This window comes from Photobacterium nomapromontoriensis (assembly GCF_050336815.1).
Lineage (GTDB): Bacteria > Pseudomonadota > Gammaproteobacteria > Enterobacterales > Vibrionaceae > Photobacterium > Photobacterium nomapromontoriensis.
On the sequence record NZ_JAKJSL010000056.1, the window covers coordinates 1 to 43577 of the forward strand.

Here is a 43577-nt window from a genome sequence, read left to right on the forward strand (position 1 = left end):
CCAACACGCGTCTTGGCTTTCACCTTATACGGGTGCTTCCGGCGTTTGCCCGGATGTGGTGCCAGGCTTCCCCAGTTACTGCACTGGCTCCCTGTTAACAATTCCACCCTCAAGCACAGCATAGGTCTGACTGAGTATGGGGCTTTGCGTTATTTTGCACGCTTACCCACCTAGACTGCCGAATCAGGTTCACTTTCGTTGTGTACTGTTAACTTCCTATCGCTTCCTTCAGACCCTGCCGTTGGCCAGCAACGCCCTTGCGATTCGGATTATCTTCCCCTCAGTCGGGGTGATTCAGGTTTCTTGCAACCTGACGGGTTTGCCAGCTTCGCTGGGCAAACAAAAAAGGCTGCACAAGGCAGCCTTTAAATGTCTGTAACACGACGTGTATTTTACTTCACGCGTTTACTTCTGTTCGTGCTTTTTCATATGAAAATGAAAGCGTTCATGGAAGTAGGCTTGTAGGTGTTCTTCCATTTCCAATACTTTTTCATCAATACGATCACATAGATATTGATCGCTGTTCATTGAAATAACCTTTTCTGTCGCCCATTGTTCAATCTGGATTTTTTGTTCATCAGTGAGCGTTGGTAATGGATTCTGATTCATATGAAATTCTTTTTAACCAGGAAATGTTTCTTTACTAAACGTTAGCATAGGTGAAGTGACTTTGTCTTACCTGAAAATTGATATCTCTGATTGATGAAATTCATGCCTGCATGGTATGAATCAACACGCAGTTGATTTCAAATCTGGATTTACACCTTGTGCTGTTCTGTCAATGTTTTGCTATTAAGATCAAAAACCCTACAAAAGTCATCGACATAACAAGATAAGTCGACTAGTTTGTGGATGCTTAGCGAACAATAACAGGTGGCCTATGGCATATCAGCTCGATGCGCTGGATCTCAATTTAATGCGTTTACTGAAAGCCGTCGTGGAAACGCATAGCATCAAATTAGCGGCAATGCAGCTTGGGATTTCGCAACCCAGTGCCAGTCGCGGGGTCATGAAGCTTAAAGCGGTCTTTGACGACCCGCTGTTTGTCCGAAAGGCTCACGGGGTAGAGCCGTCACCCATGGCGATTCGTTTAGCCGCTGAGTTTGACAATATGCTGCGCCCTCTGGAAAAAGTGCTGCTGGAGTTTGAAGAATTTGATCCGCTGAAATACCAAGGCCAGATTGCCATCGTCACGGATCCTTATCTTATGGACGAACAAGGGCAGCGGCTGTTGAAAAGCTGCCACCAAGCCTTCCCAAAGGCATCCTTGGCGTTTTCTAGCTGGAACGGTTATTCCCACGATGAAATGCTCGAAGGCGTGCACGACTATTGCATTCTGGATCAAGAAACCGAGTTGTCGAAAGATATCTATCTACGCCCGCTGTTTGTTGAAAAACGCGTAATATTGGCTCGCAAAGATCACCCCACCCTTTCTCTTCACCGTAATGACTGGGATACCGTATCTCAACTCCCTTTGGTGTCGTTGCCGGCACCCGCATCGTATAAGCCGCAGTGCACCGTAGAATCAGAGTATCGACGCATGGGTTATGAACCCGTGATCTTACTGAAATCCTATAACCTGCGTGTCGCGTGTCAGATGCTGCTAGAGACAAATGCCATCATGTACGCCAGTCAGGGTACCGCTCATCTGATGCAGGAGTTAGCATCATACCCGATGCCAATCGTCAACCGTGAGTTTAGCCAATTTGTTGTCTCTGGCGGCTATCTGCAAACCTACCGTAACCACCCGCTACACCAACATTTACACCACGTTGTTCAACAAACCTTAAACGCGCCCCTTGAGTAAAAGAGTGGCTCCCTTTCGGCTAGAGATATTCAAAAATGAATATCTCAATTGCCTGTCTTACTCTGCCAGTAAACGCTACTTTAATCATACAAAGTCAGGGAAAGGCGGATTTTTATTCATGTAGCGCTCTCCAGCGTTACAGAACATCATTAATATTCGTCCTTCTCCGTTATTCATATTTTTATTTTGGGGAGAGGATAAATCATGCTCATAGCACGCCTATTTTTATTACTCGCCATTCTCGCTGAGGTCGTCGGTACCAGTGCCATGTCATTGATTGGGCAAAGCGGTGCATGGTGGGGTTACATTGTGATGTATGTGCTGATTTCAGTGTCGTACTATTTTTTATCGTTGGCCGCGAAGAAAATTGCCATCGGTGTAGCGTATGCAACCTGGGAAGGATTGGGGATCACCTTGATTACTCTGGTATCGATCTTCCTGTTTGATGCCAACCTGAATACGCAAGAGCTCTTTGGCTTAGCGCTCGCCATCGTCGGTATTGTGTGTGTCACTTTGGGTGAGTCTCATCCTCCGCTTTCGCCACACGATGAACCTACCGACCCAGCCAGTACGAGAGGATAATCATGAGTCAATTTTTTACGGTTTCATTTGGCTTTGTTGTTCTGGCGGCGTTGGTCGATATCGTTGCCAATATGGCGCTGACTCGCTCCCAAGGGTTTAAACACAAAGGATGGGGGATCACCGCGATTGTCTTGGTACTCGCGGCATTTACCCTGCTGGCGCAAGCGGTAAAAGAGATCGATTTGGCAATCGCTTATGCCTCTTGGGGCGCGATCGGTATCTTAGGTACCGCGATTGGCGGGGCATTGCTGTTTAAACAAAAACTGAAACCGATAGGCTGGTTTGGCATCTTTGTTGTCATTGCCGCGGTGATTGTAATGAAGACGGCTTAATGGGTTTCCCCTTTAAAACTACACAACACCAAGCACTAGGTACTAGCCTACAAAACATTTAGAAATGGGACACCTTCTGTGTCCCATTTTTGTATCTGTTCCACCCACACATCAGATGCTACCCATTAAACCGATGTGACTCATAGTCCGTGGACTCAAAGTCTACACAGTTCGAATATAGCGTTCATATACATAGACGGATTTGTTGTAGTGAACGAACACATTCTAAAGCCCTTCGGTAACCATATAAAATCACTCAGACTAGAGTGTGAATTAAGCCAAGAAGAACTTGCTGCACGATGTAGCCTTGACCGTACTTATATCAGTGGCATTGAACGTGGACGGCGAAATGTCAGCCTCGTTAATATTTTCCGTTTAGCTACTGCGCTTAACACTCCTCCTTCTCAGCTTCTTAATTTTGAAGTCGGGGTTGCAGATGAGTAATCGAGCTTTCTATTCAGCAGATATTGAGACGTTTATTTCTACGGCCCAAGAAGAAATCATCGGTACTTTATCCAAAGTACATACACAACAACTCGAGCATCAACAAACATCAGCTTGGTTTGCTCAAGTAGAGCTATTACAAAAAGAACTTTCAAAACTAAGATGCCGAACCGGCTACATTTTCTTTGAATTTTTAATTCCACGGATGGGACGACGCGCTGACGTGATCATCATTTTAGGTGGCATTGTCTTTGTCATTGAGTTTAAAGTTGGGGCTAATTCATATTATTCTGAAGATCTAAGACAGTGTTTGGGATACGCTTTAGATCTGAAAAACTTCCATCGCGGAAGCCACACCAAAACAATCGTCCCGCTCCTATTATCAACGAAAGCACCACATTCAGAGCTAACTCTGACAATATTCGATGACTTAGTCGTAAACCCGATTTGTACAAATGGCGAAGATTTATCATCGCTATTAGAGCGCATTGCTCATCAATACCCTAATACTCTTTTTGATGCATTAGAATGGGCGCACAGTGGCTACCTTCCTACTCCCACCATTATTGAAGCGGCACAGGCACTATATGCCGACCACGCTGTTGAAGATATTGCTAAAAGTGAAGCTGATACCTTAAATCTTGGCGTCACAAGCAACCAAATTATCGATATCATTCATCAAGCAAAAAGTGAAAAACAAAAAGTTATTTGCTTTGTTACAGGTGTACCAGGAGCGGGTAAGACATTAGTTGGCTTAAATATCGCCAATACCCATTCAAACCCGAAAGATGATGAGTATTCCGTATTTTTGAGTGGTAATGGCCCTCTTGTAACCGTCCTTCAAGAAGCCTTAGCCATTGATAAATCAAAAAGAATCGGGATAACGAAAATCGATGCTCGACGGGAAACATCACAATTTATCCAGAATATTCACCGGTTCAGGGATGAAGCTTTAGATGGTTCTATTCCTCCAGAGAAAGTCGCTATATTCGATGAAGCCCAACGAGCTTGGGACGCAGAGCAAGCCTCTAAGTTCATGCAAACTAAAAGAAGCAAACCTGATTTTAATAAATCAGAGCCAGAGTTTCTTATCGAAGTGATGGATCGGCATCAAGACTGGGCTGTCATTGTCGCCCTTATCGGTGGTGGACAAGAAATCAATACCGGAGAAGCTGGACTTGAAGGGTGGCTGTCTTCTTTAAACGCCCACTTCCCCCATTGGCAAGTCTATTGCTCAGATCAACTATTAAGCGGTGAATACGTATCAGGTCACTTAACCGCTAAAGATTTAAGCCACTTACATAGACTAGATAGCTTACATCTATCCACTTCGATGCGATCGTTTAGGGCCGAGGCGCTTTCTAGCTTCATTCATTTTGTGATCGCAGGAAAAAAAGATGATGCATTCTCTCTATCACTTAGCTTAAAAGAGAAATATCCACTACTCATCACACGTGATCTTAAAAAAGCGAAGCTGTGGCTAAAATCACAATCTCGTGGAATGGAAAGTACGGGATTACTTGCGTCGTCAAATGGAATACGTTTAAAAGCGGAAGGCATTTACGTAAAAAATAAATTCGACCCCGTGAATTGGTTCCTTGGCTCACATGACGATATTCGTTCATGCCACTTCTTAGAAGATACCGCGACCGAGTTTGATGTACAGGGGTTAGAGCTAGACTGGTGCTTAATCGGTTGGGATGCTGACTATCGTTACAATGGTTCTCATTTTGAGCATTGGCGATTCAAAGGCTCTAAATGGCAAAAAAGGCACAAAGACGAAGACCGCCGCTACCTTGAAAATGCCTATCGCGTTTTACTTACTCGGGCAAGACAAGGAATGATTTTGTATCTTCCCGAAGGAAGCTACGACGATCAAACTCGCTTACCCGAATACTATAATGAAACCTATAAATTCCTACTCGAATGCGGTTTTTCTGAACTGTAAACCTGAAGCAAATACGCTTACCACTCTCCCACCAGCAGGCGGCTCTTCACACCGCGGACTTGTAGGCCCATGGCTTCGAAGACGTGTTCGAAGTCTTGGCATTGCGGGGGGATATTGGGCAGTGACAATGCCGCTTCAGAAAAGAAGCGGTGTTGTCGCGCGTCGTCTTCACCCCATGCGAGTTGCCACCAATCTAGAATACGGTGTTTTGACGCTTGCAGGCGATGAATGGTGGGGACTTTGTCGCTCTTTTTGAGATTTTCACTGGCGGTTGTGGGTAGCAAATTCCACTTATCGTTATTCGGCCAGTAAGCAAATGGCAGGCAATGATCGACATGAAATGTGTCTTTCAGTTTGCTGCCACTCCAGACACTGTGCAGGGCTATATCCTGCTTTTGGAGTTCAGTGACCCGCTTGCGTACATCGCGGGTATCATGATCTTTATCGATCCACACTAAACAGTCATGGTAGGTTTGTAGGCCAATATTTCGGACGCGGTTTAACTCAAAGCGCTGCATTTCCAAAATCCACTGGTTGACGACCAATGGTTCTATCCAGGCGTTGTACAACCGGAAACACTCCCACAAGCTTTCGTCGAGTACAAAGCAACCGAAACTGGCCAGAAAGTCACTATCTATAACCAAAGAGTCAAGCGTCTTCCGTCTTTGGCTTGGTGCCACAATCTCAAACAAGCGATTGGTTTTGTCACCTTGATAAATAAAGGTGACCGGCCCACTTTTGATAGTGGCTAACGTGTGAGAAAGCGTTTTTTGCAAGGCTTTGGCTTCCTTGCCGAAGAACATCGCCCCCACGGTCAGATCATCCGCGGCTAAATGTTTAAGTTGGTTCCAGCCATCCTCTTTCACGAACCCTAGCCCTTTGGCGGTATTTGAGCTTTGCTGAATGCCTCCGCTGCCGTCAATATCAATATCCAGCAAGCGCTTGAACTGACGCATCCAATATAAGGCAACCAAACCTGCGGGGATCGCGATTTTACCATCGCTACGATCAATCACTGCGCCCGCATGGGCATCTGCGACACGCAGCAAGGTGCGCAACAGAGCCAGCTTATAAGTAGCGGACTTGCTGTCATTAACAATAATATGGCGTACCCGGTTCAAGTCACCGGAACCATCGTCAGGCAAGCTCATCACCACGGTTTGCCACTGTACCGCATCACGCTTTAAGGCATCGTCGCTATCACTGACATGGCGTACCAATAAGGCGCTGTTTTTAGCTAGCTGTTCGAGCTCTTCAACCGAGACTGCAAAAGACTGGCGAGCGTCATTAAACTCACCATGGCGCAAGGTGATCACCAAGCGTCCATTGGCCGCTAACAAGTTCGATAATTTACGAAAGGCACGTTCACGGTAACTGGGGGCAAGGTGCATCCATACCGCACTGACCACAATACAATCAAAGCGTATGCCGAGGTTTTCCGTTTTCGTTAAGGCGGGTAATGCATCGTTAAGCCAGGTGACTGTTGAATCGGTATGGGTTTGGCCGGCTTGGCGCAATCCATCGCAAGGTTCTAGTGCGATAACGTCACACCCTTGCGCCGCCATCCACTTTGCATCACGACCACAACCAGCTCCGACATCCAACACCCTATCGCCACTGTGCGGCCAATACGGTTGCCAACTTGCGTGAACATCCTCAAACCTGAGTGAGTGATATTGCTGGCAAAGACTCGGGGCATTTTGTTCGTAAAATGAAAGCGTTGCAGACATAATGACAGGTCGATTATTAAACTCATTGCATCATAGAGCAGCGCTAACCCGTTAGCAAACAAGATATATTATGTCTCACGTTAAATGGCTCATCCCGCTCATTTTTCGCGGAAAGACAAATCTCCTCACACTTCCTCCTATGCCTCTATATAATCGCCGCGCATAACCACTACAGTGTGCTACTACTGTTAACCCCTATTTTTATCGGCTTGGACGACGTCCCCAAGCTGATGACAACCTTCAAGGATACTGTGATGAACGTACTTGTTATCAATGGCCACCCTGATTTATCCCAGTCGGTGGCGAACGCCACGATTTTGGCCGATCTTCGCGCGCAGACACCGTGGACTATCCATTCGGTGGCGGGCTTTGCCGGCGATATTCGCGCCGAGCAACAGCGCCTGCTTGATGCCGATGTGATCGTGGTGCAATTCCCCCTTTACTGGAGCACTTACCCAGCGGTATTGAAAAAATGGGTCGATGAGGTGTTTAGCTACGGGTTTGCTTTTGGTCCTGACGGTAGCAAGCTAAAAGATAAGCCATTGCTATTCTCTGTCACAGCCGGTGCCACGCAAGCGTCTTACAGCACCAGTGGGTTTAACTTTCTGCCATTTGAACACTATCAGGTAGCATACGAGCACCCGTTCCGCGCGGCGGAAATTAATATCCTCGACACCATTATTACCTTTGAAATGAACGCGACACCGGAAGAAGGCGGCGATAAAGCCAATACGCTGGTGCTGGCGCAGACCCATGCCGCACGCGTGATTGATGCCGTTAACACCTATCAGGTCGCACGCGCATAATGAGCTGCGCTGGGGCGGTTCGCACCGGCAAAGCCATACAGTTCATTAACACGTTAGTATAATTCGCCCAACAAGCCTGAATTAATAGTGATTGGTACTAAATAATTCCAGATCAGATCATATTAATCACGGCCAATTTCCTTATGATGGGGGGAATTTGGAGGAGCTATCATGGCTAAGATTGATCAGGACCGTTTGGTCGAACACTTTATTGAATTGGTTAAAATCGACAGTGAGTCGGGCAACGAAAAAGCCATCGCTGAAACACTGGCTGAGCAGCTGGGTGCGCTGGGCTTTGAGGTGCACAAGCTGCCCGTACCGGCAACGCTGTCTAACGGCTTTAATATCTATGCCAAACTGGCGGGTAAGCTAGACGGTAGCATTTTGCTAAGCTGCCACATGGATACCGTGACCCCAGGCAATGGCATCGAGCCTGTTATCGAAGACGGTATCATCCGCTCGAAAGGCGATACTATTTTGGGTGGCGATGACAAGTCCGGTATTGCGGCCATCATGGAAGCAGTACGGACTATTCAGGCTGATAACCGTGATCACCAGACCATCGAGCTGGCGTTCACCGTGTATGAAGAAGGCGGCCTGCTGGGCTCACAAGCCTTCGACATGACCAAGGTTGAGTCACAGCAAGCTATCGTGCTTGATAGTGGCGGCCCAATCGGCACCATCATCACCACGGCACCGGGTCAGCAGAACCTCAAGGTGACGATCACCGGTAAACCAGCTCATGCCGGTCTTGCGCCAGAGGAAGGGATCAACGCCCTGACGGTGGCGGCAGAAGCGATCAACAATATGAAGCTATCGCGCATCGATCATGAAACCACAGCCAATATCGGGGTGGTCACAGGCGGTCAGGCGACCAATATCGTGATGCCTTCGCTTTACCTTGAAGCCGAAGCGCGTTCACTGAATGACGACAAACTGCAAGCGCAGGTTGATCACATGGTCGCGACCTTCGAAGCGGCAGCCAACAATCATGGCGCGGCAATCACTATCGAGTCAACCCGTGCTTACAATGCCTTTGGTGTGGAGAGCACCGATCCGCTGATTGAAGGCATTAAAGCGGCGTTTTTGGCTAATGGCATTGAGGCAATGACCAAGTCAACCGGCGGCGGTAGCGATGCGAATATCTTTAATGCGAAGGGCCTGAAGACGGTTAACCTGTCTACGGGGATGTCAAAGGTTCACACCACGGAAGAGTTTATCAAGGTTGAAGATATGGCCGAAATCAGCCAGTTCATCTACTGCTATCTAACCCGTTAAGCATTTTTAGACAATAAGCAGGGGGATCCCTGCTTATTGCTGTGCTTTACCGCAACACCCAATAATCATCGCTTAACGTAGATTCCCCTCTAGAACCTCCTTTTGTGCTATTCCTTTTTGCGATATCGATTTAAGGTATACACGGTGACTTTACCTTCACGCTATGTCGACGAATTTGCGGCCAATCAGGGCTGGCACTGACATGAACGTCAAAAAAACACCACTCGATTGTCACTCAATTGACGTGATTGATGGCGTTTCTCTTTTTGCTATAGTTAAAAATAAAAATCATTAAAAACAACAGGTTAAATAACAAACTGATAAAAGCGTCAATAATGACACAAACTACTGTTAAATCTATCAAAAAATGAAAAGGTGATCCTGCTTCAAGTCGGCGCGTAAATTTCGCTTAATTTGATTCTAAAATTTTGTGCCATTTATTTCCCATCTGTAAAATTCGCGATATTCCCATGCCGTAACCAATCGCATTTTTTATACCCGAAGGATCCCTTTCTCGTTGTTATCAGTACAATCAATATGACTTTTACGAATGCATATAGCATCGACCCAATTTTGAAGCAGGAAGCAAACAGTATGGAATATTTAGAGCGAATTAAGCGATTAGCAAAAATCCAGGGAATCAGCCAAAAACAACTCGGTGAAGCCCTTGATCTTCAGCAAGGTACCATGAGCCGTAAACTATCAGGCAAATATGGTATTGAAGTTCGCGAATTAGAAAAGATTGCCGAATCGCTTAGCACCTCAATCAGCTACCTACTCACAGGCCAAGTTGATACCGGTACACAAGCAACAACAACCATTAACAATGCCTCTGATCAAGGAACAACCAGCACCTATATTCCAATCATCCACCGCAAAGATTTTATGTCTTTTAGCAACGGTGCCACTGTGGATGTGGTCAGCAAGCGTGCGATCCCTCAACACCTGGTGCGTGAAGAGTGCTTAGGCCTACTGGTTGATAATGAAAATATTGCCCTTTGTGCGCCAATCGGTAGCTATGCACTGGCAACCAAAACGGCATCTTACCGTCCGAAGCAGCCAGTATTTGCATCGGTACGCGGCAGTGAGCCTGATTTCTACCACATGACACAACTGGCAGATGGCGTGGTATTTTCAACCTCTCAGCCTGATTTCCCGAATTTATTTGTGAACAACGGTGAATTCCAGATCCACGGCTTCATCATTCAGTCTGACTGGGCTTACGATCGTTAAATCCATCTGCTCTGCTTGCTGTAACTGCTCAAATGGCGGCGTGACAACACGCCGCTAAAACGTACAATAACCGGCATTCTCATTCTGGATGACCGCTATGCCAACGATTATTGTCGCTTCAACCAATCCCGCTAAAATTTCTGCTGTTGAAACCGCTTTTACCCAAGCCTTTCCTGATCATGCCTTTGAGATCCAGGGGATCAGTGTCGTCAGCGGTGTCCGTGATCAACCTATGTGTGCAGATGAAACCTTACTCGGCGCACGTACACGTGTCGTCAACGCCCGACAAGCTCACCCGAATGCTGATTTCTATGTCGGTCTGGAAGCGGGGATGGATGGCGCATTAACGTTCGCCTGGATGGTGATCGAGAGTGGCGATCAGCGCGGCGAAGCCCGTTCAGCCTCATTACCGCTGCCACCAGCGGCGTTGGCGAAGCTACAGCAGGGGCAAGAGCTCGGGGATGTAATGGACGACATGTTCAATCAGACCAACATTAAACAAAAAGGCGGCGCTATTGCGATGCTGACTAACCACCTACTAAGCCGCAGTTCGGTGTACCAGCAAGCCCTGATCCTGGCATTGATCCCGTTTATCAATCCGAGCTTGTTTCCAACCGCCCAGCAGTAATACCACACTAAATCCGCTTTACCCCGGCGAATGTACAACGGATAAAAAAATACCCCTGACTAACATCAGGGGTATGTTTATCCTCACACCGAAAAACAATTAACGACTCGGGCGTTGTTCATCCAATAAACCAGATAACCACCCCTTGATCTCATCATCATGGTGTTTAAGCTCATTTGACCCGCGAGTGATGGTTGCCACCCCCACCCCGAGCAGTTCACTGATCTTGCGCTGGCTACGATCGCCATTGAGCAATTCATGCAAAATATTCACACGGGATAGCAATACTGAGCGTTCATCAGGGGTCAGTAATAACCTTAGCAACACATCCTCTTTTTGCTCAGATGTTGCCTGGCGTAAAATATCAAGAACCTGTTGCCACTCAGTAAATTCCGGGGTTTCCTGGATATCCGACATGTCATCCTCTTTTGCTGTACTCGTTATCAAGTACTGATTCTATCCCTTTACGCAGGGACAACCTAGCCCCTGCCAAGAAATTTCCACCTAGTACTTCGCCTTGAGCTCATTCGGTTGCAATAACGGGATCGCCCTGTCGGTCAACCCGCCGTAATACACCTCAAACATCAGCACATTTTGCACATAACCGCGGGTTTCATTAAACGGGATGGCTTCAATAAAGGCATACACATCCAGTTTGCCATCAGTGCCTTCACGCCAACTGTCTACCCGGCGAGGGCCGGCATTGTAAGCGGCAAAGGCAAAAACACGGTTATTGTCGTAACGCTCCAACATCATTTTCAGATAGCCGCTTCCTAGACGAATGTTCACGCCGGGATCAAGCAAACTGTCTTTACCCTGATAGTTTCGACCTAGCTGCTTGGCGGTTTCTTTGGCGGTTCCGGGCATCAGCTGCATCAGGCCGCGAGCGCCAACCGGCGACATTGCTTCGACATTCAGTGCACTCTCCTGACGGGCCAATGCCATCATGGTGGTGACGGGCAGATCACGCTGCTTACTGAAGAAATCAAACCACCACTGGTGGGCAATGGGGAAACGCAATGCAATGTGATCCCACAATTTACCGGCTATCGTGGCCTGCACCGCCAGGTGGTGCCAGCGATGAGCAGCAGCATAAGCTGCCATTGCGACAATTTCGTCATTATTCATACCCTGCAACAGGTACTGCCATTCCCGGCCCGCTGCTTGCAGTTTATCGAGAGCGATAAGCTCTTTGATCCGCACCAATGTTTTGCTGTATTGGGCAGTAATGCTTTTATCCTGGGTCGCCCTTTTGATGTCATACACAATCGGCTTACCCAGCACCGTCGCGGCGGCGGCACTGTAGAAATTGCGCTGACCGAGGAGTTGCGTATATCCCTTATCGGCTTTTTCTTTGTTTCCGGCCCTTTCATCTAACCGGGCTTGCCAGAACTGCCAGCGCGTGGTTTTTCTTGCCGATTCAGGCAGACGCTTGAACCAGCTTGCAACCGCTTGCCAGTCATCTTCTCGCATTGCTTGGCGGATCCGCCGTTCAAGCAATGACACACTGCGGGTTTTGGCTAACGCCTGATCCCGCCATTGCTGCAACGCTTCGTCATCGCTGGCCATCAGCCGACTGGCAGTGTAGTCCGCCAGCAATTGCTGTTGCACGACACCAAAATGCTGCCCCTGCATGGTACGGGGATATTGCGCAATCGCGTCATTTACATCGCTACGCACCAGCTTTTTATACGCCAGTATGGTCAGCTGCTGGTTAAACGGCGTCACTTTACTGCGCTTGGCAAAGTCAGCGACACCTTCTGGTTTATCAAAAAGTGCCAGCACCTCTTGCCCAGTTTGCTGGCTGTTACCGGTTAACTGTTTATCCAGATAGATCAGACGGCTACGATTACCTTCACTATATACCAGCAGCATTCGCTCCAAGATCAAAGCATTGGTACGCAGGCCGGCCTTTTGCCACTGATCCAGTAACGGATCACAAGCCGACAGGGTCGATTTCCCGGTTAACCATAAGGATTTAGCCCCTTTCCAGGCAACGTCTTTCGCACCTTGCTGGCTCTTAGCATAGTAATAATGACACTGCAGCACTTGGCTGCGGGGCGGCTTAGGCTGCAGCTCAAGAAAGTCCCCCCAGCGATTTGTATTGGCCAGGTGTGTCAAATAACGCTCTTTGATCGTGCCGCCAAACGGCAGCTGCTGAAACTCCGCCAAGAAAGCCTCGACGTGTTCCGGCGATTTATCGAATAACGATTGTGCAAAGGCCCGGTAATCCAAGTATGGCACCAACGGGTAACTATCCAGCTTGCTTCGTAAGTTCTGGTAAGCATTAAGATCCTTGTCTGCCAACGCCTCCTGTGCCTGTTCATACCACGTCCGTTGCTGATCCAACGTATCCGCATGAGCCTCTGGCATCAACATCAACCCGATAGTTATCATCAGGCTTGGCCATATTTTCCGACTTTTCTTGCTATGCACTGCACCATCCCATTTTTCTGGTTCACATGGCCGTTCGGGCCAATCATTAACAGTGTTATATTGCATATAATTTCATAATCCACAAGTCACAGCACATAAGGTTGGACTCACATCAAACCCTATCAATATTGTGTGTATCGCCAATGACAATCACTCCTTATTCGGGTAACTGTCAATCCAGCGGGTCTGTATTGAGCTTAATACCAAACGCGGTCATTGCCTGCCTGCATCACGCATTCATCACCAAAATTTGTAGTGATATCACTGTCTGTAAAAGCGATTTACATATCCGTACTGTGATCCGGTGCGCGAAGGGAGATTTTCCATTTGGTATTGCACCTTAATTATCAACATTGCTGTTAAACTCATGTCCAGAACAGGTAAAATACATCCCTTTCATTTAGTTTAGAGATCGCAAACGGCTATGGCTGAATACGTCTATACCATGTCGCGCGTGGGCAAAATCGTCCCACCCAAGCGTCAAATCCTAAAAGATATATCATTGAGTTTCTTCCCTGGTGCAAAAATCGGGGTATTGGGTCTTAACGGATCCGGTAAATCATCCCTGCTTCGTATTATGGCGGGGATCGATACCGACATTGAAGGTGAAGCTCGCCCACAAAAAGGCCTGAAAGTCGGTTACCTGCCACAGGAACCTGTACTGGATGAAGAAAAAACCGTGCGTGAAGTGGTTGAAGAGTCCGTTGCGGATGTCAAAGACGCGTTGACACGCCTTGATGCGGTCTATGCGGCCTACGCTGAGCCGGATGCAGATTTTGATGCGCTGGCCAAAGAACAAGGCGATCTGGAAGCGTTAATCGCGACCAAAGACGGCCACAATCTGGATATGCAGCTAGAGCGTGCGGCAGATGCCCTGCGCCTGCCTGAATGGGATGCGCCAATTAAACACTTGTCAGGTGGTGAGCGTCGCCGTGTAGCTATCTGTCGTTTGCTACTCGATAAGCCAGATATGCTACTGCTTGATGAACCGACTAACCACTTAGATGCAGAATCAGTTGCGTGGCTTGAGCACTTCCTGGTCGATTACAGTGGTACCGTTGTGGCGATCACCCACGACCGTTACTTCCTGGATAATGCAGCAGGCTGGATCCTGGAGCTTGACCGTGGTGAAGGTATTCCATGGCAGGGTAACTACACCTCGTGGCTTGAGCAGAAAGATGCGCGTTTGCAGCAAGAATCTTCTCAAGAAAATGCACGCCAGAAAACCATCGCTAAAGAGCTTGAGTGGGTTCGTCAAAACCCTAAAGGCCGTCAGGCGAAATCGAAGGCCCGTATGGCTCGCTTTGAGGAGCTGAACACCACCGATCACCAGCGTCGTAACGAAACCAACGAACTGTTCATCCCGCCGGGTGAGCGTTTAGGTGACAAAGTGCTGGAAGTGAACAACCTAACCAAATCATTTGGCGACCGTGTTCTGATCGACAACCTGTCTTTCAGCATGCCTAAAGGCGCTATCGTCGGCATTATTGGTGCCAACGGTGCGGGTAAATCAACCCTATTCAAGATGCTTAGCGGCGTAGAGCAACCCGATGCCGGAACCATCGAGCTGGGTGATACGGTGAAACTGGCCTCGGTTGATCAGTTCCGTGACAGCATGAATGACAAAAATACGGTCTACCAAGAAATTTCTGAAGGCGCGGAAATCATCCGTATCAATAACTACGAAGTACCAGCCCGAGCTTACGCATCGCGCTTTAACTTCCGTGGTAGCGATCAACAGAAACTGATTGGTGATCTATCCGGTGGTGAGCGTAACCGTGTTCACCTCGCGAAACTGCTAAAAGCGGGCGGCAACGTATTGCTACTCGATGAACCGACCAACGACCTCGACGTCGAAACCCTGCGAGCCCTGGAAGAAGCGTTGCTGGAATTCCCTGGCTGCGCCATGGTGATCTCGCACGACCGTTGGTTCCTTGACCGTGTGGCGACCCATATTCTTGACTACCGTGATGAAGGTCAGGTTAACTTCTTCGAAGGTAACTACACCGAATACACCGACTGGATCAAGAAAACATTGGGCGCGCAGGCTGCCGAGCCTCACCGCATCAAGTACAAGCGTATGACCAAGTAATTGGTGATATTCGTTTAACGCGTGTATATAACGCGCGTAAAAAAATACGGATAAAAAAAGGGCTGCTTAACGCAGCCCTTTTTCATGAGAAAATAACGGATCAGAAATCGATCACATCGCGACCCGCTCAAAAGCACTCAGTGCTTCTTGTAAGTCTTCGACCGCAATGATCTCTATGCCCGTGATCTGACGGCTAGCATTGGCCTTTGGCACAATCGCACGGGTGAAGCCTTGCTTGGCGGCCTCTCGGATCCGCTCAACCCCGTTGGCTGCCGGCCGGATATCGCCATTAAGACCAATTTCCCCAAACACCAGTACATCCTGTGGGATCGGCGCATTCTTGAAGCTGGAGAAAATTGACAGCAACACAGCTAAATCCGCCGATGTTTCCTCAATTTTGATCCCGCCGACACAGTTAACAAAAATATCCATGTCCGACAGCATCACCCCACCGTGGCGGGCCAGAACGGCAATCGACATCGCCAGACGGTTCGAGTCATACCCCACCGTCAGACGGCGCGGATTTTCCGTCACTGAGTTATTACACAACGCCTGAATTTCCACCAGCAATGGCCGGGTTCCTTCCCACAATGTGGTACAGGCCGATCCCGCATGGTTTTTATCCGACCGGCTGAGGAACAATGCCGACGGGTTTTTTACCTGCTTCATTCCCGATTCTGTCATCGCAAAAAAACACGATTCTGAATCCGCGCCGAATCGGTTTTTCGACGTACGCAATACCCGAAACTTTTCATCGGCGGTCGATGACAGTGCAAACAAGCCATCGACAATGTGGATCAGCTGCATCGGCCCCGCGACATTGGAATCTTTATTGATGTGACCGACAATCATGAAGGTCACTCCTTCTGTCTTCGCAAAGCGGGTCAACGCTGCCGCCGACTCCTTCACCTGACTCGGACTGCCCGCCGCGGAGTCATTGTGGGCAACGGTCATGGTCTGGATCGAATCAATGATCACAAATTCAATTTTATGCTCATTGATGTGGTGCAAGATCTGCTCTACCGACGTTTCAGCTACCACATGAATTTTATCAATGTTTGGTGTTCTTAAGCGCTGGGCACGCTGCGAGATCTGATGAATGGATTCCTCACCCGACACATATAACGCGGACTTTGTCCCCGCAACGGCCCCGATGCTTTGCAGTAACAGTGTTGATTTACCGGCGCCGGGATCACCACACAACAACAAGACCGATCCCGGTACGATACCCCCACCAAACACACGGTCTAACTCGGAAATCCCCGAGCTGTAGCGCGGCAGATCTTTGCTCTCAACTTCAGACAATTTCTGTATTTTGGTCGCCGTACCCGCATAACTGCTCGTCACTGCGCCAGTGCTGGCTGTAGTACGGATTTTCGGTACTGTGAACTCCGTTATCGTATTCCATGCGGCACATGCGCTACACTGCCCCTGCCAGCGGGGAAAATCTGCTCCACAATCACTGCAGACATAAGCGCGCTTGGTTTTCGCCATGATTCACCTTATTAAATGCCACAGCAGTCAAAAAATGGCTGCTGTGTTAAGAAAAAAATACCCTACTCGTTGATCTCGCACTCAACTTTTAGGGCAAAATACCGATAATTAACGAATAACTTAATCATAAATAATATCTATGTTGCTCGATGACCACAAAGGATTGATTGAAAAGCTCATCCCTGCCTATGGCAGTGATGACTTCGACTATGTTTTTCAAATGATGACCGAGGGCGAGGATGCGCCGACCCGCCTACAGATCAAGATGGAGCTCCGTCGGATCATGGCACCTTGTCATCAAATCGTCGATCTTCGAGGCAGAGTCAACGGTGAATGCCGCCCGTATCAACTTAACGGCCTGCAGCATTGGCTCGATGATGTCGCGATCAATACCTACCATAAACGCATCAAACTCTTCGATGGTAAGTTTCGCGTCGGCTTGTATGAAGCCTTAATGAATACGCATAATAATTTTCGGGTCATGCACCGACAGAAGAAGCATCCCCCACAAGCCGTACATACAAAGGCTGAACGTGATACCCAGTTTGATACCCCGCTGCTGCGTTTTGGTCACTACCTTACCCGCAACGAAAACCGGCTGCAAATCGGAACACCGGTCAATCTAGTGCTTCCTTTTCGCCAAGAGGTTCATGGATTCACATCCGATTTATCCTATTCCGGCGCAAAATTCAAAGTGCCTGCCGCATTCAGATATAACCTCGGCATGACGGTAACAGCTTATTTTCCTAAGCTGGCCGAGGCGCTCAATGATAACCAGCTGATGCAGGGGCTGAACTACCGGATCTTAGGAATTGATGAAAACCAAGAGAATAACAGCTACAAATGGTTACGGGTTAAAATCACCAGTGATAACACCATCATCAAATCGGCCATTGATCAGAGTTTGTCACAAAGCCGTGCCCGCCAAAATCATGAAGACAAAGTGATCCAAGTCCGCACCAAAGGCTATGAACACTGCTTCCTCAAACACAGCTCTGGTATGCCGCTGTTCTTTGCCGGTTCCACCTTGAAATATAGCCTGCTAACCGAGCATAACCGCCATCTTTGGCAAGACTGGCACGATGACAGAAATCAACCGGTGATCAACCATCTGCTGTCACATGACCGTATCGCAAGCTTAGGTAAGGCAGGCCTCAAACAATCGAGCACGCTGATCTACAGCTTCAGCCACGAACATGATAACAAAACGTTTTTCTACTCGGCAGCGCAGTCTGAAATGGATGGGGCTCAACGTCATCTGTTTTGGCATATCGGTGCCCAGCGTGACAGCTGGCGGGTATTACGTCTGACCCTGCAGCCTATCGAGCCAGAAGACATTGAGTGTTTAAAAGACATCGCCCCTGAAATGATTGATCAACTGGCCTCGCTGACACATATCGGGCAACTACAAGATTTGACCAACCGTCATGCTCAGCACGATTATCGCCGGGCGAGCAAACCCCAACTTGCCAGCAGTGCCCTGCAGGAGTATCGCCACCCGCGTAACCCTGTTGCTACGGCCAAAGCGATTTATTTTGATCCGAAACCGCAGCGCAGCGAAGACCGCTTTCTGTTTAATACGCCGATCCTATTCCACACGGCTGAACATCACCAGATAGCCGGAAACAGTATCGACTTCTCATCCCGCGGACTGAATCTGACACTGCAATCACCCTTGCCCGTGCGCCGCAATGACGAGGTCAGCATCAGTTTCCCACAGCTACAAAAAGCAGACAGGAAGGCTCCGCTGAGTCATGTGCCTTATAAGGTGATCCGGATCAGTCCGGATTGTTGCCAGATCCAGCTAACCACCGGGAGTGGCGAGCTGGCGGCCAAAAGTGAGCTGTTTTTACGTAAGTTGATCCAAAGCAATGGCAACAAGTTGATTCTAGAAGAAGAGCAACTCCCCCATGGGGAACTGCTGATGGCCATGCACCAAATGCTGCTCAGCCGACTTAACTGTGTACCTTATTTTGCCGAGAAAGTGGATTATAAGGTCAAGCTCAAAGCGCTTGGCTGTAATTTCCCCTACCCGCCGTTAGTCAAACTGTTTAATCAGATAGCCGAAGGTAAAGGCTATTCACTGGAACCCTTATTTCGTAACCGGCTTAAACGTATGCTGGCTGAAACCATGCGCCCAGTTGAGATCCGCCACCCTTTTATTCATGAACTCTACCTATGGGTCCAACACCGTAACAACCACCTTACCCATATTGAAGCCAAGCTACTCGATGAGTTTGACAGCACAAATGCCCGAATAAACTTTATCAACCATGCAAAATCTAACGGCGAATTTATGGCGATTCGGGTAACAGCGGTGCCAGTACGCAGCCCGATGACCGCACTGATCGGTCAGGAATTAGGGGAATTGGCCCGACGAACCCTTCACCGGGCACGCGCACTGGAGAATGAACTCAGCTCCCTCATCGGCTGTGGTGAGCTCCACGATATCACCGATGAGGTGCTGATCAGACTGGAAATTAAATAATCGCCACCGTTCAACGACGCTCGGGACTTACCAGTCCAGTTGCTGAGGCAGCAACGAAACAGACAGCAAGCATATAACAGCACCGAGATCGGCGTAACGAACCGCGACTGGTGCTGCTTTTTCCACTTTGGGTTTCGCATGATACGCAACCCCTAAGCCAGCAGCATTAATCATGACCAAATCATTAGCCCCATCGCCAACCGCAATGGTGTTATGCAAAGCAATGCCATGCTCCTCAGCCAGTGCGTGTAAGATCCTGGCCTTCGCGTTAGCATCAACAATCTCGCCCAATACCTTGCCAGTGAGCTTACCGTCGATGATCTCAAGTTTGTTCGATTGAGCGTGCGCCAACCTTAACTCTTGCTTAAGGTGATCAGAAAAATAGGTAAACCCACCGGAGGCAATGGCGGCTTTCCAGCCGTAATGATGAAGGGTTGCCACCAGCTCTCGCAGCTCTGGCATCAACGGTAGTGTCGCTCGCACGGTTTCAAGGATGGAGGCATCAGCCCCCGCCAGCGTTGCCACACGCTGACGCAAGCTCTGCTCAAAATCCAGATCACCTTGCATGGCCCGCTCGGTGACCTCTGCCACTTGCGGCCCAACGCCAGCAAGCACCGCAATCTCATCGATACATTCAATTTCAATCGCCGTTGAATCCATATCCATCACGACCAGACCGGGTCCCTGTAAATCAGGAACATCACGCACATCCGCAATATCCAGCCGTTGGCTGATCACGCATTGCTCCAGCTGTGCGGAATAAGCTGTCGTCGCCAGCAAGCAATCATAACGGCCCACTTTCCAGGCCGCCGTTAATCCTAATGACGCCCCCAGCAACGCTTCTATCTGAAGAATCATCTGTGGGCTGATGGATTCACCGTAAATCAGCGTTTGCGAGCGGCTACGATCGAGGTTATTGGCACTCACCACTGACGGGTAACGCTGCAGTAAAGAAGTATGTTTCCTTATTTTAAGCACTTATAAATCATCCATGTTAAAGTAAACGCCTTGTCACACGTTACCCTATTGCAAATTACTTGGGCAAGTCTAAAGATAATTTTGGCACCGTATGTAGCACAGAGATGATGAAAATAAAAAAAACTCGTTTTCAAAAAGCATGGCAGCTTTTCGTTTTGTTCGGTAGCTTAGCGGCTGTGATCACCATGCTGGAATTTAGCGCAGAGCTGACCCAACGTAACTATCAGGCACTGAGTGGCCAGACTCAGCAATTATCCCGCTTAATGGCCCGCCAGGCAGCAGAAACGGCTGCGATGGATATCATCGAAAAAGATCAGGAAAAGCTGCAGACACTGGTGAAACAACTGGTCAGCGAACCCTTGATCCTCGATGCCACGATTTATGATATCGAAGGGGCTACCGTGGCAAAAAATATCGGAGCCATGCCTCTGACACTCGTGACTGGTCTCTCAACACCACTGTCGGTTGGCAGCTTTGGTCGTCAGCAGCTGGTTGAGCCGATCATGAATCAGAACCAGATTGTGGGCTTTTTACGGCTGACGCTCGAACACGATAAAATCCTCTCTGAGACTCAAGCAGAACTCGCTCAGACTACCAATATGATCCGTGGCTTGATCTTAACCGCCCTAATGATTGGCTTTTTGATTGCCTTCACGTTTGGTCGTCGTAAAGACATCTGGCACTTCCCGTTTCTATTAACTGCAAACAGCAAAGAATAGCGAATCTCGAGGGGCGAGGGAAAGCAGGAGCGAGGTACGAGGTTAGAGGAAAGGCAGGAACGAGGAGAAGCAAGAATGGAAAAGCAGGGTCGAAAAAGATCATTACGTGTTATTTCGCTCTTTCTAGCCCCTAGCTTCTGCTTTCCCTAGTCCCTGCTTTTCTTCGCTACTCGTCCCTCGAATCTAGATGCGAAAAAAGGGCTTGCCGTGTGGCAAGCCCTTTTTCTATCAGATGATAGCAATCAGTCGCGATTACGCTTCCTCTGCATCACCCAGAAGTACTGATTCCAGTGCGATTTCCATCATCTCGTTGAACGTCAGCTGACGCTCTTCAGAGCTGGTCGCTTCGCCACGTAGAATGTGATCAGAAACAGTACAGATAGTCAGTGCTTTCGCGCCGTACTCAGCCGCTAGGCCGTAAATACCAGCCGCTTCCATTTCAACACCGACAATGCCGTATTTCTTCATGGTCTGGAAGAAGTCGAAATCAGGGTTGTAGAATAGATCGGCAGAGAAGATATTACCGACTTTAACATCGATACCTTTTGCTTTCGCTGCTTCTACAGCATTTTGTACCATGCCGTAGTCAGCCAGTGCAGCAAAGTCATGGTTACCAAAGCGGATACGGTTTACTTTCGAATCCGTTGATGCACCCATGCCGATCACAACATCACGCAGGTTCACATCATCACGTACGGCACCACAGCTGCCTACGCGGATAATTTTCTTCACGCCGAAATCTTTGATCAACTCAGTCGCGTAGATAGAGCAAGAAGGGATACCCATACCGTGACCCATTACAGAGATCTTACGACCTTTGTAAGTACCGGTATAACCAAACATGCTGCGCACGTTGCACACTTCTTTTGCATCATCTAGGAAGGTTTCTGCAATGTATTTTGCGCGAAGTGGATCACCCGGCATCAATACTACGTCTGCAAAGTCACCCATTTCTGCGTTAATGTGAGGAGTCGCCATCGTTATTTCCTTAATCTCATCGGTTGGGGTTGGGCTTATCTTATTTTGCCAACACCAATGTAAACAAGTCTATTCATTGCTGTTTCGATCTAGGACAAATATAGATCGAAACAGCCCATTTATCTGTCGCTTTTGCTATCAGGCTTTACAGGAATGACTTCCCGTAATCCATGTCGGAAGTACCAAAGTACTCCGCCAAGCTCTGGCCAATATCAGCAAATGTTTCACGGCGACCCAATGAACCCGCTTTGATCTTCGGACCGGTCACCAAAACAGGGATATGCTCACGGGTATGATCCGTGCCTTCCCACGTTGGATCGCAACCGTGATCAGCGGTAAGGATCAATACATCGTCATCTTGTAGCAGTTCAAGGATCTCTGGCAGACGCTTATCAAAATACTCCAGTGCTGCCGCATAGCCTGCAACATCACGGCGGTGACCGTAAGCAGAATCGAAATCAACAAAGTTCGTGAACACGATAGTGTTATCACCTGCCGCTTTGATTTGCTCAAGGGTAGCTTCAAACAGTGCCGGAATACCGGTCGCTTTCACTTTCTTAGAAATACCACAGCCAGCGTAAATATCAGAGATCTTACCGATAGAGATCACTTGACCGCCTTTTTCGTCAACCAGCTTTTGTAATACGGTTGCCGCAGGTGGCTCAAGGGATAAATCACGGCGGTTACCAGTACGCTCAAACTGGCCTTTACCCGGGCCAATGAACGGACGCGCAATCACACGGCCAATGTTGTAGTCTTCCAGTTCTTCACGGGCGATCTGACACAGGGTCATCAGATTATCCAAGCCGAAGGTCTCTTCGTGGCATGCAATCTGGAATACGGAATCTGCCGAGGTATAGAAAATAGGCATGCCTGTTTTCATGTGCTCTTCGCCTAGGTCATCAAGAACTTGTGTACCTGATGCATGGCAGTTGCCGAGGAAGCCCGGTAAATTGGCACGTTTTAGAATGCGATCGGTCAATTCTTTTGGAAAGCTGTTGCTGTGATCAGAGAAATATCCCCAATCAAATAGCACTGGCACACCCGCAATTTCCCAGTGTCCAGATGGAGTATCTTTACCTGAAGACAGCTCTTTTGCGTGAGCGTAAGCCCCCGTGATCTCGACCTCAGGATCCAAGCCTTCAGGGAATTCGCCTGATGATTCTTCAGCGGCTTTACCCAAACCTAGCTTGTTCAGGTTAGGCAGGTGCAATTTACCACTGCGAACGCCATTGTCGGCTTCGCCACGGGCACACGCCTTAGCAATGTGACCTAGGGTATTAGCCCCTACGTCGCCAAACTGAACGGCATCTTCTGTGGCACCAATGCCAAATGAATCAAGTACCAGAATAATAGATCGTTTCATCTTGAACTCCATTAAAGATCTTCAGGGCGAACACGGCGGTATACAACCGGCGTTGGCTCAGGCTTAACATCGGCAATAGTGATGTTAGCGCGTACTGCTTTCGCCGCTTCTTCCCACTGTGCTTCTGTGCGCGCGTGGATCACGGCAAGCGGGGTTTCCGCAGTCACCGCATCACCCAAACGGATCATGTCACTCAGGCCAACCGCATAATCAATGGTATCTGCCGCAACTCGGCGACCACCACCCATACCAACGACGGCCATCCCCAGACCACGAGTGTCCATGGCGTAAACATAACCGGTAGTTTCGGCAAAGACAGGCTTGGCAATTTCAGCCTTCTCTAAGTAGTTGTCGTAATTTGTCATGAAGTCACTTGGACCACCCAGACCGGCAACCATTTTACCGAAACATTCCGCGGCTTTACCGTTGTCCAGTACCACCTGCAATTTCTCGCGCGCTTGCTCAATATCTACTGCTAAACCACTATTTACCAGCATTTCTGCACACAACGCCATTGTTACTTCAAATAAGCGCGGGTTACGGTATTCACCGGTCAAGAATTGCACCGCTTCACGCACTTCCAGGGCATTACCTGCCGTTGATGCTAAGACCTGATTCATGTCGGTCAGCAAGGCGGTCGTTTTAGTACCCGCACCATTCGCCACGGCAACAATCGACTTTGCCAGCTCTTCCGATGCTTCATAGGTTGGCATGAATGCGCCAGAACCGACTTTGACGTCCATCACTAGCGAACCAAGACCTGCGGCCAGTTTTTTCGACAAAATAGACGCGGTGATCAGGGAGATATTATCTACCGTCGCTGTCACATCACGTGTCGCGTAAACACGCTTGTCAGCCGGTGCCAAATCGCCGGTCTGGCCGATAATGGCTACGCCGGCGTCTTTAGTCACCTGACCAAATACTTCATTGGTTGGGGTAATGTTGTAACCCGGGATAGACTCCAGCTTATCCAACGTACCGCCAGTGTGACCCAGACCACGGCCAGAAATCATTGGCACATAACCACCACAAGCAGCCACCATTGGACCAAGCATCAGTGATGTCACATCACCCACACCGCCAGTGGAATGTTTGTCGACAATCGGACCATCAAAATTCATGTAGTCCCAGTCAATCACCATCCCTGAGTCACGCATTGCACATGTCAGCGCAACACGCTCTGCCATGGTCATATCATTGAAGTAAACAGCCATTGCAAAAGCCGCTATTTGACCTTCAGAGACGGTATCTTTGGCGATACCTTGAATGAAGAAATTGATCTCGTCAGCAGTCAGCTCGATGTTGTCACGTTTTTTACGAATGATTTCTTGTGGTAAATACATGGTATTCCCCGTCCAATGTCGATATTTCGGTTCAATAACGTTTTACTCTGTCACCCGCGTTAAATAACCTGACGCGCGGCGCAATTGATGATTCTCGGGTGCAGGGCATCCGCCTACGATCTGCGATAGCAGGACCCGGCAAGAACCAAATAGTAAAACATCACGGATAACGGTGGTCTGTCGACCTAAAAGTAAGGTGGCGAAATGCCACCTTACCGGAAAAGATTAGTAGCCGCCTTCAGCCGCTTTGTCGCCTTCACCTAGAGTGTGAAGCAGGTTAGCTAGCAAGCTTGATGCGCCGAAACGGTAGTGCATGTTGTCGGCCCACTCTGCACCCAAGATGCGGTCAGCCATTGCAAGATATTGCTGTGCGTCTTCTGCAGTACGCACGCCACCCGCTGGTTTGAAACCAACGGTTGCTGCTACGCCCATGTCTTTGATCACATTCAGCATGATCTCAGCATATTCAGGGGTTGCGTTAACTGGCACTTTACCGGTTGATGTTTTGATGAAGTCTGCACCGGCTTTGATAGATAGCTCAGAGGCTTTTTTGATCAGCGCTTCTGTTTTTAGCTCACCGGTTTCGATGATCACTTTTAGCAGAATATCGCCACACGCCGCTTTACACTGCTTAACCAGCTCAAAGCCTACTTCTTCATTGCCGGCCATTAGTGCACGGTATGGGAAAACAACGTCAACTTCATCGGCACCATAAGCCACAGCCGCTTTTGTTTCAGCAACCGCAATCTCAATATCATCGTTACCGTGCGGGAAGTTTGTCACGGTTGCAATGCGAACATCAGGCGTACCCTGCTCACGTAGCTGCTTCTTCGCTACAGGAATAAAACGCGGGTAGATACACACTGCTGCTGTGTTACCGACAGCGGTTTTTGCGTTCTTACACAACTCGATCACTTTCGCATCAGTGTCGTCATCGTTCAGAGTGGTAAGATCCATTAATTTAAGCGCACGTAGTGCAGCAGCTTTCAAATCGCTCATGACTATCTCCAGTCCTGTTATTTTCTATCAAGTTTATTAAACTGTTCTATACGCCTGACGGCACTCGGTTGCTCCACCGCCAAACAGCCCGCCTACACGAACAGTCATACCCAGCCAGTCAGTCGCTGAATAGGCATTACGGACTTGATTCCCTGAAGACTCAACCCTACAAGAGAGGCTGATTGCTATCCGTTTCACCGTACCGGGCAACCCGAACAAAGGTTGTCGGCCGTGCTACTGTCTAACCATTCATACTAATAATCCAGCATGAAAGGGAACGGCTAAACAGTGTTAATCCGTTTGTGATGGTGTGAACTCATCATACCAAGCCAGCCTGATCCCCACCATGAAAGATACGTTTCCTACCGTGGACAATGTGTTTACCCAAAGAAAAACACTGTCGGCTGACGCTCAGCCGTCTCAAGGGGCATGGTCAGGAAAAAAAACGTTCTACAATCCATTGGTAAGCAATACCACCAAGGTAAACACCTACAATCCCCATCACCCCGGATAACACCGGTGGTGCTGGAATCGGTAACTTAAGTGCGGAAAACAACACGCCAACAAAAGCCCCGGTAATTAACGCCAGTATCACCTCATACATAGTCATTCTCTCTGTCTGTTACAGCCCAAAGAAAGTGTAGTCTGCCCGGCAACGAAAGTAATGTAGCAAAGGGAATCAACAGAAACCGGAGCGCAATCGATTTTATGGCATGCGACTGGGCGGATAAAGGCCATGTTTACTGTATGTGTTGAATGGGTCGAGGGTCGAGGGTCGAGGGTCGAGGGTCGAGGGTCGAGGGTCGAGGGTCGAGGGTCGAGGAATGAAAAGCCCAAAGCGAAAAAGAATCAAGCCAAATCGTGCAAAAACAAAAACGCCGCAGCGGGTAGCTGCGGCGTTTATTATTCTGAATGGCTCAGCGATTACATTGACAGGGTCACGAACAGACCGGCAATGGTTGCTGACATCAGGTTAGATAACGTACCAGCTGCAACGGCTTTCATACCGAAGCGAGCGATATCGTGGCGACGGCTTGGCGCCAGACCACCTAGACCACCCAGTAGGATAGCGACTGATGACAGGTTAGCGAAACCACACAATGCGAACGAGATGATTGCTTTAGTCTTATCAGACATTTCAGCGCCAGTTTGGGCCACAAGCATGCCGCCGTCAGCAACATCTTTCAGATAAGGGGCAAAGTTCAGGTAAGCAACGAATTCGTTTACAACCAGTTTCTGACCGATGAAAGAACCAGCCGTTAGTGATTCTGACCATGGCACACCAATCAGGAATGCAAGCGGTGAGAATACATAACCCAAGATCAGCTCGAGTGTTAGCTCAGGCATACCGAACCAGCCACCGACCATACCAAAGATGCCATTAATCAGCGCGATCAGACCGATGAAAGCAAGTAGCATAGCGCCAACGTTCAGTGCAAGCTGCATACCTGAAGAGGCACCCGCTGCGGCTGCGTCAATCACGTTTGCTGGCTTGTCGTCGCCTTCAGTGGTCTCATCTGCCAACTGCTCAATCGGGGTTTCTGTTTCTGGCTTGATGATCTTAGCAAATAGCAGACCACCCGGTGCCGCCATGAAAGAAGCGGCAATCAAGTACTCTAGTGGTACACCCATAGAGGCATAACCCGCCAGTACACCACCGGCAACAGAGGCTAGACCGCCACACATTACCGCAAACAGCTCAGACTGCGTCATTTTTGGTACGAACGGGCGAATCACCAATGGTGCTTCCGTTTGACCAACGAAAATATTAGCTGTTGCAGACATAGATTCTGCATGAGACGTGCCCAGAACTTTACGTAAACCGCCACCAAGAATATTGATAACAACCTGCATAATGCCAAGGTAGTAAAGTACGCTGATCAGTGCAGAGAAGAACACGATAACCGGCAGTACGCGTAAGGCAAAGACGAAACCGCCGCCACCAAACAGTTCAAACATTTTATCTGAAGTCAGGCCACCGAACAGGAAGTTGATACCGTTATTACCATAGTTGATAACTTCAGCAACACCTTGAGACATGCCATACAGCACGTCACGACCGACTGGTACATACAGAACAAATGCACCAATAAAGAATTGGATGGCAAATGCACCACCAACAGTACGAAGATTAATAGCTTTACGGTTATCAGATAGAAGCACTGCAATCAGTAGCAGCACGACCATCCCAACCAGGCTCATAAACACGCTCATAGTTTATGGCATCCCTTTAGTTAAGTTTGGCGTCTCGACAATTCGGCTCATTAAGAGTCCGGCGCATTATACTCATGCTGCGCCGGATAAAATAATGCCGGGCTCACAGTTTGCAAGGAAAGAAAGTGAAAGCTAAACCACAAACGTGAGTGCGGTCACAAAACAAAATTAAAGGCCACGCAACCGTTTAGCGCAAACGTTTATTTTGTGATGCTGATTCACGATTAGATACCGAAAAGTTCAGCGGTCGTTAAGGTTGTTACCCGCGCAATTTCTCGTTCGCTTTCCACTCTTATCGATGCAAGTTCATGCAAAATATTCACTAGCCTATCAGGTCGGTTAGGTTGTCCTTGATATCCAGCAACAGGCATATCGGGGGCATCCGTTTCCAGTAATAATGCCGTCAATGGCAGTGCTGCTATTGTATTGCGAGTTTTATTGGCGCGGCGATAGGTAATCGTTCCTCCTACGCCAATTTTGATACCTAGATCAAGAAGCTGTTTGGCCTGAGGCTGGCTGCCACAAAAAGCATGGAGTACCCCACCAGCAATCGGTTGATTTTGTCTCAAAATCTGGACTAGCTCCGGAAACGCTTTACGGCAATGCAAGATCACTGGCAAACCATGTTTATTTGCCAGTATTAACTGTGCCTTCAATAATGCGACCTGTTGCGCTTTATCCGCGGCCGCAATGGCAAAGTCTAGCCCACATTCCCCCACCGCAACGCAGCGAGAACGTTTTTTCATTCTTAATTGTGATTCACTCTCCAGCGCCTCGGCCAGCGCCTCCACCGCCGCGTCATCATGTTCGGCGCTGAAAAAAGGGTGCAAGCCTAGGCCATAATGAATCCCATCAAACTGCGCCGCGAGTGCTTGCAAGGCTGGCCAGTTACGCTGACCCACTGCCGGAATGACTAACTGCCCGATCCCGGCCTGATGGGCTTGATGCAAATAATGCTCTGGATCGAGGCAAAACGGTTCGAAATCAAAATGGCAGTGGCTGTCTATCAACATACTCTTCAACCTGGCTTTCAACATAATTGGATCCTGACATATTGTTCTCATCCTTGTTTTTACTCGATTTATTTAAGCGATTTCGCCACCATAACAATCATACTGCGCCCCATGACCAAAAGCGTATCCTCAGCATATTTAGGTGCGTCATCAGTAGGATAAATATCACTCGGGCTCGGGTTTGCGGTATTAATCAGAAGATGCCAGTCGCTGTACTGTCTGTCCGGGATAGTAAACTCCAGCGGATCCCAGTAGGCATTACAGACCACATACAATTCATCCTGTGTCAGCGGATGGTATACCGTCAATGCCAATGAATGGGAATGATCTGACCAGTCAGGCTGATTGGGATTCACGCCGTGCCAACGGATATTCACATCCTCAAGCACGGAATTAAGTGACATATGCATATTCCAGTCAATGGTCGGCTCTGCACTGCGGATCTGGCTCAGCAGGGTAACAAAACGCAGTAGATCACTGTGGCTTTCTACCCGAGACCAATCCAGCCAGCTGGTTTCATTGTCTTGGCAGTAAGCATTGTTATTGCCCCGCTGCGTACGACGAATTTCATCTCCCATGCTTATCATCGGTGTCCCGAGCGACAAAAACAGGGTAGCCAGCATATTCTTGCACTGACGATGACGTAATGTTTCAATATCCCCATTCTCCATCGGTCCTTCGACCCCATAATTACACGAGAGATTGTGGTTATCCCCATCACGGTTATCTTCACCGTTGGCCAAATTATGTTTATCGTGATAACTCACCAAATCATTCAGGGTAAAACCATCATGAGCGCAGATAAAGTTCACTGACCGGTGGGGGGTGTGATGATGATGACAATAAATATCCGGCGAACCAAGGAGCCGAGAAGCAAACCGGCTGACACAACCATTATCACCACGCCAGAAAGCTCTCACATCATCGCGGAACTTCCCGTTCCATTCATTCCAGCGATCGCCAATAAATGAACCAACCTGATACAGCCCAGCGGCATCCCACGCTTCGGCGATAATTTTGGTGTCGCACAAAATCGGATCCGAATCGATAGACCAAAGCAGTGGCGGCTCTTGCATGGGATGCCCGCCACTGTCCCTTGCTAATACCGAGGCCAAATCAAACCGGAAACCATCAACATGCATTTCTGTCACCCAGTAATGCAATGCATCAATGATCATCCGTCGCAGCACACTGTGATTGGCATTACAGGTATTACCGCAGCCACTGAAGTTTCCATAATGGCCCGTTTCTTTATCCAGTAAGTAATAGGTGCCGTTTTGCAGCCCCTTAAAGCAAAACGTCGGGCCGTTTTCATCACCTTCAGCGGTATGGTTGAACACCACATCCAAAATCACCTCAATACCCGCTCGATGCAGCTCTCGTACCATGGTTTTAAATTCATCAATCGCAGCCAGTGGATCATTATCGACACAATAATCAGCATGGACAGCAAAAAAGTTAATCGGGCTATATCCCCAGTAATTTTGCTTATCGCTAGGCGCATCATCAACATCAAATTGCTGGACCGGCATCAGCTCAACTGCGGTGATCCCCATTGCTATCAGGTACGGTATTTTGTCGATAACAGCAGCAAACGTCCCCCGCTTTTCTGGCGCAATACCCGATGAAGGGTGACGGGTAAATCCCCCCACATGCATTTCATAAATAATCGTGTTGGTCAAAGAGTGCCGTGGTGCCTGCACGTCTTGCCAGTCAAACCCCCGGTGATCCACCACCACACTCTTCATGCATGCATCCATGTTAGGACCGGAATCGATGGCTCGTTGACGACTATACTGTGGACTGAGACTTATCGCCTGGCTATAGGGATCAAGCAACACCTTACTCTCATCAAATCGCCGCCCTTTTTCTGGCAACCAAGGGCCATCCACTTGATAGCCGTAATGCTGACCATGAGCTATATTGCCAACAAAAATAAACCAATAATGCCCCCGCTTATGCAATATAGGATTAAGTTCAAATGAGTGTCGCGGTACTGTCGCGGTGTTATCGGCAAACAAATGTAATGTCACCCGAGTAGCATCTTTGGAATAGAGGCTGAAATTCACGCCACCGTCACGTATCGACGTACCGAGCGGGAACGCCACACCCGGTAAGGTGTAAACATCCATTTCAGCTGCCAAAACCTGATTCACCGATGCGGCAATATGCCGAATCTCTCCACATTGCTCATTCATGATCGACCCCTGTTGACTCTGTTGATTGATGCCCAATTGCAACAATCTGCATAAGAGAATAATAGACGGGATGACGCAATGTGTTCGTCGAGAGATCGCATTAATAAAAAAAGCCGTCACAATTGTGACGGCTTCCAGATAACGGCTGAGCGTAAATGTGATTAGTGTTCGCGGGTTGCGCGGAACTCAATGTCAGGGAAACGCTCTCTCGCCAGATTCAGGTTCACCATAGTTGGCGCGATGTAACTGAGGTTATCACCACCATCCAGAGCAAGGTTGGCCTGATTCTTACGTTGGAACTCGTCCAGCTTCTTCGCGTCGCCACACTCAACCCAGCGGGCTGTCGCGACATTGACGCCTTCATAGATCGCTTCAACGTTGTATTCCGCTTTCAGACGGGCAACCACCACGTCGAACTGCAGCACACCGACCGCACCAACGATCAGATCGTTGTTCTGCAGTGGGCGGAACACCTGCACCGCACCCTCTTCTGATAGCTGAACCAAGCCTTTTAACAGTTGCTTCTGCTTCAGTGGATCACGCAGGCGGATACGACGGAACAATTCCGGTGCAAAGTTAGGAATACCCGCAAACTTGAGGCTTTCACCCTGGGTAAAAGTATCACCGATCTGGATTGTACCGTGGTTATGCAAACCAATAATATCGCCAGCATAAGCGGTTTCCGCACGAGAACGGTCACCGGCCATAAAGGTAACGGCATCAGAAATGCTAACGGTTTTACCGGTGCGGACATGGTTCATCTTCATGCCCTGGGTATACGTGCCTGACACAATACGCATGAAGGCAATACGGTCACGGTGTTTCGGATCCATATTGGCCTGGATCTTAAACACGAAGCCTGAGAACTTATCTTCCGTGGCAACCACTTCACGCTCATTCGCCTGGCGAGGTAGCGGCGCTGGTGCCCACGCAGTCAGACCATCTAGCATGTGGTCAACACCAAAGTTACCCAATGCGGTACCGAAGAATACAGGTGTTAGCTCACCCGCAAGGAAAAGCTCACGATCAAATTCGTTCGAGGCACCCAGTACCAGCTCCAACTCATCACGTAGCTGTGCCGCCAGGTATTCACCCACTGCAGCGTCAAGTTCTGGGTTGTCCAGCCCTTTAACGATACGGGTTTCCTGAATTGTGTGGCCCTGACCCGTTGAGTACAAGATAGTTTCATCACGGTGAATGTGATAAACGCCCTTGAATTCTTTTCCGCTACCAATCGGCCATGATATCGGGGCGCACGCCATGTTCAGCTCGTTCTCGACTTCGTCAAGCAGCTCCATTGGGTCGCGGATATCACGGTCCAGTTTGTTCATAAAGGTTACTATCGGCGTATCACGCAGACGGGTAACTTCCATCAACTTACGGGTACGATCTTCGACACCTTTTGCCGCATCGATCACCATCAGACAGGAGTCAACAGCCGTCAATGTACGGTAGGTATCTTCCGAGAAGTCTTCGTGTCCTGGGGTATCTAGCAGGTTAACCAGACAGTCGTTATACGGGAACTGCATCACCGATGTCGTCACCGAGATACCACGTTCTTTTTCCATCTCCATCCAGTCAGATTTCGCATGCTGGTTAGAGCCGCGGCCTTTAACCGTACCGGCTTTCTGAATCGCGTTTCCGAATAACAGTACTTTTTCAGTAATGGTGGTTTTACCCGCATCGGGGTGAGAAATGATCGCAAACGTACGGCGCTTGTTCACTTCAGGTAAAAAAGACATAAGTGTTGATAATCCTGTGAGAGATTTCAATAATCGAATGGCAACCCATGCAACGTCTGGCGATGGGCTGGCACGCTCCTAATACAAAGATCGAAACCGATCTTATTCTCTGCGCTGGCAGAACGAGATTGCTAACAATAATTGTTAATTACATGTCACCCTCTATACTTGCACAGCATGAATAATGAATGATTGGAGCTTTGAAGATGGCGGAATTATACGCAAACTCATCGCAAAGCGACAGCGGTAACACCGCGCTGTTTTCGGTTCGCCATACCGCGTAGCACTTACATCACAAGATAAGTCATGATCAACGCGTCTTCGCGGCCATTTGGGGCAGGGTAATACCCTTCCCGGCGGTTAATTTCATTAAAGCCCAGTGATTCATAAAGCTGATAAGCCCGGGTGTTACTTTCCCGCACTTCCAGCCAGATATCTTCCGCCTGACGGGCTTCAAGCAGCGCCATAAAGCCTTCCATCAAGCGCTTGCCGTGACCTTGTCCCTGACAAGCCGGATCAACGGCAATATTCAGCAGGGTGGCCTCGCCAGCCACCAGCTGGCCAAAACAATAGCCAACTAGCTGACCATCCACTTCCAGAGCACAATTAACCGCAATGTTATTCGGTTCCTTACGGATCATGGATTCAGCCCACGGGTAGGCATGGGCGGCCTGTTCGATACGCCACACATCATCAAGATGATGCGACGCCAGTGAAACAATGTTATGTGTCATAAGAACAAATCTGTTGCCAAAGGGCTTTCTTGCTGCCCGGGTTGGTATGCATATGCGGTAATGAAATCGAGGTCAGCAACTGGCAGCCTGACGGATGCACCGCCTCACACCCCGCCACCCAACACCATGTCAGATGGTGTTCACGTACCTGTTCGACCGCTGCAGCGGGCAGACTCAGGGCTTGATCCGGTGTGAGCTTCATACTGCTGAGGATACGACCAAACAGCCAGCGGTCATGTTCGTTAAGCTCATCGTCGCACACAAATAACAATTTACAGGACGCAGGCAGATCAATCGCGGGTAACTCTCGCCCCGGATAAAAATCCGGTTTACGTACCTGCCAGTAAATCAACCCCATTTCCTGCATGAGCTGTAAATCACGCTGTTTCATCCACTCACCTCGATGATCACTCTGGCTGGGGATACTACCAGATCTCGCCCCGAACGCAGCCCCATCATGGTAAAAAAATACCACCCGCAGGTGGTATCGTCGCTGATATAACCAGATATGGCTACACGTCCGCAAATTCTGGGCAATAAGCAATGGTACCACGGCGGCCTGACAGGGTGTCAGGCAGAACCTCAAGCACCATAAAGGCGTCTTCCGGTACGGGCCATGGGCAGTTGATGCCATGATCAGATGCACGGCTAAAGCCAACTTTCGGGTAATAGTCACTGTGACCCAATACCACAACCACTGGGTAGCCGAACTCTGCCAGCATCAATTTGGCTTCTTCCATCAGTGCCAGGCCTATTCCCTGACGCTGATACTCCGCTTTAACAGCCAATGGGGCGAGCCCCTGCCAATTTTCATCCTGACCATCAAGCATCACAGGGCTGAACAACACATGGCCGATCACCTCACCCTCATCACTGCAGGCAACGAGTGACAACGTGCGATTGCCATTCTCTCGTAACCGCATGACCAAATTGGCCTCAGCGTCTGTGTCAAAAACCGACTTAAGCAGGTTATCAATCGGCAGGATATCTGCCGGAGCCTCTGTTCTAATGAGCATTCGTGACCTCTTTTTGCCCAGTGGGATCCTGCATCCCTTTATGGATGAAGTCTGCCGACTGCTGCAAGAAAAATTTAACTGGTGCCGGTAGCGAATCCAAATCAATACTGTCCATCAGGTTCTTCACTTCCAACCCCAGCTCGGTGTCACCTTCAATACGCAGGCGACGCTGGAAAAACAGTGTATCAGGATCTTCCTTGCGTGCAGCAATCAAAACCAAATCATTGCATTCACCACTGAAGCTCACGTCTTCCTGTTCGACGTGCTCTGATACGACTAATTGCTCGTTCTGATAGCTGATGTACCAGTGCAGATCCAGATCGCGAACTTCCACTTTCAGCCAGCGGTCTTCGAGAAACTCAAAATCACCGTCTTCAAGGGCTTCTTTAAAGACCATCGCGAGCCCTTCCAGCATCACTTTCTTCTGCACAGAAAAAGGCGTTAGCTTGGCGGGGATCCGTAAGAAAGCCGGACCGTGTAGAACCAGCTGTTGTCTAATTTGAGCAATCACTATTTTTCATTTCCTGTATAAGCCGCATATTACGCTTGATTGTATGGCAAGAAAGGTCAGTCATTTTATGCCTTGAGTCAAAAAATACGGTATTGTCGTGGTAAAGTTTGGGATTGATGTTTAGGTGCAGGTTATAGTAGAAAAAAACCACCTGTCGCCTTATTGTTTCGATGACAAAGTTTCGATGACAGCCAGATTAGGACACACTTTTCAGATCATGCCGACAGAGCAACTCAATTATTGGTTCTCCCTGCTAACGGACCACAGCCCGTTCCTTTTTGCCATTTTAGATCCTGACCATAACTATCTAGCGGTTAATAACCGCTATAGCGAAGTCAGTGGTTTAGATCGCAATGAACTGGTTGGCCTTAATGATACCGACACCTTAGGCCCGACATTCTATCGTTCAATGCTTCCCTATTATAACCGTGCATTTAAAGGGGAAACCATTGAGAGCGAAGTGGTACTGAATGATAACCGTCACGATACCAGTATGCACTTCAGCCTTGCCCCCATTCATGCCGAAGACGGTACGGTCAGCCAAATTGTTCTGCACTGTGCCGATACTTCTGAGCGCCAGATCCTGATCAACTCTATTCAGGAACTGGAAAAGCAATTGCATACCTTAAACACCTTAATCACTGACGGGAGTTGTGTGGTTGAAGGTAACACCATTATTTCAGCCAATGCCAATGCGGCCACCCTGCTCGGTTTTAGTACCTCGCAAGACATGCAAGGCAAAGATATCGGCACACTATTGGTTGATGCGAACAATCGCCCCATTCAGAAAGCACAACTTCAATCGCTTGGCAAAGGGGAAAGCCGTAACTGTTACACCAGCAATCAGTGCCCGATACATCGACCGTTACGGATTGCCGCCTCACAAATTCGCTTTTTAGGATCCCCGGCCCGGTTGGTGCTGCTTCAGAACAACAGCCAGCAAATCAATACCCAGGATAAGCTGGAACATTTAACCCAGATGGATCCCCTTACTGGCCTGCTCAACCGCCATGGTTTCAGCCGAAAACTTGAGCAATTAATCGGCCAGAACACTCCGTTGTTTATGCTCTACCTCGACATTGATAACTTCAAAAATATCAATGACTCACTGGGTCACCACATTGGCGATCAAGTACTGCAAGAAATAGCAAAACGGCTGCGTGGATTGCTGCCAGAGAATAGCGTTATCGGCCATCTCAGCGGCGATGAGTTTGCTATTCTATTACCCAACCCTGAGCATGATCAGATCGGTCATTTAGTCTCTCAGCAAGTGATCTCGCTGATCAACCAGCCATTTAATCTCCATCACTTCAGTAAGCATTTGGCCTGCTCCATTGGTCGAGTCAGCTATCCCGGTGATGGCAACGATGCCCGGATTTTGCTACAAAATGCGGATACCGCGATGTATGAAGCGAAAAACCGCGGACGCAATCGTGTCGTCGTCTTTAGCGAAGAGATGAATAAAGAAGCACGCATGCAGTTGTGGCTCGAAATAGAACTGCAAAAAGCGCTGCAAAACAACGGGCTGGAAGTCTGGTACCAACCTAAGGTCAATGCCCGCGATTTTGCCATTGATGGCGCCGAAGCCTTGGTGCGCTGGAAGCATCCCGTTGAGGGGTATATCAGCCCGGGGCAATTCATTCCGGTTGCTGAACGATCGGGCTTGATTGAACAGCTGGGTCAGGTGGTGATGCGTGAAGTCTTCACTACAGTCAGGGAGTGGAAGGCGAAGAAGCTACTGACCGGAAAGGTGGCCATTAACCTCTCACCACAACAGTTTGGCAATCCCAATTTAATCAAATTTGTCGACCAACTGCGCAAAAGCACTGGGGTTAACCCGCTTGATATTACCTTTGAGCTCACTGAAAGTGCGGTCATGAGTGATGGCGAACATACCATCCAAATGCTCAATGCCATCAAAAAGATGGGCTTTTCCCTGTCGATTGATGACTTTGGGACCGGTTATTCGTCACTCTCATACTTGGCCCGCTTCCCTCTCGACGAGCTCAAGATCGATCGCGCCTTTATCCAGGATATCGAAAGTGTACCCAAGCAGCTGACCTTGATTGAAAACATCATTAATCTGGGTAAATCACTCAATATGAGCGTCGTCGCAGAAGGCGTAGAAACCCGTCAGCAAGCGACTTTGCTGTCAAACCTTAATTGCAATTCTATTCAGGGATTCCATTTCTACAAACCACTGCCAAAACAAGAACTAGAAGCTATTCTAGTGAAGGACAGCAGGTAGTCATGGCGAAGTGGTACGTTATAAAAATGCAAAATAAGTTGTCCTAAATCAACAAAACCTGCCTGACATCAAAACATCGGGGGGACTCGCCCCCTACTATTTGTCTCACTACTTTTTTTCCACCAGGTAGATAAAAACAACATGGAGCTACTTTGCCCCGCTGGTAACTTACCAGCGCTTAAGACTGCCATAGATAACGGCGCAGATGCGGTATACATCGGATTTAAAGACGATACCAACGCACGTCACTTCGCAGGCTTAAATTTTACAGGACGTAAACTAGAAAAAGCCGTGCAATATGTGCGCGACCACGACCGTAAATTGCATGTTGCCCTGAATACCTTTGCCCATCCCGACGGCTTTGAACGCTGGCGCCGCGCGGTCGATACCGCAGCAGCAATGGGGGTGGATGCATTGATCGTTGCCGATATCGCGGTACTGGAATATGCCGCCACCAAGTACCCGGATCTTGAGCTGCATCTGTCTGTTCAGGCTTCGGCCACCAATACCGCCGCCATTGATTTCTACACACAGAACTTCAATGTAAAGCGGGTCGTACTCCCCCGCGTACTCTCCATCCATCAGGTCAAGCAACTTGCTCGTAATACCAATGTGGAATTGGAAGTGTTCGCTTTTGGTAGCCTATGTATCATGTCTGAAGGACGTTGCTATCTGTCGTCATACATGACAGGAGAATCTCCCAATACCGTCGGTGCCTGCTCACCCGCCAAATATGTGCGTTGGCAGGAGACCCCGCAGGGGCTGGAGTCTCGACTCAATGAAATACTGATCGACCGCTATCAGGCTGGTGAAAATGCTGGCTACCCGACCCTGTGCAAAGGCCGGTTCGATATCAATATCGATGGGGCAAATCGCCGCTATCATGCTCTGGAAGAGCCAACTAGCCTCAATACACTGGAAATATTACCTGAGCTGTTTAAAGCCAATATCGCCTCAGTGAAAATCGAAGGCCGCCAACGCAGTCCTGCGTATGTGGAACAAGTCACTAAAACTTGGCGAGCCGCCATCGATCGCTATAAAGCCAACCCAGAAGGCTACAGCGTTGAACCTGCCTGGAATGCCTGTCTTGGCAATGTTTCAGAAGGCAAACAAACGACTCTCGGTGCTTATCACCGTAAATGGCAATAAGGAGCTGACATGAAATATTCTTTAGGCCCCCTGCTGTATTTCTGGCCCAAAATAGATGTTGAAGCCTTCTACCAGCAAGCCAAACAAGCCAATACCGATATCATCTATCTGGGTGAGACGGTATGTTCCAAACGCCGTGAGCTCAAGCCTGCACACTGGCTGGATATCGCTAAAGATATCTCGGCCACAGGCAAGCAAGTGGTCCTCTCTACCATGGCACTGCTTGAAGCACCGAGCGAAGTCAATGTGATGAAGAAATACATTGATAACGGTGATTTCATTGTCGAGGCCAATGATGTCTCGGCGATCCAGCTGGCCCATGAGCACAAGGTACAATTTGTCGTCGGCCCAGCCGTGAACTGCTATAACGCCCAGACACTGAATTTATTTCTAAAAAAAGGCATGATCCGCTGGTGTATGCCAGTAGAGCTGTCACGCCAATGGCTTCAAAACGTAATCACCGAATGTGAGCAAATGGGGATCCGTGACCAGTTCGAAACGGAAGTCTTCAGCTATGGCTACCTGCCACTGGCCTACTCAGCCCGTTGCTTTACCGCACGGGCCGAAGACAAAGCCAAAGACGACTGTGAAACCTGCTGTATCAAATACCCTAACGGGATCACCGTCAACAGTCAGGAAGACCAAAAAGTGTTTACGCTTAACGGGATCCAGACCCAATCTGGCTACTGTTATAACCTGATCAATGATCAGCTTGGCATGGCCGGTTTGGTCGATGTGGTTCGCCTCAGTCCATTAGGTCTCGATACGTTATCACTGGTCGATGATTTCAGGGCCAATCAAAGCGGCGTTCAGCCAATCAAACTGAATAACGGGCACCACTGCAATGGTTACTGGCATAACATTGCCGGACTCAATATCGAGTAACGATGCCTACGGCAAATAGCAAAAAGCCGCGAACAATCGCGGCTTTTTTCTCAACACTATGCGTAAGGAAACAAATCGTCTATTCCGCGATTTCCTCTTCCGCCACCACTTGTTCTTCGCTCGCTTCCGTCATTAATCGGCTCAGCTCTAACAGCGCAAAACGGTGCTCAACGAACTCATAGACATTACCTGCCAGCGTCAGCTTATACAGCATCAGGGCCGACGAATAATCATGGTTGTGATGATACATCTTACCCATATAAAAATACGCTTCAGTCAAACGCTCAGCAAGCACGGCATTATTTTCGCTTTCTGTTGCGATCTGATTGAGGAAGTCAGACTCACTGATATCGCCCAAATACAACCGAACAACCTGCCAGCCCCAAGCTTGCTTATCACTCGCATCATAACGCACTCGCAACTTCTCTTGCGCCGTAACGGGATCCAGCTCTAGCTCATCGAGATAAAGCCAAATCACCCGATAGGGATCGTTAACGTCTTGCTGATAATGGGCATTAAGATCATCGAACGCTAACTGATAACGACCGCCATAATAGAGTGCAATACCACGATTTCGCTGGGCAAAGGGATGACGAACATTTAACTCAAGGGTGGAATCAAAGGCCTCATAAGCGGCATCGAAATGCGCCGCTTGGGTAAAATAAACCCCAAGGATATTAAACACATCCGGTTGGTCTGGTCGCAGCGAGAGTGACTGATTAAAATCAAGCCGCGCCAAATCCCGTAATCCTAAACTGTCGTGCAACAAGCCTCGCTCATAATAGATCTGCGCTAATGTGTCTTTCGCTAAATCATCTCGCTGAAGTAGCTGATCGATACGCGCCAGCTGGATTTGCTGCTGAATGGTTGGTTGGAAAGGCACCGCCATTGGCGGGTGAGTCCACGGTGATTGAGGTGATGAGCAACCTGCCAATAGCATGGACAATGCTAAGCATGCAAGTTTAATCCTATTTGCAATCAATGCTGTTCTCCCTGGTGAGACACGTCTATCTCTAGCATATACCATTGCAGCGAGTGCGCCGCGACGATAATAAGTAATAAAAAAGGGGCTCTCAAGAGCCCCTTTATATCATGCTTTTAGAAAAAAGACTTATGCTTCTGGCTTCTCTTCGCTCGCAGCTGCTGGATTTTGATCCGCAACGGCTTCTTTCATGCTTAGACGGATACGGCCCTGACGGTCGATTTCAAGTACTTTAACTTGTACTTCCTGACCCATTTCAAGGTGATCTGCCACTTTCTCAATACGCTCCTGAGAGATTTGAGAAATGTGTACCAGACCTTCTTTCGCACCGATAACAGAAACGAATGCGCCGAAATCAACAATACGCATAACCTTACCGGTGTAGATGCGGCCAACTTCAACGTCAGCAGTGATTTCTTCGATACGGCGGATAGCTTCTTGCGCAGCAGTACCTTCAGTTGCAGCAATCTTCACTGTACCGTCGTCTTCGATTTCGATTGTTGTACCGGTTTCTTCAGTCAGCGCACGAATAACCGCGCCACCTTTACCGATCACGTCTTTGATTTTCTCTGGGTTGATCTTCATCGTATGGATACGAGGAGCAAACTGAGAAATCTCTTCACGTGGCGCATTGATCGCTTGATCCATCACGCTAAGAATGTGCGTACGTGCACCTTTCGCTTGGTTAAGCGCAATTTGCATGATTTCTTTAGTGATACCTTCGATCTTGATATCCATCTGCAGTGCAGTGATACCGTCGGTAGTACCCGCTACTTTAAAGTCCATGTCACCTAGGTGATCTTCATCACCAAGGATGTCAGAAAGAACAACAAAGTCGTCGCCTTCTTTCACAAGACCCATTGCGATACCCGCAACAGACGCTTTGATTGGCACACCAGCATCCATAAGCGCTAGAGACGTACCACATACAGACGCCATTGAAGATGAACCGTTAGATTCAGTGATTTCCGATACGACACGTACAGTGTATGGGAATTCTTCAACAGAAGGCATTACTGCAGCAATACCACGCTTAGCCAGTTTACCGTGACCAATTTCACGACGCTTAGGTGAACCAACGAAACCCGTCTCACCTACACAGTATGGAGGGAAGTTGTAGTGTAGAAGGAAGTGATCTTTCTTCTCACCCATTAGGCTGTCGATGATTTGTGCATCACGCTGAGTACCCAACGTTGCAGTCACAAGTGCCTGAGTTTCACCACGAGTGAACAAAGAAGAACCGTGAGTACGTGGAAGTACACCAGTACGTACGTCTAGCGCACGAACCATGTCTTTTTCACGACCATCGATACGTGGGTTACCAGCAATGATGCTGCGACGTACAACCGTCTTCTCTAGATCGTGGAAGATCGTGTGAACTTCTTTCGCGTTTACTTCAAGATCTTCAGCAAGTAGCACTTCGTTTACTTCATCAGCAATCTCATGGATGCGATCGTAACGAGCCATCTTCTCAGTGATTTGATAAGCTTCTACAAGCTTAGCTTCTGCTATTGCAGCGATCTTATTCTTAAGAATTGTGTTCTCTTCAGGAGCAACCCAATCCCATGCAGGCGTCGCAACTTCAGCCGCAAATTCGTTGATGGCATTGATTACAGCTTGCTGTTGGTCGTGACCAAATACAACCGCTTGTAACATTTGCTCTTCAGATAGACGGTCAGCTTCTGACTCAACCATCAATACAGCGCCTTCAGTACCCGCAACAACAAGATCTAGACGACTTTGCTCTAGCTCAGTGTTGCTTGGGTTTAGTACGAATTGGTCGTTGATGTAACCAACACGTGCTGCACCGATTGGGCCATTGAACGGAATACCAGAGATAGCAAGTGCTGCAGAGGTACCGATCATTGTCACGATATCTGGGTTCACGTCTGGGTTGATAGAAACCACAGTCGCAATAACTTGTACTTCGTTTTTGAAATCGTCTGGGAATAACGGACGAATCGGACGGTCAATCAGACGAGCTGTCAGTGTTTCGCCTTCTGATGGACGGCCTTCACGCTTGAAGAAACCACCAGGGATTTTACCTGCCGCGTAAGTACGCTCTTGGTAGTTAACAGTTAGAGGGAAGAAGTCTTGACCTTCTACCGCTGTTTTCTTACCAACAACAGAGACGAATACAGACGTATCATCCATGCTTACCATAACAGCAGCAGTAGCTTGACGTGCCATTACACCAGTTTCGATAGTAACCGTGTGGTTACCGTACTGGAAAGTCTTTACGATAGGATTCACGTGAATTTCCTTAAATTATTCCGCTTTCTATTTGCGTCGTTAAGTATATCTGACACAAAGAAAAGCGTCATGTGATGAAAGCCAATTTACAGCAATTTCACGCATCGCGACTAATGAAAATTCTCAAGATAAGAAGAACTGTCATTAGCCGCGACCTCAAGGTCGACGAAAACGACTCGTGGAATGATAAACGGGCTGGATAAAAAGAAAGGAGCCATAAGGCTCCTTTCAGTAAGCAATCTTAGCGACGTAGGCCTAGACGCTTGATTAGGTCTTGGTAACGATCTAGGTTCTTACCTTTTAGGTAGTCTAGAAGTTTACGACGACGAGAAACCATACGTAGTAGACCGCGACGGCTGTGGTGGTCGTGTTTGTGGTTAGCAAAGTGACCTTGAAGGTGGTTGATTTGCGCTGTTAGCAGAGCAACCTGAACTTCAGGAGAACCAGTGTCGTTTTCGCACTGCGCGTATTCAGCAACGATTGCTGCTTTAGTTTCTGCATTCAGAGACATAACTCATTCCTAATACAAAGATGTTTCAAATTTGTGCCGCCAATCTCTGATTCAGCCGGCACCCGAATCGCGGATTATACGTGGAGGCCACAATCACCACAAGTGAATAATGCAATAAGTGATGAGATTTGAGGAGGAGCGGAAGAGCAAGTGCCGAGTCTATAGGGTCGAGGTGCGAGGAAGAGCAAAGGTAAGAGCGGAAGAACAAAGAGCCAGTGTCTAGGAGCGAGGGACGAGTATCAAGGAAAAGCAAGGGCAAGAGCTAAGAACAAAGAGCCAGTGTCTAGGAGCGAGGGACGAGTATCAAGAAAAAGCAAGGGCAAGAGTGGTTCTATGGTTCTATGGTTCTATGGTTCTATGGTTCTATGGTTCTATGGTTCTATGGTTCTATGGTTCTATGGTTCTATGGTTCTATGGTTCTATGGTTCTATGGTTCTATG

General features: G+C 48.5%; 38 protein-coding genes. 15 read left to right on the forward strand and 23 right to left on the reverse strand.

Annotated features, from left to right (window positions below):
* Positions 1 to 405 precede the first annotated feature (405 nt).
* Positions 406 to 609, reverse strand: coding sequence for a hypothetical protein (locus L4D12_RS22220; RefSeq protein ID WP_428450016.1), 204 nt, complete (start codon positions 607 to 609; stop codon positions 406 to 408).
* 271 nt (positions 610 to 880) lie between these two features.
* Here L4D12_RS22220 and L4D12_RS22225 point away from each other — a divergent pair, with 271 nt between their 5' ends.
* From L4D12_RS22225 to L4D12_RS22245, 5 genes are all read left to right on the forward strand, one after another.
* Positions 881 to 1807: a LysR family transcriptional regulator gene (locus tag L4D12_RS22225; RefSeq protein WP_428450017.1), complete on the forward strand. Its 927-nt coding sequence runs from the start codon at positions 881 to 883 to the stop codon at positions 1805 to 1807.
* A 204-nt stretch (positions 1808 to 2011) separates the two neighbouring features.
* Positions 2012 to 2389 (forward strand): SMR family transporter, encoded by a 378-nt coding sequence (locus tag L4D12_RS22230; protein WP_428450018.1) that lies wholly within the window; start codon positions 2012 to 2014, stop codon positions 2387 to 2389.
* Positions 2390 to 2391: 2 nt separating this feature from the next.
* Complete coding sequence (locus tag L4D12_RS22235; protein WP_428450019.1) at positions 2392 to 2721, forward strand: SMR family transporter; 330 nt, start codon at positions 2392 to 2394, stop codon at positions 2719 to 2721.
* Positions 2722 to 2931: 210 nt separating this feature from the next.
* On the forward strand, positions 2932 to 3165 hold the full coding sequence (locus L4D12_RS22240; protein WP_428450020.1) for a helix-turn-helix domain-containing protein: 234 nt from the start codon (positions 2932 to 2934) through the stop codon (positions 3163 to 3165).
* Positions 3158 to 5113, forward strand: a complete 1956-nt coding sequence (locus tag L4D12_RS22245; RefSeq protein ID WP_428450021.1) for a DUF2075 domain-containing protein — start codon at positions 3158 to 3160, stop codon at positions 5111 to 5113. The genes L4D12_RS22240 and L4D12_RS22245 overlap by 8 nt, the downstream gene beginning before the upstream one ends.
* 17 nt (positions 5114 to 5130) lie before the next feature.
* On the opposite strand, the gene L4D12_RS22250 is transcribed toward L4D12_RS22245, so the two are convergent.
* Positions 5131 to 6843 carry a class I SAM-dependent methyltransferase gene (locus L4D12_RS22250; protein WP_428450022.1) on the reverse strand — a complete coding sequence of 571 codons (1713 nt, stop codon included), beginning with the start codon at positions 6841 to 6843 and terminating at the stop codon, positions 5131 to 5133.
* A gap of 254 nt (positions 6844 to 7097) precedes the next feature.
* Between L4D12_RS22250 and L4D12_RS22255 the strand changes: the two genes are divergently transcribed.
* The 4 genes from L4D12_RS22255 (at position 7098) to yjjX (ending at position 10788) form a co-directional block, all read left to right on the forward strand.
* Positions 7098 to 7649: an NAD(P)H-dependent oxidoreductase gene (locus L4D12_RS22255; protein WP_428450023.1), complete on the forward strand. Its 552-nt coding sequence runs from the start codon at positions 7098 to 7100 to the stop codon at positions 7647 to 7649.
* A gap of 171 nt (positions 7650 to 7820) precedes the next feature.
* Entirely contained in the window at positions 7821 to 8927 is a 1107-nt protein-coding gene (locus L4D12_RS22260) for a M20/M25/M40 family metallo-hydrolase (protein ID WP_428450024.1), read from the forward strand.
* 594 nt (positions 8928 to 9521) lie between these two features.
* Entirely contained in the window at positions 9522 to 10160 is a 639-nt protein-coding gene (locus L4D12_RS22265; protein WP_428450025.1) for a helix-turn-helix domain-containing protein, read from the forward strand.
* Between the two features lie 97 nt (positions 10161 to 10257).
* Complete coding sequence (gene yjjX, locus L4D12_RS22270) at positions 10258 to 10788, forward strand: inosine/xanthosine triphosphatase (RefSeq protein ID WP_428450026.1); 531 nt, start codon at positions 10258 to 10260, stop codon at positions 10786 to 10788.
* 99 nt (positions 10789 to 10887) lie between these two features.
* Here yjjX and trpR read toward each other — a convergent pair whose 3' ends face one another.
* Together trpR and sltY are read right to left on the reverse strand one after the other, a co-directional pair.
* A complete protein-coding gene (gene trpR, locus L4D12_RS22275) occupies positions 10888 to 11205 on the reverse strand; it encodes a trp operon repressor (protein WP_428450027.1) in 318 nt (105 codons plus the stop codon).
* Positions 11206 to 11292: 87 nt separating this feature from the next.
* A complete protein-coding gene (gene sltY, locus L4D12_RS22280; RefSeq protein ID WP_428450028.1) occupies positions 11293 to 13290 on the reverse strand; it encodes a murein transglycosylase in 1998 nt (665 codons plus the stop codon).
* 358 nt (positions 13291 to 13648) lie between these two features.
* Here sltY and ettA point away from each other — a divergent pair, with 358 nt between their 5' ends.
* Positions 13649 to 15316, forward strand: coding sequence for an energy-dependent translational throttle protein EttA (ettA, locus tag L4D12_RS22285; RefSeq protein ID WP_428450029.1), 1668 nt, complete (start codon positions 13649 to 13651; stop codon positions 15314 to 15316).
* 111 nt (positions 15317 to 15427) lie between these two features.
* On the opposite strand, the gene radA is transcribed toward ettA, so the two are convergent.
* Positions 15428 to 16810 carry a DNA repair protein RadA gene (gene radA / locus L4D12_RS22290; RefSeq protein ID WP_428450030.1) on the reverse strand — a complete coding sequence of 461 codons (1383 nt, stop codon included), beginning with the start codon at positions 16808 to 16810 and terminating at the stop codon, positions 15428 to 15430.
* A 139-nt stretch (positions 16811 to 16949) separates the two neighbouring features.
* On the opposite strand from radA, the gene L4D12_RS22295 reads away from it, so the two are divergent.
* Positions 16950 to 19298, forward strand: coding sequence for a PilZ domain-containing protein (locus L4D12_RS22295; protein ID WP_428450031.1), 2349 nt, complete (start codon positions 16950 to 16952; stop codon positions 19296 to 19298).
* 27 nt (positions 19299 to 19325) lie between these two features.
* Here the strand turns inward: L4D12_RS22295 and serB are convergent, their stop codons facing one another.
* Positions 19326 to 20276, reverse strand: a complete 951-nt coding sequence (gene serB / locus L4D12_RS22300) for a phosphoserine phosphatase (protein ID WP_428450032.1) — start codon at positions 20274 to 20276, stop codon at positions 19326 to 19328.
* 104 nt (positions 20277 to 20380) lie between these two features.
* On the opposite strand from serB, the gene L4D12_RS22305 reads away from it, so the two are divergent.
* Positions 20381 to 20995: a YtjB family periplasmic protein gene (locus L4D12_RS22305; RefSeq protein WP_428450033.1), complete on the forward strand. Its 615-nt coding sequence runs from the start codon at positions 20381 to 20383 to the stop codon at positions 20993 to 20995.
* A gap of 252 nt (positions 20996 to 21247) precedes the next feature.
* Here L4D12_RS22305 and deoD read toward each other — a convergent pair whose 3' ends face one another.
* From deoD to ubiT, 14 genes are all read right to left on the reverse strand, one after another.
* Positions 21248 to 21973 (reverse strand): purine-nucleoside phosphorylase, encoded by a 726-nt coding sequence (deoD, locus tag L4D12_RS22310; RefSeq protein ID WP_428450034.1) that lies wholly within the window; start codon positions 21971 to 21973, stop codon positions 21248 to 21250.
* Positions 21974 to 22118: 145 nt separating this feature from the next.
* A complete protein-coding gene (locus L4D12_RS22315; RefSeq protein WP_428450035.1) occupies positions 22119 to 23339 on the reverse strand; it encodes a phosphopentomutase in 1221 nt (406 codons plus the stop codon).
* 11 nt (positions 23340 to 23350) lie between these two features.
* Complete coding sequence (deoA, locus tag L4D12_RS22320; RefSeq protein WP_428450036.1) at positions 23351 to 24682, reverse strand: thymidine phosphorylase; 1332 nt, start codon at positions 24680 to 24682, stop codon at positions 23351 to 23353.
* 225 nt (positions 24683 to 24907) lie between these two features.
* The gene (deoC, locus tag L4D12_RS22325) at positions 24908 to 25681 is read right to left on the reverse strand and encodes a deoxyribose-phosphate aldolase (RefSeq protein ID WP_428450037.1); all 774 of its coding nucleotides are present in this window, start codon (positions 25679 to 25681) and stop codon (positions 24908 to 24910) included.
* A 36-nt stretch (positions 25682 to 25717) separates the two neighbouring features.
* Positions 25718 to 25879 (reverse strand): hypothetical protein, encoded by a 162-nt coding sequence (locus L4D12_RS22330; protein WP_428450038.1) that lies wholly within the window; start codon positions 25877 to 25879, stop codon positions 25718 to 25720.
* Positions 25880 to 26114: 235 nt separating this feature from the next.
* On the reverse strand, positions 26115 to 26285 hold the full coding sequence (locus tag L4D12_RS22335) for a XapX domain-containing protein (RefSeq protein WP_428450039.1): 171 nt from the start codon (positions 26283 to 26285) through the stop codon (positions 26115 to 26117).
* A 320-nt stretch (positions 26286 to 26605) separates the two neighbouring features.
* Positions 26606 to 27895, reverse strand: a complete 1290-nt coding sequence (locus tag L4D12_RS22340; RefSeq protein WP_428450040.1) for a NupC/NupG family nucleoside CNT transporter — start codon at positions 27893 to 27895, stop codon at positions 26606 to 26608.
* A 224-nt stretch (positions 27896 to 28119) separates the two neighbouring features.
* A complete protein-coding gene (locus tag L4D12_RS22345) occupies positions 28120 to 28932 on the reverse strand; it encodes a TatD family hydrolase (RefSeq protein WP_428450041.1) in 813 nt (270 codons plus the stop codon).
* Positions 28933 to 28976: 44 nt separating this feature from the next.
* Positions 28977 to 31106, reverse strand: a complete 2130-nt coding sequence (gene glgX, locus L4D12_RS22350; RefSeq protein WP_428450042.1) for a glycogen debranching protein GlgX — start codon at positions 31104 to 31106, stop codon at positions 28977 to 28979.
* 161 nt (positions 31107 to 31267) lie between these two features.
* Positions 31268 to 32848 carry a peptide chain release factor 3 gene (gene prfC, locus L4D12_RS22355; RefSeq protein ID WP_428450043.1) on the reverse strand — a complete coding sequence of 527 codons (1581 nt, stop codon included), beginning with the start codon at positions 32846 to 32848 and terminating at the stop codon, positions 31268 to 31270.
* Between the two features lie 287 nt (positions 32849 to 33135).
* Entirely contained in the window at positions 33136 to 33582 is a 447-nt protein-coding gene (gene rimI / locus L4D12_RS22360; protein WP_428450044.1) for a ribosomal protein S18-alanine N-acetyltransferase, read from the reverse strand.
* Positions 33572 to 33973 (reverse strand): DNA polymerase III subunit psi, encoded by a 402-nt coding sequence (locus tag L4D12_RS22365; protein ID WP_428450045.1) that lies wholly within the window; start codon positions 33971 to 33973, stop codon positions 33572 to 33574. Before L4D12_RS22365 ends, rimI begins: the two co-directional genes overlap by 11 nt.
* A gap of 121 nt (positions 33974 to 34094) precedes the next feature.
* Complete coding sequence (locus L4D12_RS22370; protein ID WP_428450046.1) at positions 34095 to 34598, reverse strand: GNAT family N-acetyltransferase; 504 nt, start codon at positions 34596 to 34598, stop codon at positions 34095 to 34097.
* Entirely contained in the window at positions 34588 to 35109 is a 522-nt protein-coding gene (gene ubiT / locus L4D12_RS22375; protein WP_428450047.1) for a ubiquinone anaerobic biosynthesis accessory factor UbiT, read from the reverse strand. The genes L4D12_RS22370 and ubiT overlap by 11 nt, the downstream gene beginning before the upstream one ends.
* Positions 35110 to 35326: 217 nt before the next feature.
* Between ubiT and L4D12_RS22380 the strand changes: the two genes are divergently transcribed.
* The 3 genes from L4D12_RS22380 to L4D12_RS22390 all read left to right on the forward strand — a co-directional run bounded on the left by L4D12_RS22380 (position 35327) and on the right by L4D12_RS22390 (position 39391).
* Positions 35327 to 37357 (forward strand): sensor domain-containing protein, encoded by a 2031-nt coding sequence (locus tag L4D12_RS22380; RefSeq protein WP_428450051.1) that lies wholly within the window; start codon positions 35327 to 35329, stop codon positions 37355 to 37357.
* Positions 37358 to 37498: 141 nt separating this feature from the next.
* On the forward strand, positions 37499 to 38506 hold the full coding sequence (ubiU, locus tag L4D12_RS22385; protein ID WP_428450048.1) for a ubiquinone anaerobic biosynthesis protein UbiU: 1008 nt from the start codon (positions 37499 to 37501) through the stop codon (positions 38504 to 38506).
* Between the two features lie 9 nt (positions 38507 to 38515).
* Positions 38516 to 39391, forward strand: coding sequence for a U32 family peptidase (locus tag L4D12_RS22390; RefSeq protein WP_428450049.1), 876 nt, complete (start codon positions 38516 to 38518; stop codon positions 39389 to 39391).
* A gap of 79 nt (positions 39392 to 39470) precedes the next feature.
* Here L4D12_RS22390 and nlpI read toward each other — a convergent pair whose 3' ends face one another.
* The 3 genes from nlpI to rpsO all read right to left on the reverse strand — a co-directional run bounded on the left by nlpI (position 39471) and on the right by rpsO (position 43137).
* Positions 39471 to 40373, reverse strand: coding sequence for a lipoprotein NlpI (gene nlpI / locus L4D12_RS22395; RefSeq protein ID WP_428450050.1), 903 nt, complete (start codon positions 40371 to 40373; stop codon positions 39471 to 39473).
* Positions 40374 to 40502: 129 nt separating this feature from the next.
* Positions 40503 to 42632, reverse strand: coding sequence for a polyribonucleotide nucleotidyltransferase (gene pnp / locus L4D12_RS22400; RefSeq protein ID WP_428450052.1), 2130 nt, complete (start codon positions 42630 to 42632; stop codon positions 40503 to 40505).
* 235 nt (positions 42633 to 42867) lie between these two features.
* Positions 42868 to 43137 carry a 30S ribosomal protein S15 gene (rpsO, locus tag L4D12_RS22405; RefSeq protein WP_005369538.1) on the reverse strand — a complete coding sequence of 90 codons (270 nt, stop codon included), beginning with the start codon at positions 43135 to 43137 and terminating at the stop codon, positions 42868 to 42870.
* Between the last annotated feature and the right edge of the window lie 440 nt (positions 43138 to 43577).

What these genes read in the sequence shown, in the direction of transcription:
- L4D12_RS22265 (WP_428450025.1), top strand. Translation starts at nt 9,522, where the DNA reads ATGGAATATTTAGAGCGAATTAAGCGATTAGCAAAAATCCAGGGAATC.
- L4D12_RS22380 (WP_428450051.1), top strand. Translation starts at nt 35,327, where the DNA reads ATGCCGACAGAGCAACTCAATTATTGGTTCTCCCTGCTAACGGACCAC.
- L4D12_RS22295 (WP_428450031.1), top strand. Translation starts at nt 16,950, where the DNA reads ATGTTGCTCGATGACCACAAAGGATTGATTGAAAAGCTCATCCCTGCC.
- L4D12_RS22315 (WP_428450035.1), bottom strand. Translation starts at nt 23,339, where the DNA reads ATGAAACGATCTATTATTCTGGTACTTGATTCATTTGGCATTGGTGCC.
- deoA (WP_428450036.1), bottom strand. Translation starts at nt 24,682, where the DNA reads ATGTATTTACCACAAGAAATCATTCGTAAAAAACGTGACAACATCGAG.
- L4D12_RS22340 (WP_428450040.1), bottom strand. Translation starts at nt 27,895, where the DNA reads ATGAGCGTGTTTATGAGCCTGGTTGGGATGGTCGTGCTGCTACTGATT.
- L4D12_RS22225 (WP_428450017.1), top strand. Translation starts at nt 881, where the DNA reads ATGGCATATCAGCTCGATGCGCTGGATCTCAATTTAATGCGTTTACTG.
- L4D12_RS22230 (WP_428450018.1), top strand. Translation starts at nt 2,012, where the DNA reads ATGCTCATAGCACGCCTATTTTTATTACTCGCCATTCTCGCTGAGGTC.
- rpsO (WP_005369538.1), bottom strand. Translation starts at nt 43,137, where the DNA reads ATGTCTCTGAATGCAGAAACTAAAGCAGCAATCGTTGCTGAATACGCG.
- L4D12_RS22370 (WP_428450046.1), bottom strand. Translation starts at nt 34,598, where the DNA reads ATGCTCATTAGAACAGAGGCTCCGGCAGATATCCTGCCGATTGATAAC.
- L4D12_RS22260 (WP_428450024.1), top strand. Translation starts at nt 7,821, where the DNA reads ATGGCTAAGATTGATCAGGACCGTTTGGTCGAACACTTTATTGAATTG.
- L4D12_RS22305 (WP_428450033.1), top strand. Translation starts at nt 20,381, where the DNA reads ATGATGAAAATAAAAAAAACTCGTTTTCAAAAAGCATGGCAGCTTTTC.
- rimI (WP_428450044.1), bottom strand. Translation starts at nt 33,582, where the DNA reads ATGACACATAACATTGTTTCACTGGCGTCGCATCATCTTGATGATGTG.
- L4D12_RS22250 (WP_428450022.1), bottom strand. Translation starts at nt 6,843, where the DNA reads ATGTCTGCAACGCTTTCATTTTACGAACAAAATGCCCCGAGTCTTTGC.
- L4D12_RS22255 (WP_428450023.1), top strand. Translation starts at nt 7,098, where the DNA reads ATGAACGTACTTGTTATCAATGGCCACCCTGATTTATCCCAGTCGGTG.
- L4D12_RS22365 (WP_428450045.1), bottom strand. Translation starts at nt 33,973, where the DNA reads ATGAAACAGCGTGATTTACAGCTCATGCAGGAAATGGGGTTGATTTAC.
- trpR (WP_428450027.1), bottom strand. Translation starts at nt 11,205, where the DNA reads ATGTCGGATATCCAGGAAACCCCGGAATTTACTGAGTGGCAACAGGTT.
- yjjX (WP_428450026.1), top strand. Translation starts at nt 10,258, where the DNA reads ATGCCAACGATTATTGTCGCTTCAACCAATCCCGCTAAAATTTCTGCT.
- prfC (WP_428450043.1), bottom strand. Translation starts at nt 32,848, where the DNA reads ATGTCTTTTTTACCTGAAGTGAACAAGCGCCGTACGTTTGCGATCATT.
- sltY (WP_428450028.1), bottom strand. Translation starts at nt 13,290, where the DNA reads ATGCAATATAACACTGTTAATGATTGGCCCGAACGGCCATGTGAACCA.
- L4D12_RS22345 (WP_428450041.1), bottom strand. Translation starts at nt 28,932, where the DNA reads ATGTTGAAAGCCAGGTTGAAGAGTATGTTGATAGACAGCCACTGCCAT.
- L4D12_RS22220 (WP_428450016.1), bottom strand. Translation starts at nt 609, where the DNA reads ATGAATCAGAATCCATTACCAACGCTCACTGATGAACAAAAAATCCAG.
- deoC (WP_428450037.1), bottom strand. Translation starts at nt 25,681, where the DNA reads ATGAGCGATTTGAAAGCTGCTGCACTACGTGCGCTTAAATTAATGGAT.
- glgX (WP_428450042.1), bottom strand. Translation starts at nt 31,106, where the DNA reads ATGAATGAGCAATGTGGAGAGATTCGGCATATTGCCGCATCGGTGAAT.
- ubiU (WP_428450048.1), top strand. Translation starts at nt 37,499, where the DNA reads ATGGAGCTACTTTGCCCCGCTGGTAACTTACCAGCGCTTAAGACTGCC.
- L4D12_RS22245 (WP_428450021.1), top strand. Translation starts at nt 3,158, where the DNA reads ATGAGTAATCGAGCTTTCTATTCAGCAGATATTGAGACGTTTATTTCT.
- radA (WP_428450030.1), bottom strand. Translation starts at nt 16,810, where the DNA reads ATGGCGAAAACCAAGCGCGCTTATGTCTGCAGTGATTGTGGAGCAGAT.
- deoD (WP_428450034.1), bottom strand. Translation starts at nt 21,973, where the DNA reads ATGGCGACTCCTCACATTAACGCAGAAATGGGTGACTTTGCAGACGTA.
- L4D12_RS22235 (WP_428450019.1), top strand. Translation starts at nt 2,392, where the DNA reads ATGAGTCAATTTTTTACGGTTTCATTTGGCTTTGTTGTTCTGGCGGCG.
- L4D12_RS22390 (WP_428450049.1), top strand. Translation starts at nt 38,516, where the DNA reads ATGAAATATTCTTTAGGCCCCCTGCTGTATTTCTGGCCCAAAATAGAT.
- ettA (WP_428450029.1), top strand. Translation starts at nt 13,649, where the DNA reads ATGGCTGAATACGTCTATACCATGTCGCGCGTGGGCAAAATCGTCCCA.
- L4D12_RS22335 (WP_428450039.1), bottom strand. Translation starts at nt 26,285, where the DNA reads ATGTATGAGGTGATACTGGCGTTAATTACCGGGGCTTTTGTTGGCGTG.